This is a genomic window from Bacillus cereus group sp. Bc061 (assembly GCF_027715825.1).
Lineage (GTDB): Bacteria > Bacillota > Bacilli > Bacillales > Bacillaceae_G > Bacillus_A > Bacillus_A paranthracis.
The window spans coordinates 1-57671 of the sequence record NZ_JAQFTZ010000010.1; the positions used below are offsets into that span (position 1 = coordinate 1).

The window sequence follows — 57671 nt, forward strand, 5'->3', positions numbered from 1 at the left end:
GCGTTTCTTCTACTTGTTCTGGTTGCTTTTCTCCTGCTTCTTCCAGCTGATCAAGTTTCTCGCCTTCACCTGTTTCTTCTTGTTTCGGCGTTTCTTCTACTTGTTCTGGTTGCTTTTCTCCTGCTTCTTCTGGCTGATCAAGTTTCTCACCTTCACCTGTTTCTTCTTGTTTCGACGTTTCTTCTATTTGCTCTGGCTTCTTTTCTCCTGCTTCTTCCGCCTGTTCAAGTTCCTTGCCCTCATCTGTTTCTTCTTGCTTCGGCGTTTCTTCTACTTGCTCTGGAGTTTTCCCTCTAGTTTCTTCCGCCTGTTCAAGTTCCTTGCCTTCACCTGTGCCTTCTTGTTCCGGCGTTTCTTCTACTTGCTCTGGAGTTTTCCCTCTAGTTTCTTCCGCCTGTTCAAGTTTCTTGCCTTCACCTGTGCCTTCTTGTTCCGGCGTTTCTTCTACTTGCTCTGGGTTCTTTTCTCCTACTTCTTCCGCCTGTTCAAGTTCCTTGCCCTCATCTGTTTCTTCTTGCTTCGGCGTTTCTTCCACTCGCTCTGGATTCTTTCCTCCAGCTTCTTCCGTCTGTTCAAGTTTCTTATCTTCATCTACTTCTTCTTGCTTCGACGTTTCTTCCACTCGCTCTGGATTCTTTTCTCCTACTTCTTCCGCTTGTTCAAGTTTCTTATCTTCATCTATTTCTTCTTGCTTCGGCGTTTCTTCTAATCGCTCTGGATTCTTTCCTCTATTTGTTCCTTCTAGAGATTCTTTTGCTTCCTTTATTTCTTCCGCATTTTCTTCCATATTCTCAAGCCGCTTTTCGGTCTCAACATTTTCCTTTTCAACCTTTTTGGCTTCCATAACTTCCGGAGAATCTACTTCAGGATTTATTTCATCTTGTTCATTTTGTTGTTCTGTTATGTCCTTATTTAATTGCTTTTGATACTTATCAAAACTAATATTTCGATTATTTTCAGCAAGTTCATCTTCAATCGTTTCCTGCTTACGCCCCTCAAATCGTTCATTATATTTATCAAAATTATAAGCCTGCTCCTTCTTGCTTTCTTCCTCTATACTTTTTTCTTTCTTTTCTTCAAGTTTGTCTTCTTCCTCTACTTTATCAACATGGTCTTTTCGATCGAAATCTTTCATATTCATTCATCCTTTAATAGATTATGTTTCATATAATTTATAACCGCTTCTCGTTTATAGCTTTCTTCTAAATCTCTGTTACCTAAAAAGACATTTAAACTACATAATCTCGTATGATAATTTTGGAGTGAGCTCATTCCATTCTTTTCTAACATTTCAAACAAGCCCTCAAACCAATCTGGTTTAAATTCTGCATTTTTAGCGTCATCTAACATATCGCTTAACCAATTTTGCTTCACAATAAATTCCTTTATTTTCCCCATCTCTTCACGACGGTTACACTTATCCATACAAAAAGCACAAGCAGGCCCAAAATCATATTTTCTATCATAGTGATGAAATTCTTTTTTCACTGTATCTTTCACATTTTGAATAACAGTTTTTCTTGGATAATCAAAATCTTCTTTTATATAAGGCATTTGTACAAGTTTTGGCCGCATATCTCCTTCTGCATAAACAGCAGCAAATCCTCTTCTTAAAGAACTAATATATTCAATTTGTTCTTGTGTCATATTCATAGATTGTCCAATTAATTCCCGATCTTCTTGCATAACTATTCTATGTACAATTTTTAAATTTGTATTTTTTAATGTATCCGGTGCTAGTTTCGTCGGAACTTGATCCGCAATTAAAAAACCTTGTCCATAACTACGAATTTCGGCTAATAAATTTGTGAAAAATTCTACTGATTTCGCACGAACATTCCCTTCCCCACCACTTGATACATTAGCTAACAATCTATGTGCTTCTTCAATTAAAATAAGATGTTCAAATCCTTTATTTCTAGTAAGCTTCGTTCTTCTATATTCATACAATTGAACTAAAATAATTCCCATCATAAATGCTTTTACATCATCGTCGCCTATATCTTCTAGTTCTAAAATGACAGGTCGGGACAATAAATCCGCAATTGGAATAGACTTATCTGTATTTAACATGGCACCTTTTCCACCAACACGTAATGAGTGAATCCTTGCCTTCAGTGCTGCTGTAATATCTGATTTCAAGCGTTGATCATACCCTAAATTATCAACAACAACATCCACTTTGTAATATAAGTCATCTAAAGTTGGAAAAACATTTGCACCGTATTTATTTTTATTACTTAAAATGTCCCAACCTCGATCTTCATATATTTGATAAATGCTAGTTTCTAAAACATGCGGCATTGGTGCATAAAGCTCAAAACTCGCCTTAAAGGTTGATAGCACATAGTCAATATGAGTCTGTAATGGAACACCTTCTATTTTTTCAAATGGGTTAATTCGATACGGAACAGAATTTTCATCCTCCGCTCCCAAGGTGAAAACTAAAACATCTTCAAAACCTTCCATATTATACATTTCCCAATATTCTCGTTTAGCTGATTCAATTACCATAAAAGGAATGCGATGCTTATTCCATAAATTACGAAGTAGTCCTTTAGACGTATTGGACTTACCTCCACCAGTAATTCCTACAATTAAACCATGTCGGCTTAAATCCATTAAATCCATATCATAGATGAGATTACTTGGCTCTAATTTTTCATACGACTTTATTTCTTCATTACCATTAATAATCTTTCCTACTGTAAAATTATTACTTGCATCATGGATTGAACGACGGTTCGCAACATCAAACTCCACATACTGATCAATATAAAAACCCGGCATTTCTTTCCGCGGGATTTGGCATAAAGTTGAAAGCTCTCTGGTCGGCAAAATTGTTTGATACAAATACTTATAACAATGAACTTCCTTCGTAATCCCTTCACCATGCAAATCCCATACTCCTATCGGATGCTTCATTGCCTTCTGGCGTGGTAATTCATTCGCTGGAAACTGAAAATTAGATGCATAGTATAAAATGTTATCTACAGGTAAAGTTCTTATTCTCTCCGGTTTAGATTGTTCACCATTATAAACAGAAGTAATTAAGTTTCGTAGTTTTGTTGCATTTGTGAATTGATCCGCCAAATAATATCCAGCAACTCTCCACATTCCCATCGTTCTTCCACTATCCATGCTCTCTTCTAATGAATTAAGGTTGTCCACGTACTTTTGAATGGTTAAGTTCGTTACTTCCCAAGATTCCTTACCTAGACTTCCACCTGATTCTGATACTTTAATAAACTTACTTACGTTATCAATTTCATTCAATACCCTTTCATGCGCTAACGTTACTTGAAAAGGACTCATCGACTTCGCAACCACAATATACGCCCAAGAACTCCCATACATCCCGGTACATAAACGTTCAATTTGTTGACTCTTACTTTCCCCAAAAGTTTTATTAGTCGGGATACCTGTAATAATTCCTCCGTTATTCCCGATGGAACGTAACTTCTGTGACATCTCATCCATTTCAACTTCTTGCAATTTGGCATAAGGATATGAAGCGTGTAATGAAGAAGATAAAATGGACTGATTGAATTGATCCGTTCCAACATAAACACCTATTTCTTTCGGACTACCAATCAGTAAAAATGTAAATGTTGACTGTAAAGATGCAAAACCACTAAGCACATCGCTCATAATGGCGTCAAAGTCAAATTCCTTTTCGTCCTTTCCTTCCCAAAAATTTGCAAGACCTTTTATTTTAACGAAACTAAGTTGTCCCAATGATTCCATATTTAAATCCGGACTTAAATTCGATTTATCCAAATAAGACTTTCTCAGTAAATGATCTTTTTCTCTTATTTCTACTGTATCTATGTTATGTAAGCGCAAAGAAATCCCCCCATTAATAAACTAAAGATTGCATAAAAAAGCACTCATACTTTTGAGTGCTCATTTTCATAATCTATTTAACGAAAAACCTTTTTAATCATTATCCAAATTCCGAAAAGAACGATGATTAACGGTAATATAGCAACAAATATATTTGATATGAAAGTCAAAATGACAGATACAACTAAATTAACAAGCCCAATCCAGTCAAAAGAAATAACAAAATTAATAATAAAATATAATAAGAACATAATAATTGCCGTCATAAATCTTACACTATTTGCTGACATACCACTATTGACTGAAACTGTTGTGTTGCTATTTAAATTTTCAATATGCTTAGCTACTACTGTCCCATGACGATCTCGCTTTCCAAACACTTGAACTAAATTATGATCTCCAATTTTCCCTCTTACAATTTTTCCATATACAACTACTTCATGTCCTTCACCATCTTGATCATACACTTGGAATGTATTCATATATCCATCCTTCATAAATGGAATTCCTTTTATACATGCATCAAACCATCTTCCAAGCGTTTTACCTGGTATTACATCTTCCTGAAAATTACTTACCTGCCCTTTTATCGATCCATTCTTTTTAGCCTTGCTTACTTTTATTGTTTCTCTCGCTGCACTTGTTTGCTGCTCCGTATATGTAGATTCAAATGGGTCAGTTGTTTTATTAGGGGGTGTGGGCTTCTTTTCTTCATAAAAAGTATTATCAAATACATCCGCAAAATCATCATTTACCGTAGTATTCGCTGATTTTGTTTTCATCCTTAAAAAGTTTTTACACTTCGGACATTCCCCAACATTTTTAGGATATTCCACCCCATCTAAACATATTGGACATTCTTTCACTTCTCTCTCTCTCCTCCCAAGGCAAGCCTTGTATAAAATAAATATTACATTTCCATACATATTTTAGTATATAATAGGAATTTAATTTTAATAAGCCATTTTTTATATTTTTAATAATAAAACTATTTTTCTGTATATAAAGAACATAAAATGTTATTTACAAAAAAATATAAATAAGTACTCGAACATACAATAAAGTGACCCTTTAATCAGGTGAGCTTTCTCCCCCTCATCATTCGTAGCACCAATCAGGATTGTTCGTGCAGTTAATACAGAATACAACAACTAAAAACAAAAAAGACCCTAACCTCCTCAAACTATACAGGAAATTAGAGTCTTGTCTCATTAATCATTGATTAAATTAAAAAACTATGTTAAATTAGTACAGAAACACGTTTTCAGAAATACAAAGAACGTATTTATCCGTATCTTAATTGTACACCAAAACAAATCTTCAGTCAACCTCTATTTTTCACTTTTAAAGGAGTGCTACCGTATGAACAAAAAACTTGATTTAGAGCAAAAACGCTTGGATACCGTAATCGAAACGATTGCGAAACAAATTGATAAGCTGGAAAACGAAACTGGTAGACGCCGGGCAGAAGTAATCAATATTCGTAAACATTTCTGGGATGACGTGAAAGTGAATACTGATACTTTTGATGATTATCTTGAAACAGTTATCAACTTAAGACAACAAGCTCAGTCACTAGCTGTCACACAAATTACTCATAAGCACACCTTTAATCGGCTTGCCGCACTAAAACGCATGCATAAATCACCTTATTTTGGACGAATTGATTTTAAAGAAGAAGGAGAATCTGCTGCGGAGCAAATTTATATTGGCGTAGCTACACTTACTGATGCAAGCGGAGAAAATTTTCTTATATATGACTGGCGCGCACCCATTTCAAGTGTCTACTACGATTATCCACCAGGACCGGCTGAATACAGTACACCAGGTGGCGTAATTCACGGTAACGTGGAGAAAAAATTACAATACATTATTCAAAATGGCGAGATTGATTCTATGTTCGATACGAGCCTTACAATTGGCGATGAAATCTTGCAACAAGCGCTCGGAAAAGGTACGAACAAACATATGCAAAGTATCGTCGCTACGATTCAGCGCGAGCAAAATGAAATTATTCGTCACGATGAAGGCCGACTCCTTATCGTGCAAGGAGCTGCTGGTAGCGGTAAAACGTCCGCTGCGCTGCAACGAATCGCCTACTTACTATATAAATATCGCGAATGGCTAAAAGCGGATCAAATTATTCTCTTCTCCCCTAACTCTATGTTCAACAGTTACGTATCTAACGTACTACCTGAACTCGGCGAAGAAAATATGCAGCAAGTGACATTCCAAGAATATTTAAACCATAGACTAAGTAAGTCATTTGACGTAGAAGATCCATACGAGCAATTAGAATATATGCTAACTGAAACAAATAGCCCTACCTATAAAACGAGAAATGCGAGCATTCGCTTTAAAGCATCTACTCAATTTTTCGAGATGATTCGAGCGTACAGACAATCTCTTGAATCATCAGGCATGCTATTTAGAGGAATGAAATTTAGAGGAAAGCTAATTGTTTCTGCGAAAGAAATTACAGAGCAGTTTTACAATACCGACTCCTCCCTCCGCTTCCATAGTCGAATTGAAAAGTTAACGGATTGGCTAAATAAGCAAATAGATGCACTTGAAAAAGCAGAACTGAAAAAGCCTTGGGTAGAAGAAGAAATTGAACTACTGAGTAAAGATGAATATCAAAAGGCTTATAAATATTTACAGAAAAAAGGTGAGTTTGACGACAACTCCTTTAACGATTTTGAGAAAGAAGCGCAAGTACTTGGACGTATGATTGTCCGTAAAAAATTGAAACCACTTCGCAAAGGTGTTCAAACATTGCGTTTCATCAATTTCACAGGCATATATAAACAGCTATTCACAGATGCATCATGGGTTACGGGAGAAAAGCCGAAAGACTGGGATGACATTTGTTCTTTAACGATGAACATGCTCGATGAAGGAAAATTATATTACGAGGATGCAACTCCATTTTTACTTTTGAAAGAGTTAATTGAAGGCTTCCAAACGAACCGATCAATTAAACACGTACTCGTAGACGAAGCGCAAGATTATTCACCATTTCAGTTCGAGTTTTTAAAACGTCTCTTCCCTGCTGCAAGAATGACTGTACTCGGAGACTTTAACCAAGCGATATTTGCCCATGCAAGTGAAACAGTGAATTTCAATACGCTCACTAGCTTATACGGACCGGATGAAACAAACGGCATTAACTTAACTCGTAGCTATCGCTCAACAAAACCAATTATTGAATTCACACGTGCTCTCGTACCAGAAGGAAAGAACATTCACGCCTTTGAACGTGACGGCGAGAAACCTACAGTGACGAAAGTATCAAATGACAGCGAACTGCACGAACATATTACTGTTAAAGTTGCTGAACTGCAAAAAGAGCAGCACAATACGATCGCAATTATATGTAAATCTGCAGCCGAAAGTGTAGCTGCTTACGAAGCGCTTAATCATATCGAGAATATTAAACTCGTGAAGAGTAACTCAGCCGAGTATGAGCAAGGCATCGTCGTGATCCCAGCTTACTTAGCGAAAGGTATCGAATTTGATGCCGTTATTATTTACAATGCTTCTAAAGATGTATACAGCGATGAGAGCGTTCGTAGACTATTCTACACTGCTTGTACGCGCGCGATGCACGAATTGCAACTTTATAGCGTTGGCGAGGTTAGTCCGTTTATTGTTGAGGCTGATTCGGAGAGTTTTGAACTTATTACACCTTGATAACAATCAAGGTGTTTCTTTTTTGTGCAGGATTTACAACTTTAAAGTAGAATATATCAGTTTAGAAAAAAGTTAAGGAGCGAAAAGATGAACCATTATTTTATTGCTATTTATGACGGTGAGTTTCCTACCGAGAAATTACATACCATTTTACAATCTAATCCCACTTTTACTGATCTAAACGTCCGCACCCTTTCAATCTCATCACCAAGACCTTTCACATTATTAGTTGCCGAAGAACACGATGCACTTACAATTGAACTTACAGACAAATACCACTTATTAACGAAAGAGTTGCAAACACTTGAGCAGCAAGAAAAGTACTACTTTGTATACGATTATAAAATTAGAAAGACCATCGAGAATCCTACCCAAAAATGCTTTCCATTCGCACAAATCAATATAAGTGTTACGAAATTCCATCAGATGATTCAAAAAGTAAAAGACTTAAAACGACCTGTATTTGCAGGTTATAACATCATTTCTCATGATGCAGACATACTTACGATTGATATACTTCTTTCTTCACCTTTATTGGATCCTAACACTTCTGAAAAAGACTCAGCAGAATACGCCTATTTACAACAATTAGCTGAATCCATTTCTCGTTCTGAATTGTGTACTTCTATTAAAGCGAGTTCACTTATTTAAACATAAAATGAAACTTTATCGCTAAGTTAGAGTTGTTCTATTATAAATTTAAACAGGTGTGCTATCCGAAAAATACTATTTTAATAAGAAGGAACCCAAATCAAATTACTATGTAGGAACAAAATAATAAAGAGGGTAGCCCTCGGCATACCCTCTTTACTTCGCCCCTTAACTTTCTGAAGTCTGCGAACGTTTTATAAACAAAGCTACAACAACTGCAAGTAGTGCCAAACCAAAGCCAATTGTAAATGCGTTATGCACGCCTGAAACCATTGCTTCTGTCAATTGAGCTGGGTCAGTCGGATTTGAAGATGCATCCAAATATTTCTTCTGTCCGGAAGTCATAACGCTAATAAAGAACGCAACTCCTACCGCACCCGCTACTTGTGATAGAGTATTCAAAATAGCTGTTCCGTGAGGATAAAATCGCTTCGGAAGTTGGTTCAAACCGTTCGTTTGCGCCGGCATCATAATCATTGAAATGGATACCATCATAGTGACATGTAATAGGATGAAAGTTATTTTAGACGTATCTGCCGTTACTTGTGTAAAGAACCACATCACACCTGCTAATAATATCGTACCAGGAATAATAAGCGCTCTTGGACCAAATTTATCAAAAAGCTTCCCTGAAACTGGAGAAAGCAGACCATTCAACAGGCTACCTGGAAGCATGATAAGACCGGTTGCATAGACAGTTAAGCCTAAAGCACCTTGGAATAGAAATGGTAGTAACGTCATTGTCGAGAACATCGTCATCATCATGATCGTCAATAAAATTGTCGTGAGCGTAAACATCGGATACTTAAATGCACTAAGGTCTAGTAATGGCTCTTTCAATTTCAATTGACGCAATACGAAGAATAGAATTGCTACAAGACCAATTAGGATTATGCCATATACTTGGAAACTACCCCAACCTTCACCTGAGCTACTAAATCCATAAACAATTCCGCCAAATCCAATTGTAGATAAAAGAATAGATAATACATCTACCTTTGGTTTAGTAGGCTCAGAGACATTCTTCAAATAAATAAATGCAAAAACGATAGAAAAAATCGCGAATGGAAGAACGAAATAAAATAGCCATCTCCAATTCAATGTTTCCAAAATGAGCCCTGAAAGTGTCGGCCCAATGGCAGGGGCAAACATGATTACAAGCCCAATACTCCCCATTGCCGCTCCTCTCTTTTCAGGAGGATATAGAAGGAGAATCGTATTCATTAATACGGGCATTATTAATCCCGTACCTGCTGCTTGTAACAAGCGACCCATTAATAGTATAGAAAATCCAGGCGCAATCGCACTTACAAGTGTACCGAAAGTAAAGATTACCATAGCACCTATGAATACTTGTCTTGTTGTAAACCATTGTACTAATAAAGCAGAAGCTGGAATGAGTACAGCAACTACAAGCATGTACCCTGTTGAAAGCCATTGAAGAGTCGACGCTGTTACATTCAACTCAATCATCAATTGCGGAAAAGCAACGTTCAATAATGTTTCATTCAAAATGGTGAAAAACGCTCCAATGATCATTGATATTAAAATTGGGAGTCTTTTCACATTGTCAAACTCCTTTGACTGCGAAGAAACAGATGCAGTTTGAGCATTCATACATAAACCCTCCTTGTATTTTCTTTTATAAGTTTTTACTACCTTTGCTAGTCATATTTAACGTAGAAACGCCCATACCAAATTGAAAACGGTAGAGCACAACTACAAGTAAGATCAACAATGACATCACGCCGAAGATATTACTATACATATTTGCAGCTTCATTTGCAACAAAAGGATTTAGCTTTAGTGAAGTCGATCCTTTATCAAGCAATTTCCCTACTACACTCATAGCCATCGCGCCAGATATGAAATTAATCATCGACAGTAATCCCATTCCCACACCTGTCTCTTCCTTTGACAGTGTTTGTGAAATCGTATTAGACATTGAAATCTGCATAAAGGTCTGTCCTACATTTCCGAAAATTAAAATCAATGCTATGACAAAAGCCGAGACCCCAATGAAAGTAGATAATAATGAGAAAGCAAGGAATATGAATACTGAGGCAATAAAAACGAGTACAAAATTGCCCCGAGTATCAGCTACCCTTCCTCCCTTTCTTCCCATAATTGCCGAGGCAATTGCAGCTGGAACTAAAACAAAACCAATATTCGAAGGAGTCAATCCATTTACTGCCGATAGAAATTGCGGCGTCATGAATGTCATGCTAAAGCTCATCGCTGTCGTCATAAAGGCAAGGAGTAACCCAATCGAAAAATTCTTATTTTTAAACAGAGTCGGTTTAATAAAAGGCTCTGTAGCTTTTCTAATTCGCAAAATAAAGAAAGCTAACATAACAAATCCTCCAAGGAATAACAGCACTTGCATCTGCGTAATGGCAAGCAAGAAGAACGCGACTGATATAGCTAATAACCCTCCGCCAAGAATATCAATACTACCCGCCTTTCCTTTTGCATTGTCTAAATACTTTCTAAAGAAAGGTAGCGTTAGAAGCGGTAGTAATGAAAGAACAAACATGAGTCTCCAGCTTCCAAAACTCGTAATTAATCCAGCGGCAACGGGCCCTAAAGCATTCCCAAGCGCTAAACCAACTGCTGAAGTTCCAAGCGCACGCCCCCTTTTCTCTGGCGCAAAGTATCTAACCGGAATAATCATTGCTGTCGCAGGAAGAACAGAAGCTCCCGCTGCCTGAATGACACGGCCTAAAATGATAACCCAATACTCAGTAGCAAGTAGACCAAGCAAGGAACCTAGAGCGAAAATAAGTAGTCCATACGTTAACAAATCCTTTAACCGATATTTATCCGCCAGTTTTCCCATTACGATGGAACCAACAGCATAAATGACCATATAACTCGTCATAATCCAGCTAACCTCTGAAGGAACAAGGTTGAATTCTTTACCGATTTCAGGAAGAGCTACATTAAACATCGTACCGTTCATAACCGAAAATATTAGCGTAACTACTAAAACTGCTAGTAATTTATCCGCATTTTGTGATGAATGATCTACCATCTTGTAGACCTCCCTTCCTCTTTCCCATAATCTACATAGATTTAAATGAGTATCAACATAATGAATATCCTCACTATTTTATTATAATGAGGATATCATTTTTATCGTACGTGCTCAGTTTCTACCTCTATTCAATCAAATCTACAATTCGCTTTACAGAAGTTCTGTTACTGCTGAAAAATGAACGACCGCAAGAACTAGTGCTAAAATCATAAGCACGGCTGCTGGCATGATTTTTCCAATTGGATCTTTAACACGCATATGTGACAATACAGCTCCTAACATAATACAAGCAATCCATAATGCTGCTAAAACTAATACGATCTCATTCCAGAAACCAAAAATTAGTCCAACCACGCCTGCTAAAGCGATCCAACCTGTCGCAATTCTAAACCATTGAGGTAAACCTAAATGAGCGAAAGCCTCTACTTGCATTTTTGCTCCCGCAATTTTACTCACACTCGAAAAGAAAAATGCAAAAATTAATAAACATTGAAGTACTAATGCTACAATAGTCATGTACAATCCTCCATTATATATTTTTTAAGGGTATTGCTATTAAATGCTGAAACGATTTGAAATTCCTTACATAAATCCACCTCTCTCTATTATCGTTTTCTATAGATCCCCGCATCAGTTATAATAGTAATTATCCCGCTATTACACATTATGAGTACGCGATATAATGAGGTTACTCACTAATTGTTTATAATATAGAGAGGATACTCACTAATAATATACAATATATTTATGAAACGTGCAAAAATGAACTACAAAATAATGAGGAGGTCATCCCATTCATGAAATCAAATAATCCAGCTGCAATAGATATCATCCATATTTTAATGCAATCGTCCAACTATGTTCAAAGAGAATTTCAATCTCAATTGTCAGCCCTTGACACACCTTATCATCTAACAGGTCCTAGGTTACGCGTTCTATCCACCGTTTCTGAAAATGGTCCCATTCGAATGAATGAATTAGCTGCTAAATTAGGCGTCAAAGCACGTACAGTTACCGATTTTGTCGATGCACTCGAACAAGACAAGCTCCTAGTTCGTATACCAGATCCAACTGATCGCCGAGCTACATTAATTCAACTTACTGAACGCGCGCATTCCAATATGGAGCAGGCGCTCGCGTTCCAAGACAAGGTCGCAAACGATATTTTACAAAACCTCACATTAGAACAACGCGAACAGTTTTTTGAACTTCTATTACTATTAATAAAAGATAAGCAAATTCCAGATTCATGCGGAGAAGTTGAGAACGGAAAAACTTGTTAAGTGTGTAAATAAAACCACCTACACCCTAAAAAATATAGGGACTAGGTGGTTTGTTTTTTAAGCTGATTTTCTCGCTGGAATGTCTTTACGTCGATATACACTTAGTACGATTCCCATTATAAGCGCATGAAATACAGTTGGTGTTAATCCATAACTAATAAAAGGTAGTGATATAGCAGTAATCGGTAATAAACCTAAAATCATACCGACGTTATAAAGGAATTGTACTACGAAAAGAGTCAATCCACCAACGAGCAGCAATTTACCGTACCGATCATTTATTTTATAAGAGATGACTATTAATCTTGCTACAAAAAGAGAAAGAACGAAGACAAGAATTAACGCAAGCCAATACCCATAATAGTAAGTCAAACTTGCAAATACAAAATCAGTATCCGGAGCAGGGATGAATTTCATATCTCCATATGTACCAAACCAACCTGCTGACGACATTACCTCCTTTAAACGTATATACATAAATCCTGCGCCCTGTGCATCACGCTCTGGATTCAAATACCCTAAAAATCTATCCAAATAAACTCCTTTTACTGTGTGCCAGGAAAAATAGGCCCCTATAATCAATAAACAGATTGGTACAATTGTAATAATTAATGCCTTTTTCTTCCCTAACTTACTCCACCAAAGCATAACGAATACCATCGTGATATAAATAAAAATCACTGAAAAAGCTGCGCCAATTAAAAATAAATACAAAGAAAATAAATAAAGAGCCACAAGATGCATTACTTTTATCCTACTATTATTGAAAAAAGAAGCCCAAGCTAGAAAAAAGAACGGCACTGCCATTAAACGGTCAATTGCAATAGGACCAACTTTTATTATCGGTTCTCCAAGCATCCCAGCATTCGGAAAGCAGTATAGCATTAACAAGATAAGTACACCAATTGTATAAAACAACCATCCTAATCTCTCTAACTTCCGATAATTAATCAGCATCATCCCTAACGCTGTTGCAATACCAAGAACAACAAATATCACCTTATCCATTAGTAAATCATTCATATATCCAAAAGCTATAACCGGCAAAAACCCTAACCCCATCGCAGCCACTAATAAACCAATTAAAAACCAATCAACCTTTGGCTTATGCAGTTTGTTAAGTTCCCGCCCTAGTTTACTCGGACTCCCCATTTGTTCAACAGCCTTATCTTCAGCAACTTCCTCACTTAACCCTTTATCCATCCACATATTCTTTGCCTGTTTCAAGTGAAAATTCAGTTCAGTTGCTACTAAGTCCTTCGCTTCTTTTGATTTAATATGGTTCGTAACTTCTGTTAAAAAACGCTCCCCTTTTTTGTTCAATTTTTCTCACTCCTGTACGAATCCTTTTAATATAAATCGTGCCTTCGTAGCATTCTTCTCTGCCTTTCGCAGCATCTTGTTTCCTTTATCATTTAATTGATAATATTTAGCTCCTTCGTGGTCCCAGCTAGATTGGATAAAGCGATTCTGCTCTAGACGATGTAACAAAGTGTATAGAGACCCTTCATTACCTTCAAATGTTTGAATCCCTCTCCCGCGCAGTAACTGCATCAATTCATAACCTGTTTTTTCATTCATAAGAAGTTGCAACACTGCTAAAAGGATATCTTCTTCTTTTTCGGACGATTGATTGATTTTTTCACGCACCCGCTTCTGGTGCTGATCAGAAAAACTCAAATGTTTAAAAGTTGTGTTCTCCATTGATTTTCGCAAACCTTTTAATCGATCTTCCATTTGACTATTCCTCCAATCCTTTCTTCAAAAGCTCCTTCGCTTTTTTCATCCTCGTTTTTATCGTGTTTTCCTTCACATCTATTACAATCGCAATCTCTTTAATTGATAATTCTTCATAATAAAATAGATAAATGACTTCTCGATATTTGATCGGTAAATTCATTACTGCAGAAGCCAGTTCACGATCCTCCGCATTTTGAATGACAGTTTGTTCCACACTTTCTTTTTGACTCTCCATATACGTAAAATCATCTTCTGTAACAATAACTTTTTTGTTATACCAACTTTTTAAATAATCCTTACAATGATTAATTGCAATTCTCCATAGCCATGTTTTTAAGTTCGAATTCCCTTTATATGTATGAAGAGATTTATAACATTTCACAAATATATCTTGCGTTAAATCCTCCGCAACCTCTTTATTATTCACATATGAATACACAAGCTGTAAGACTTCTTGCCCATACTTGTTCATTATTTCGTCGATAAGGTCCTCCTTATCTTCTATTTCAAACGCTTCTATCATTAATTCATCCACAGCCTTCCCTCCTTCCCATATATTAGACGACGCACTGTATGGAAAAGTTTTATAAATTTATAAAAAAATACAGAGGGTAATAACGTTTTTTATAAAACACTTCCTCAGCAACTTACATATAATAAACCGAATAGTCGTTACAATACATTCACCTAAAGAGCGTCTTTCTCCCACGGCGCTCTTTAAGTTTGCAATAAGAGGGGCGTCTTCGTTTCCTATCGCTAAATGAAAAAGAGAACCGATTTAATCGAGTCCTCCTTCTTTCTAACGCTCACTTAAAGAATCTAATATTTCATGGCCATACAAAGATGGATCGATACTATCAAAACCAGTACACTCTCCATACAAGTGTAGTATTTGAAATTCTATACATAACGCAACTGTTTGTTCTTGTTGATTTATTGCTTTTTCTAGTTCTGCCGTGTATTTCATTTGGATATTGTTATCAGTATCTTTATTTTTTTAGTTATGTTTATTTAACAAGGAGTCAACTACCCCCACTGAGATAAAGCCTTTCAGTGGGGGGTTGAGTTTGAACGCTAGGGCTTTTTATCTATATGTCTTGTTCCCTATTTTAAAACATAATACAATTAAACTGTAACTTAATAAGCTATAACTAGTAGGTGTGGTAATCATCTCTTCCATTTTGAAAAAAGGGGGAGGTGATAATATGATCGCGATGTTTGTCATTAAATTAGTGTATGGTATCCTAACCGGAGCTGGCGTTGTCATCGGTAGAAGATACGTCGGTCCGTGGCTAATTTCTGTATACAAAAAAGCGAGAACCACCCTGCTTCGTGGAAAAGGTAAGGGCGGTTCTCGGCTAAAACGTTAATGTAATTGTCTTATAACCGCACCTACTACCACCACAATAGCAAGTTAGGTTACAAAGGCAGAAGTTTCTCAGGCTTCTGTCTTCTTTATTTTATGCAAAATTCATACTATATACTCTAACATCATTGTAACACATTTTATTTATTTTTAGTCAAGATAAAAAACACCTAAAGAGTTTCTCTTCAGGTGTTTCTCTATTTTACGCTAATGCAGCTGCATGCTCTTGTTGATCTACAGGAATGACAGCGTCTCTTAATGCTTTTTCTAGTTCTGCTGTGTATTTCATTTGTTCTTCTTTGCTCCAGCCTAGTTTTGCAGCCATGTAGTTGATTACTGCTTCTTTCCACTCGTATACCCAGTGGATGTTGAAGAATACAGCGCCTCTGCGGCGTACGAAGAAGTCGACTGGTTTTGCTGTCATTTCGTAATCCATTGCGTATACAAGTGGGATTAGAACGTCTAGCGGCATGTTGTATTCTTTCGCTTCATCTTTATGTTTTTTCGCTAGGTCAAATAGTACGTCAACGTTAGAGCCGTAGAATTTCGCGAATTCTTCTGCTTGTGCTGTTGTTAAACCGTATTTCGTACCTTCGCCTGCTTTTTTCGCGATAAATGCTGGTAATCCTTTAGAGCCATCTACATGTCCACCAGAGATTGGCATATGTTTCGTTGTGCTCTTCGGATATGCACTATGCCCTTCTTTTTGTAGTAAGTTCGTTACGTAGTCTACTACCATTTCAGCCATTTTGCGGTATCCTGTTAATTTACCACCTGCGATTGTAATTAAACCAGATTCAGAAGTCCAAATTTCGTCTTTACGAGAAATTTCAGATGCACTCTTACCTTCTTCGTAAATTAACGGACGTACGCCAGCCCAGCTTGACTCGATGTCTTTTTCCGTAATTTTTACGCTTGGGAACATGTAGTTAATCGCATTAATGATGTACGTGCGATCTTCTGTTGTCATTTGTGGTACAGCTGCGTCTTTATCATAGAACGTATCTGTTGTACCTACATATGTTTTTCCTCCGCGCGGAATCGCGAATACCATACGTTTATCTGGTGTATCGAAGTAAATTGCTTGCCCTAATGGGAAACGTTTTTGATCAATTACTAAGTGAACACCTTTTGATAACTGAAGTACTTTTCCTTTTTTCGAGTTATCTTTTTCACGAAGTGTATCTACCCAAGGACCAGCTGCGTTTACAATTTTCTTACCGTAAACTTCGTATACTTCACCATCTAGTAAATCGATTACACGTACACCACATACTTTTCCATCTTTATATAAGAAACTATCTACTTTTGCGTAGTTAACAGCTTTTGCGCCGTGCTCAATTGCTTCTTTCATTACTTCAATTGTAAGACGCGCATCATCAGTGCGATATTCTACGTAGTAACCGCCGCCTTTTAATCCTTCTTGTTTTACAAGAGGCTCTTTCTTCAGCGTTTCTTCACGGTTAAACATTTTTCTGCGCTCGCTTCGTTTCACACCTGCTAAGAAGTCGTATACACGAAGACCAATTGATGTACTGAATGATCCGAACGTACCGCCTGTATGGAACGGAAGTAACATCCACTCTGGTGTTGTTACATGGGGACCGTTCTCATATACGATCGCACGCTCTTTCCCCACCTCTGCTACCATTTTCACTTCAAGTTGTTTTAAATAACGTAGACCACCGTGTACAAGCTTCGTTGAACGACTTGATGTACCTGCTGCAAAGTCCTGCATTTCAAACACAATTGTTGATAATCCGCGTGTTGCTCCATCTAATGCAATACCAGAACCAGTAATACCTCCACCAATTACGATCACATCTAATTCTTGTTTATTTACTCCGTTTAATACGTCTTTACGTTGTTTACTTGAAAATTTCATGGTAATTCCTCCCTTTGATAACGAAAAAAGAGACCACAAACTCCGCTATAGATTTCGCCTCTATAGCGTGTTGTGGTCTCTCCAAATCTCCTACCGAATTATTAACTTGTCACCATTATAACACTGTTTATGATTATTTGAAAGCTTTTGTTGCTTCAATTGCTTTTTTCCATCCAGCATATAGCTCTTCGCTTGTTTCCGCTTCCATTGTTGGTTCAAAGCGTTTGTCCATATGCCACTGTTCTTTAATTTCATCTTGGTTTTTCCAATATCCAACCGCAAGACCAGCTAAGTACGCTGCACCTAAAGCTGTTGTTTCATTGATCACTGGACGCTCTACAGGAACATCTAAAATATCACTTTGGAACTTCATTAAGAAGTTATTTTTAACTGCTCCGCCATCAACGCGTAATGTTTTCAGTTCAATACCTGAATCTGCTTCCATTGCGCATAATACGTCTTTCGTTTGGTAAGCTAAAGATTCTAGTGTTGCACGAATGAAATGCTCTTTCGTCGTACCGCGTGTTACACCAAACATAGCGCCGCGTACTTCACTATCCCAGTAAGGTGTACCTAATCCTACGAATGCTGGTACAACGTATACACCGTCAGTTGATTCAACGCGATTCGCATACACTTCACTCTCACTTGCATCTTTAAACATGCGCATTCCGTCACGTAACCACTGAATTGCAGAACCTGCTACGAAAATACTTCCTTCTAATGCATAGTTTACTTTACCATCTATTCCCCATGCAATTGTTGTTAATAGGCCATGCTCAGAAGCTACCGCTTTTTCACCAGTGTTCATTAGCATGAAGCAACCAGTTCCGTAAGTATTTTTCGCCATACCTTCACCGAAACAAGCTTGTCCAAATAATGCCGCTTGTTGATCACCAGCTACACCGGCAATCGGTACATTTTGACCGAAGAAGTGATAGTCAATTGTTTCTCCATACACTTCAGATGATGGACGTACTTCTGGAAGCATGCTCTTCGGTACTGTTAACATGTCTAGAAGTTCATCATCCCACTGTAAGTCGTGAATGTTAAACATTAATGTACGTGATGCATTTGAGTAATCCGTTACGTGCGCTTTACCACCAGATAGTTTCCATACAAGCCACGTATCAATTGTTCCGAATAATAGATCGCCGTTTTCTGCTTTCTCTCTTGCACCTTCAACGTTATCTAAAATCCATTTTACTTTCGTACCAGAGAAGTATGCGTCAATTAAAAGACCTGTTTTTTCGCGAACCATTTCGCTATAACCTTTTTCTTTTAACTCATCACAAATTTCAGCTGTTTGGCGAGATTGCCATACAATTGCGTTATAAATTGGTTTACCAGTTGTTTTATCCCATACAACCGCTGTTTCACGTTGGTTCGTAATACCGATACCAGCGATTTGTTCTGGCTTTACATCAGCTTCGCTTAAGCAAGTTGCGATAACCGCTAAAATAGATCCCCAAATTTCTTGCGCGTTATGCTCTACCCAGCCTGGCTTTGGAAAATGTTGTGTAAATTCTTTTTGAGCTGAATGAACAATTTCACCTTTTTTATTGAAAAGAATTGCGCGTGAGCTAGTTGTTCCTTGGTCTAATGAAAGAATATATTTTTTCATAATGGTTTCCCCCTTATGCTACTTTTCTACTATTTGTATTGCTTCCACTTTTTTTGCTTGTCATATAAGAGATTGCTAGTACAATCACAGTTGCAATAATCACATAAATAAGTGCTGCATTTTGTTTTCCTTCAAATACAACTTGATGGAATAATCCTGCAAGTGATCCACCTAAAATCGGACCTACTACTGGAATCCATGCATACTTCCAGTTTGAACCGCCTTTTCCTGCAATCGGAAGGAAGAAGTGCGCGATACGCGGACCTAAATCACGTGCTGGGTTGATTGCGTATCCTGTCGTTCCACCTAATGATAAACCAATACTTACAATTAAGAAACCTACGATAAATGGATTTAATCCATCTGCAAATTTATTTGCACCAATTGCTAATATACCAAATACTAAAACGAATGTCCCAATCATTTCACTTAAAAGGTTTGCAAATGTGTTCGGAATTGCTGGACCTGTTGCAAATACACCTAACTTTGTTCCTGGATCTTCTGTTTCTTTCCAGTGTGGTAAGTAATGTAAATATACGATAACTGCCCCGATAATTGCCCCAATCATTTGTGCTGCGATATAACCAGGTACGTCACTCCATGGGAACGCTCCCTTAAATGCTAATCCTATCGTCAAAGCTGGATTCAAATGTGCCCCACTAATTGATCCAACCGCGTACGCTGCAACCGCTACCGCTAAGCCCCAGCCCATTGTAATAACAATCCAACCAGAATCTTTCGCAAACGACTTCTTTAAACTTACACCAGCACAAACGCCGCCACCAAGTACGATTAACAACGCAGTCCCTATTAACTCTCCTAAAAATGCTGACATAGTATCCCTCCACAATCAATTTAAACGCTTTCAAATGTGATAGAGGTAAAATGAATGGCCATTCGTTTTTGTCAAAAGAAAAAGACCCACAGCTTTGCACGCTTCTATATAAATTTATATAGAAACAATGAAATGTGGATCTCTACTTTTCTCCGTCACGTTTATTAACTTGTCTATAATGTTAACCGTTAATGAAAGCGGTGTCAACAGAATTATTTCACATTTTCGTCACTTTTTTTGGTAATGTTTCCATAGTTCGCGTTTTGATGTCGTAATTGCTGTCGCACCAGCATTTAAAGCTCTCTCTACATCATCAACAGTACGAATAAAACCACCCGCTAAAATTGGTACACCAGTACGCTCTTTCACTTCAGCGATCACATCCGTTAACGCTCCTGGGAGCACCTCTATATAATCCGGCTTCGTCTTTTCTAAAAGATTGCAACTCTTCTCCATTGCACTCGAATCGATTAAAAAAATACGCTGAATTGCCACAACACCTTTTTGCTTCGCCTTCATAATGACGCTCGCCTTCGTTGAAAGTAACCCGTACGGTCTAAACTCCTGACATAAATACTCCGTCGCATGCCCATCACTCTGCAAGCCATGAATTAAATCCACATGTAAAAACACCTTTTTACAATATTGCTTCGCAAGTGATATAACACTCTTCAATTGACCGACATGAATATCTAAAATAACGATATACTCATACGAACTATGTAATAGCTTTTCCAAATCTTTAATTTGCCTCACTGCCGGCAAAATCTTTTGTTCATGAAATTCCATTCTATATGTCCCCTTCTTTATGTCGTCCTATCCTTTATAGTACACAATTTAAGTGAAAAGAACAGCTGGTGTAGGGGATTTCTTTCATTTTTCTCGTTCTTCTTTTAAACGTTCACTAAAAATCATACGATGTTTCTCACCTATCTACGTCTAGTAAGAGCAAATACATGATGATGAGTAAAGCAAGTTGTCGTTGCGTTGGCTGTGCAACTTGTGCGTTACAGGTTGTAATGGTGCTATTTCATGTGCTATACAATGTAGGTTTCAGATATTTTTCTTCTATAATAATTTCCCGAACAATAATACAAAGAATTAATACGAATAAAGACTAAATGGGGCATAAAAAATACGCTATCCTTTCTTATCAGTCTCCAGAAAGAATAACGTAAAGTTTCATTTTCAAACCTTTTCTTCAAAAAAAGAAGCTAACAATTCAGTGTTAACTTCTCAACTGAAAGCAAAATAGTATCTTTCCTTACCTTCTAATATCTAGGTTGTGATTGAATATTTGTAAGATGAACATCATACATATCAATGATTTCAAGAAATCTATCAGCTTCACGGAAGACATGGTCTGCCAATAATGGGTGGATGATACTCTTTATTTTACATTGCTCAATTAAATCACGTGCTGTTTTCTTAAAGTCCCGAAGAGATGCAACCGACACACGATTTTGATCTAAAAATTGATCTAGAAGAGGGACAGTTTGGGATTGTGGTTTCATTGATTCTAAGTCAATTGCTTGATACATTAATGCATCAAAATCATTGCTAAAATTTCGCGCTGTATCTACAAGCTTTCTTTCCGATGGATCAAGAAGATGGCCAATAAATTTAGCATGGTCTGCCATAATCCTCAAAAAGAAAACATTTTCTTTAATAATAGCATCAGGAAGAGCATCTAATTTTCCTTCATTTAATTCCATTAAACGTTTTCTAAAATAATCAGCTTCCCTACTCGTATGGTCAACTAACAGTGGAAAGTTATTTTGTCCCGGCAATTTACATGTGAGAATCAACCCTAAAATCTTTCGTTTAAATCCCCAAATATTAGTTGCGGCTTGTTGTACTTCTGCATTAAATCTTTTGATTTGCTCAGGATCTGTTTCATTTGTGTAGGAATGCGCTATTTGTTCAATATGTTCAAACAATCGATAAAATTGATTCGCCTCTTCAATTAGTTGCGTATCCTCGCATCTAAACCCTAAGCGAAGAAAAAGAGAATGCTCCTTCATGATTCTAGACCAAAAACGAATTTCATTTAATGAACGCTCAACAAACATTACAGATGTAACACCTGTATCCGGATGTAATGGAGTCTCATCCCTATGCATTGTTAATCCCCCCCAGTAAAATACCCCGCTAGTTCCATTCTTATGAAGAAACATATATATAAATGCCCTCAATAAAAGTTCATAATGAATTTCGTATACATGCTTCCCAACAAAGAAAAAGGCTACCACCTAGATGTAAACTTCTACTAGATAATAGCCTTTCAACATTTCTATTAAAGCAATACAGAATCTTTATCACTATCCTGATTACGTTTCTCGCGCTCTTCTGCTAAGCGCTTCATGTACACTTCGCCTTCTTTTTCAATAAACTCATTATCCATCTCTTGCTCTTTTTTTGAAGTATATAAAACCATGTAGCCACTTAATACGATCCCAACGATTACAAGATACACCCACCATGGTAAAGTTTCCACTCTACTTCATTCCTTTCCTTAGACAAGCCTTATTAGTTTCACTGTATGAGGAAAGAAGTACATTTATGCTTAAAATTTTATCATTGTGGATTCTTCGCGAAGAACGCTTGTACATATTCCATAAACTCGATTGGTTCCTGGCGAAACGGTGCGTGGTATCCTTTTTCAATAATATGGAACGTGCTATTCGCAAATAGCCCATGATACAGTTCACCATTTTTCCAAGAAACACTCTTATCATGTCGTCCCCATATAATTAAAGTCGGCACCTTAATTTTATCGGCTTCCATCGCAATGCGGCGCTCTCTCATTTTCGTCAGCTGATCATAATGCCCTTTATCATCACGACTATTTTTCACTTCACTTTTATTGTAATCCGTAATCTCAGTTACCGTTTGTAAGTCTGTCGATAGCGGCGGCACTTCATAACTTTCTTTTTGCTGGAAAGATTCAATTCCTGTAGAGTCTGCTAAAATGAGATGCGTCACTGCGTCCGGATATAAATACGCTAAATTGAGGGACATCTCTCCGCCCATCGAATGACCGAGCACCGCAAACTGATCGTATCCGAGCTTCTTCATTAACTTATAATATAAATTCACTTGTGCAGGAAACGAATACTCAAAATCAATTGGCTTAGAAGAACGTCCAAACCCTAAAATATCCACTGCAATAATCGTGTGGTCCCGCGCTAGTTCCGGATAAATATCACTAAATCCATCTGAAGAACCACCAAACCCGTGCAGCATAAGTAAAGGAGGTTTCCCCTCACCAATTTTCTTAAAATAAATCGTCTGCCCGTCAATTTGCGCCATACTCTCTTTCGTATGCAGCTTCATCATAACAGTATCTTTCACTTCTCCAACCTTCGCAATTGGCTTATCAACGAAGTTACATACGATAAGCAAAACGAGCACAATACCGCTAATCATATAAAACTTAAACCGTTTCAACATTCCCGTCTCCTTTCTCTTGTTGCTATTTAAAGTTTTTACATTTTTTGGTTGTTTTATGATTAATTTCAATTGTAACTACTACAGTTACAATAATACTAAAAAAATATTACTTACTTGCTATTAGTAATGGTTATTTTGTAACTATTATAGTTACATATTTAAAGTAAGTCAATTCTTTTCTCTACATGGTCTAAAAATAGAAAAAGGGACTTCATGTTGAAGTCCCTTTCTTTGTTATTATAGTTGGCTTACTCCGCCGCCGTCGCCTTTATTATCTGCTGGTGCTCCTCCTGTGTCGCCAATGTTAACGTAGTCTGGTCTTGCTGGTGCTCCTCCGTCACCTTTATTTAGTGCATTGTTACTAAATAGATTTGAGCTCAAGACCGATAACGTAAAAACAAACCCTGCCACTGCAAATACAATTTTTCTCATTATTTTAACGCTCCTTTACTCATTTGTTTATGTCTAGCCTCTTTACTCATGTGATAATACTTACTAGCTTTTTCATGATTGTTCTCATTGTAAAATCTATCTGCCAAACGATCTGTATATTCTTCAATACAATCAAATAATTCTTCTTTTTCAAAGTACACAATTCCTGCTAAAACAGATTTTTCTAGCTCTTCAGTACTTGTAATCATTTCTTTTAAAATCGTAAAACGATATTGATATTCTTGATTTTCCAACTGATTACAAAGATATATTCCTTTCTCTATCAGCGGTTCAGCTCTACTATATTCATTTAATTTTAGATATTCATCCGCTTCCAAATATAGTGCTCTGAAATGATTTGGAGATTTTCTTGTAACTTCTGATAAGTGACGAATTGCAAGTTTTGATAAGTTTTGATTGGCATACATCAAACCTAAATTATTACGAACCATCAATGTAAATCGTTCAATACCTACTTGTTGAAACACATCCAATGATTTTGTAAAACTTTCTTCGGCTTGCTCAAATTGTCGTAAGTCAATACAAGCCATTGCAAAAATATTCTCACATAAAGCAATACAAACTTCATATCCAGGATGTTTTTCATATTCATCTTTTGCTAAACGTATTTGATCAATTGCCATCAATGGTTTATATGTTTGATAAGACATATATGCAAATCTATAATTAAATTCAGCATGTTCCAACGAAGATGTTATATGTTTCAGTAATTTCCCAGCCTCTTCAAAGTGATTTTGTGACTCAATGTAATTTGATATATACATTGCATGAATGCCTTTGAAGAGGTGATAATAATGTGTTAAAAGTGCGTCATTAGGAATTATAAGAGCATCAATTTCATCAAAACTATTCCTTGTAATACTCAAACTATCAATTAGCACATGATAACGGAATTTTAATAATGCTTGATAAAATGCTGCATACTGATCTTCTTTAATATAAATAATCTTGGACTCTATTTCTTCATTTAGTGCTTTTGCTTTAACCACATCTTGTTTTAACATTGAATGATACCAATCATCCAATAAGTGTTTCATTTGCTCCCTTGTTACTACATCTGCTCCCATACACTCGCATCCCCTTTTCTCCAAAATTACAAAATTAGGATTTTTATACAATTATCAAAATTGTATATTACCACTCCTTTTCTATGCATTGAAAAATAATTATCAGAAGATTTAATATTTTAATTGATTATACCAAAGTTTTCCTTTTTAATAACTTGAGAAACAATTGTCAGAAAACTTACTAGGATAAATAAAAAAGCAAGCAGTTCCAGCTATCAGCTAAAACTACTTGCTCTCCTACTTACCATCTCTACTTTTACTCTTTAATAAATTCCTTCGTGCTTCTTACTGTATCAATTGGACGAACTAATTTTTCGATTTCTTCACGTTTTGGCTCTAGGAATGGAGGTAAAGATAATTTTTCGCCAAGTGTTTCGTATGGCTCATCTCCCATAAATCCTGGGCCGTCTGTTGCAAATTCAAATAAGATTTGTGGTGCAACTCTTGCGTATAATGACTCGAAGAAGTGACGGTCTACATAACCAGATGAAGGAAGCCCTACGCTACTGATTCTCTCAATCCATTCTTCTAATACAGCGCGATCTTCTACGCGGAATGCAGCATGGTGCACTGTACCAAAACCTTGTCGTGCTTCTGGAAGAACTGTATTATGTTCTACAATGACAGATGCACCGTTTCCGCCTTCGTTCACTTCAAATAAATAGAATTCTCCTTCTTGCGCAACCTCTTTAAATAATAGAACTTTTTCTAACACTTCTTTGAAGAAACTAAAGTTCGCAATGCGGATAAATACAGGGCCTAAACCAGTAATTGCATATTCTAATGGAACTGGACCTTTTTGCCATGGTGTACCTGATTCGATTCCTTTATCAAGTTCATCTGAGATTAATTGATAATGTTGGTCATCAAAATCAACGAAAGAAAGAGTTTTCTTACCGAATTGTTCTTTAATTCCTGTATGTTCCACTTCCAGACGGTCAAAACGTTTTACCCAATATTCTAATGCTGCATCAGTTGGCACGCGGAATGAAGTTTTTGAAATTTCATTCGTACCGTGTACTCCTTTTGGAATACCTGGGAAGTCAAAGAATGTCATATCTGTTCCTGCACTACCTTTATCATCTGCAAAGAATAAATGATATGTTTGAATGTCATCTTGGTTTACTGTTTTTTTAACTAAACGCATTCCTAAAACGTGAGTGAAAAACTCATAGTTTTTTTCTGCACTACTTGTAATTGCTGTAACGTGGTGAATTCCTTTTAATTGGTTCATTTTATATTCCTCCAATGGTTTTAAAATTTATGTTTTCTCTTCTATTACTTCTCTTCAATAGGTGCTAAATTCGCTTCAATCTCTGCACGCTGATCTTCTAGGAACGGTGGTAAATCAAGTTTTTCTCCTAAATGTTCCACATCTCCATCAACTGTAAATCCTGGTCCATCTGTCGCAATTTCAAATAGGATTCCGTTTGATTCGCGGAAATATAAGCTTTTAAAATAGAAACGGTCGATGATTCCTGAAGACTGGAAGCCTCTTTGTATCACCTGTTCTTCCCAATAAGCAAGCTCTGCATCATTTTTCACACGAATTGCTAAATGGTGAATGCTACCGCGGCCCGGTTTTTCAGTAGGACCATCTAAATATTTCACAACGATTTCTCCAAAAGCCTCGCCTTTAATGGACTGAAAAATCGCTTCCTCTTCGCTGCGGCTAACCTCTGTATAACTAAACATCTCTGTAAGTGTACTCGCCATTTTATCAAGTCTACGAACTGTCATTTCCACAGAACCCATTCCTTGAATTTGATGCTCTGCAGGAACTTCTGATTTCTCCCAAGTTTCCCAGTGCTCTACTTTTTCTCCGTTTGAAACGAGTAATACTAAGCGAAGACCTTCAGCATCCTCAAATTGCAAAGCAGGACGATTTGCATATGTTGTTATTTCACTATGTTTCACATCAAATGTCTCAAATCGTTCTTTCCAGTAATGCAAGCTATCCTCTGAAGGAACGAGTAACCCAATTCGAGTAATGGCATTCGTACCGCGATATGTTTTTCCTACTAAAGGAATTTCAAAAAACGTTAATTCCGTACCTGGACTTCCTGTTTTATCTCCATAAAATAAGTGATACATTGATGGATCATCTTGGTTCACTGTCATTTTCACGCGACGTAAACCAAGTACATTTTTATAAAAATGATTATTTTTATTTGCATTTTTCGTAACCATCGAAATGTGATGATGCCCTTTAATCTCATACATTGTTTATTCCTCCGTTTCGTTTTACTAGTCAAGTGATAACTAAAAAAATAACATTTCCCAAAACTAATATGGTTTTTAACGTTTCAATTTATTCTTCATTATGTTTTCGTAAATTCATCTTAGTTTTTACTGCATAACTTACTTTGTTTTTTATCGAAAGCAACTGAGTGTATGTTTTTCATATGACTCAATCGCTTTCGTTACTATCACTTTACACCTCAAGTGATTAAAAAGCAAGAGGAAAATCTCGAATTTGAGATATTTTTTTGTTAAATAACATTTTAGGATAAAGAATCGTTAATTGCTATATTTTTTTAAAGTGGTTATTTACATATTTACGATAATAAAATCACTTCATTTCAATTTCAAAAACACAATAGCCTATAATCAGTGCCGGATGTCCCACACTGATTATAGTTTCGTTTTATATATTCCAAAAATCACTATTTATATCACTGTTATATTTATAATCAACCTTTTCTTTACCACACTTTTCGCACTTATAAAAATTAGCTGTGCCCATCTGACCTGTTTTAAAGTTTTCACTATCCAGAGTTTTAATAAATTTATATTTGTGTATACATTTAGGTTCTTTTACTTTATTCAGCCATTTGTCTAACATAAAGTGATCACTCCCCCTTTAAAGAATCTTCCTAATACACCTATACATTTAGAGTAACCTACAAAAGATTTCCAATCAATGGGCACTCGCTCTTACCTTCTTTGCATCACATCGTATGCAATTTTTTGTTAAAGATTTTTACTTTATTGTAAACAGATTCTCAACCATTGGCTTTACACCGGCTAATTCAACATTAATTTCCTATAGTTTCTTCTCTTATCGGGCAATAAAAAATGGTGTGAAAACTTAATTTCACACCATTTTTTATAACTATATTGGCATTCCATATTTAAAAAAGCGATTTTAATTATGAAACGTCGGCTTATAGAACGAACGATTATCAAGAGCAAAGACACGCTCTGTGTATTCGCCTGGTTTTGTGCGTCCTAATGCGCGGTCCATCATGTTCATTTTTGCATCTAAGTTATCGATGTAATGCAGAATTTCTGCTTCTTTTACTAATGGTGGTTTTGGACTACCCCATTCTGCTTTTCCGTGGTGAGAAAGCACGATGTGTTGAAGAATTAATACTTCTTCTGCATCGATTTGCAGCTCGTCTGCTGCTTTACCAATTTCGTTCACCATAATCGAAATGTGACCTAGTAAATTTCCTTCTAACGTATATGTTGTGGAAATTGGACCAGACAACTCGATTACTTTACCAAGGTCATGTAAAATAACGCCTGCATATAGTAAATCTTTATCTAACGATGGGTATAGATTTGAGATAGCTTTCGCTAAATCAAGCATCGATACGACGTGATAAGCTAATCCAGATACGAACTCATGATGGTTCTTCGTCGCTGCTGGATAGTCTAAAAATTCGTTTTGATGCTTATTTAATAAATGTCTTGTTAAACGTTGAATGTTTGGATTTCTCATTTCAAATATGTATTGCGTAATTTTTCCAACCATATCTTCTTTTTTCACTGGCGCTTTTTCTACGAAGTCCGAGATGTCTGTTACTTCATTTTCATTCGCAACTCGGATTTGTTTCACACGTAATTGAATACGGCCTTTGTAGTTTAGAATGTCACCAGCTACTTTCACAATTGTTTCCGCTACATATTGTTTCTCAACTTCTGGTGATACGTCCCACAATTTCGCTTCAATATCTCCACTTGGATCTTGTAAGATTACTGTTAAAAATGGCTTTCCATTGCTTGCGATACCTTTTGTCGCTGTTTTAATTAACAAGAAAACATCGACTTGTTCACCAACTTCATACTCTGCAATTTTCTTTTTCATTCGAATTCCTCCACCAAATCAGTTACTTTTAGTATAGCACACTACAACTCGTTTTCTTTACGCATATGCGTTAATTTTATAATCTGTTTTTCTGTAAAATACGCGAGTAAATGCGCATGACATGTAAAGAATATGACTTGTCTATCCTTTGCAATTTCCTTTATAAGTTCAATCGTACGATTCGTCCTTACCGCATCAAAGTGCACGAAACTATCATCAATAATAAATGGATAATCATGCTCAAATGTTTTCGCTAATGCAAATCTCAGCGATAAATACAACTGCTCAGCTGTCGCTTGGCTTAATTCATGACTATAAAAACGCATACCATCGTTACGCTCTACAATAAACGGCCCCGCCTCTGACGGTGAAAAGATTTTACTATATCGTCCGCCTGTTAAATAGACGAAATACTCTTCTGACTTTTGTAAAATACGAGGAAGATGTACTTCATGATAATATTGCTTCGTTTTCGTTAACACTGTCTTTGCCGCGGCATAAGCAGCCCATTTCTTCACTTGTTCACGCACTTGCGCTTTTTTCATTTCCCATTCATGCATTAAATCACCGTACGTACTACCTTCTTCTAAATTCGCAATTTCCATACGATGTTTCGCAATGCGCTCTGTCAGTTCTTTCTCTTTCGTAAGACAGTTTTGCGCGGTTGTCATTTCTTGCTTTAATTTTTCATCATAACCATCAGCCTCATAATGTTCAGCTAATGATAAACTCGTTAAACGTTGTTCTAACAGATCAATTTGCGGTAATAAACGTCCTACTTGCTTCTCCGCATCTTCACGTTTTTCCGCTAGTTTACCTGCTGCTAAAAACATCTCTTCATTTGTAGCTTCTGCAATATGCCATAAACTGTCTCGTTCTACTAGTAATTGCTTTAATTGTTCTTGCATAAACTCATATTCTTCTTGCCATTCCGTCAGTTTTTCTTTTAACTGCTTACAAGTTTGGCGTTTTTCTTTCTCATTTTGCATACGACTTTGCGCCTCGTGCAGCTTACTATACTCCGCGCTACCGATAACAGTTTCTAGTTTATGTTCAAATTGCGAAATCATTTCATATAATGAAGATTTTCGCGCACCTTGCTTCTCTAATTCACGATATAATTGTTGCATTTTTTCCATACGCTCAAATGCCGGCAATATGTGTGCATACGTATAAAATTCAGGGAACGTATAGCGCTTTTTATACACATTGACTTGTTCGCTCGTGCGGAACGTTTCTCTCTCCCATTCCTCATACGATGAAACGACTTTATCATACGCTCGCTCCATTTGCTGCAATTTATATGACTCACGCTCAAATAACTTACGAATTTCTTCGTCTTTTTCTAACTCATAACGAACAGACATCGCTTCTTCACTTTGTCTCCCGCCAGCACTTTGCTGAAGAGTAAGGAGCTCTTCTTGTAACCCACTTGACGGATCTTTATATAAAACAAGAGCAAGAACAATCCCTACAAAAACAATGACACTAATAAATAAGAGTAGGCGATTGTCTATAAATAAACTTGTGAATAAAATGCCTGTGTTAATAAGAAGTAACAGAAGACAAACTCTTTGCCACTGCTTTTTCTTTTTCATAGCCGCTCCTGCTTTTTCCTCATACTTGCGCTTCATTCTCTCTGCACCCATACCGATAAACGCCGCATCTTGGAATGACTTTTCTTTCTCAACTAACGTATTTCGCTCTTCATCCGCTAACATTTGTTTCTGAATTTGTCTTATGTTTTCTTCTTGTTCTTCTAATTGCTCCTGCGCTACTTTAAAGCGATCATCAAGCTGCGCTTTTTGCGTTTCTAATTCACGCGCCTTTTGCACAGTTTGCGTAATTAACTCTTTCGTTGCCAAACTCATATCAAACGAAAGAACTGTTTCTTCTTCAAAAGTAGCACCGATTTGCTGCTCGAGTTCCGCAAGCTCTTCTTTTATATTCGTAATCGTCCCTGTCACATCACGCATTTCTTGGCGTGCATTTTCGTAAGACATATGCTGCATACGAAGTTCTTCTACATAACTTTCTTTTTGTAAAAATTCTTCATCTATTTGAATCGATTCCATTTCCAATTGCACTGTCTCTATTTTTTTATGGAGCGAATCAACTTGTAATTGGAGCGGCTCCATTTTCGCCTTAATCGCTTCATAGCGCGCCATTCCGTTTACAGGGAATTGCCTGCTCTCGTTTTCTAACACTTTCTCATACGCACGCTTTTCAATAACGAGAGGTTCAAGTGCTGCTAATATTTCATAATCTTGCTTTCGTTTTTCTGCACTCTCTTTTTCTGCGCGAACAGAAGCAAGCTTCTCTTCACTTTCTTTTAACTGCTCCACTTGCTTTTCATACGTGCCAATTTTTCCTTGCCACTCTTTCATCTTCTCTTCAAGTTTCTTCATCTCTTGCAATGACACGTTAATTTCTGGCTTACGACCACTCGGCTTAAAGCGCTGATCCATTTCTTTTTCTAGCTTTTTATCTAGCTGTAATAGCGCATCGCTTCCGACTGCACTTGCCGAAAATAAATAATTGCCGATATCCGCTTCGCCTAGCTGATGAATGTTTTGAAGACCGTGCATATCAAAAGAAAAGACCGATTCAAATAAACTTTCATTCATCCCGGTTAATATATCGTGTGAAATTTCTTCGCCGCCCGTTTTCCCGTCTTCAAAATAAACAGTTACCTCACCAACAGCCGTCTTTGGCAATCGTTCAATTTTCAAACGGCCGTACTTCTCTGTTTGCACAGTGATTGCTCCGCCATATTTCCCGCCTTCTTTCGGTTCATAACGGCGCTGTCCTCTCGTCGGAAAACCGAATAAAATACTTTTCATAAACGAGCGAATTGTTGATTTCCCTGCTTCATTTTCACCGTATAACACCGTCAGCATTGACAGATCCATTTCCACATTTTCTAATTTTCCGTACCCATAAATATGGAGTTTTTCCATTCTCATTTTTTATCCCTCTCTTGCTGGAATAATTGTTCTAAAATAATATTTTCCGCTTCCTTTTGAATCTCTTTCTTCTCTTCTTCTGTAAAAGATTCAATACTATTACGCGCTATAGGAGATGTCCAAATAGTGCGCAACACGCCGTCCATATTAGTGAAAGCTTCTAACTCCTTCAGCACACTACCGACGAAATGATTTTCTTCTTTCAAACGTTCGATTTCCGCAAAAGAGACCGTCTCATTTTTCCACTTCATCGCGTACACGAAATCTTTTCGCTCTTCGCCAGCTGCTAAAATATGAAAAATTTCTTCAACACGTTTTTCATCACGCAAATAAGGAGAAAGTGGTCCCTGCCCTGTAAATACGGCAGTTAAAAGCGTCCCTTCCTCTTCTCTTCGACATTCATTCATCGCTGTTGACACTGCTGTCATAAGATCATCAACAGTTTCAAGTCCATCAATATTCACTTCTATCTCATCCCACACAACATCTGCCGTATGGAAAAATGAACATTGCGTTCCTTGTTTCGTCAGTTCAATCAGGTACACACCCTTTTCTCCTGTCTCCTTACGATGACGCCCTTGTATATTCCCCGGATAAATCATATACGGCTCTTCTGATAAAATTTCACGTTTATGTATATGGCCAAGAGCCCAATAATCAAACTGCTTTTCTTTCAGCTCACGAATTTGAAACGGTGCATAGCGATTATGCTCTGCATCACCTTCCACACTTCCGTGAAGCATGCCAATATGAAAAGGCGCATCACTCATTTTCGTATACTGCGCTGTCATATTATCCGTTACCGCTTGCTGCAAATAACTAAACCCGTAAATAGAAGCTAATAGCTCACCATTTTTATAAAATGATTTCTCTTCTACATAAGGCTCGGTAAACACATGAACATTTTCCGGAAACTCAATTGCTGCCCAGCTTCCCCCTAAATGATCGTGGTTACCGTGAATAATAAAAACAGGGATATCGTACTGCGACAGTCTCTTCATTTGCTCGCGCACAAACACTTGCGCCCTCAAACTTCTCGTCTCCGCATCATACAAATCCCCGGCTAGTAATACGAAATCCACGCGCTCTTGAATCGCTTTATCAACAATACGCTCGAACGATTCAAACGTACTTTGCTTCATTCTCTCCCAAACAGACTGCGGTACATTCATCTCCATTCCTTTAAACGGACTATCTAAATGCAAATCAGCCGCATGTATAAACTTCACTTGTTTCACAAATAACGATCCTTTCTTTTTCCGTACTTTACTACGAATAGTAAATCTAATGCTCATAAAACTTTCTCTCTATTTTACCACGCAATGTCATATATTTCTTTGCATATTCTAGTGATTTATGCCAAAATAGTTATAAGATTCTGATTTTTATTATTGGAGGGAATTTTCATGGGAGTATACGTTCTAACAGTCTTTGAAAAAGATGGTTCAAAAGCATTAGACGAATCATTCGAGGCGGCAACTGAAAAAGAAGCGAAAGCAAAAGGTGAATCTATTTTACGAGAAAAAGGATTGTATGAAAAAACACATCGCTGCACATCTACTGCAGGTAAGCTCGTTTTATTCCAGCGCTAAAAAAAAGAAGCGTCATCCGCTTCTTTTTCACTCTACTATATCTTCATCACACCACGTAAACACCACATCTAGAATGCGATTACCGATACGTACGCGCTTATTCCATTTTCCTGTTTGGATCTGATGTTGCAATTCTGCTTTCATCTTTTCCGTCCAGTCGTGAATCGTTTCACTACCGTCGTACGGATATACGCCCTGAAACTCTTTCTGCAGTAGATGCAAGCTCTCTGCATCAAAATGAAAATGGAAGAAGTAGTTTGCTGTAAGCGATGGTTCTTGCAATCGTAAAAACTGATCATCAATTTGCTTTCTATTTCGATAGAAAGTAAAGATATTCACTTTACCGCTCGTAATTTGGTCAATTTGAATTTCGTGCTTCTCTATAATCACGTCTTGTCCACCTCGTTGTATACTATCTTTAGTATATATGTCTTTTGCAACAAAGTTAACCATTTTCGCGCGAAATTCATTTCCTTCATTATATTACCTGTACCTCCATATGCAATCAGAACAAATAAAACAAAGTTGAAGGGGAGCGATCACATGTATTTCGGAAGCAAAGGTTGGTATGTAAAAGAACTTAAAAAATTAGGTATCCGTACTTATGAAGGTAAAAAACTAGAATCGTATCGTACGCATGTGTTATCTAGTTTACTTGAGAGAATGAAGAGAGCTTCGGCTTAATAGATGTAGGAAGCAACTACGGTTGCTTCCTTTTTCATGCAAAGACTATAACTTTTGTTTGCAAATTCTTATCTTTTTTCAAAAAATTTTGTATAAAATCCTGATCTAAAGTTATAAAGTAATCACATTTATTTCTAGCTATTGCTAAATGCATTGCATCGTAGGCCTCTAATTGATAAAGCTTCATATACTGAGCTGCAGCATCTATAGCCTTCTTATCAGAAGAAATATATTCAACCTTAATTTTGAAGTGATTTTCCATACTATACAGAAATTCCTCGAAGGTTTGAACAACGTTTGTATAATACGCTGTTAATCCACTTCTTCTTTTAGCATGCCTTTTTCCTACCTTTAGTAATTCTTTAGCATAAACCTCTTTACTTTCATCTTCAGATTCTGCCCTTACTTTAATAATATATTGATAGATTTCATATAAATTACATGCCGCTTCTATAGAAACAATATCTCTTCTATCATCTTCACTCAAACACCCTATTCCTTTAGATTTTATATTTTCCATATTCTCTATATAGATTTTCAATGCTCGCTCAATTTTATTTTTCATAAGAATACCTACTACTTCTGTAAAAGTATGTGAGCTAATCCCCATTTCTATTTCTTTCTCCGTCCATGCGTTAATTAAATTAGCTACCTTATCAGAACGAGTATCATCTTCATCTAAAAATGCCAAAATAAAACAAGCATCTACATAAATCGATGCTTGTTGAATACTTAAAACAGCACCCTCACCTTGAACGAAATTAGTTACCATTTATATTTCTCCCTTATCTTTCTTCTTTATAAATATCTACTAAATTTTTACTACCTGCTGTACGAGTTCCGATCATTTTGCGTAAATCTTGAGCATCTTTTGGGCGACGAGTTACTAATTTCTCTGTTTCTTTTGTTTCTAACGGTTGCATATCAGTCACTACTTGACTCATATCTATTACCCCCAATTCATCTTCTTTTTCATTTAAATTTAAAGACTGCCCTAACTTTCGACATCTGTCCATGCTTTTCCTCCTTGTCCAAATTAAAATTGTTACATACATTTTTGACAGAAAAAAGCTCTACTTAAACATATGATTTTCTAAGTTAAATCATGAATCTGGAACATAAATTTTGCTGTACAAAAAATCTCCTCAAAGTATAGACTTCAAGGAGATTTTTCTTTTAACCACATATATATATTAATATCAATTTATTCACCTTCAATAAAATTCCCTCATACCAAAAATGCTATAATAAACCCAATCAAACTAAGGGGGATCATTTATCTTGCACGGAAAACACATTCAATTTCACAAGTTCGGCAATCCAAAAGATGTACTACAAGTTGAATATAAAAATATAGAACCATTAAAAGAGAATGAAGTTTTAGTTCGTATGCTAGTTAGACCGATTAATCCATCTGACTTAATTCCAATAACGGGAGCGTATGCTCATAGAATTCCTTTACCTAACATACCTGGTTATGAGGGTGTTGGTATTGTAGAAGATGTTGGCGCGGGCGTTACGAGAGAGCTTATCGGTAAACGTGTTTTACCGTTACGTGGAGAAGGTACTTGGCAAGAGTATGTGAAGACGTCAGCTGATTTTGTAGTTCCTATTCCGGATTCTATCGATGATTTTACAGCGGCACAAATGTATATTAATCCTCTTACAGCGTGGGTTACTTGTACAGAAACGTTAAACTTACAACGTAATGACGTTTTATTAGTGAATGCTTGCGGATCCGCCATTGGTCATCTTTTTGCGCAGTTATCAAACATTTTAAACTTCCGACTCATTGCCGTGACAAGAAATAATAAGCATACAGAGGAGTTACTACGCCTTGGTGCTGCATATGTAATCGATACTTCCACTACCCCGCTTTATGAAACCGTTATGGAATTAACGAACGGGCTCGGCGCGGATGCTGCAATTGATTCTATCGGGGGATCAGATGGAAATGAATTGGCTTTCTCCTTACGTCCAAACGGGCACTTTTTAACGATCGGTCTTCTATCAGGTGTACAAGTTAACTGGGCAGAGATTGTCACGAAAGCAAAAGTGCACGCGAACATATTTCATTTACGACATTGGAATAAAGAAGTAACGCCATATAAATGGCAAGAGACGTTTCGTCATTTAATTCACTTAGTAGAAAATAAGCAATTACGTTTTATGAAAGTACATTCTACATATGACTTAGCGGATGTGAAAACGGCGGTTGATGTTGTGCAGTCTGCTGAGAAAACGAAAGGGAAATTATTTTTGACTAGTTATTAACTACAATTGAAGTGGGCTTTTGGATTGGCCTTTTAAATAGACTAGATAATACCTTTAAGAGCGAACATTTGTAAGTATCTGGTATAATTCTATTAAAAGGTGAAAGGAGATTTTCACATGTGGTTAATTTCGGCAATTTGGCCTGTTATACTAGTCGGGGGAATTGTAGTATTTGTAATAAAAAGATTGGAACATAAATATAAGAACGGAAAATTAGGTAAGAAAAAATCAAAAGAAGCTCAAAACTTATTAGATAGTCTCATACCTATAGGAATGCTTGTTGGCTGTATAATCGGTTTGATTTTCGGTATGTTTTTCCCGGACTTCTCCCTGCTTTCAGTTAGTTTAGGATCTGGAATAGGCTATTTATTTGGTTATTTCGCCTATGAAATTTATAGTAAGACAGGCAACAATTTTTCCTAATCCAAAAAGAATAAGCCGGACAGTACATAATAGTCATATAAAATATGTACTGTCCTTTATTTTTGCATCAAAACTATCACCTTATCTTCCACATCCTATACACCTTTTTGATTGATTTTCCTCTCCTCCCTCTTTTGTATATTCGCTTTTTTGTTTTCATTAGATCTATACCCATAGTAAAGTAGAGCGCATGTAATAACTGAGCCTACAATGTATCCTAAAAAACATCCTAACCAAAACATAATATAATCGCCTCCATCCATAATAAATTTTATGTAATATAACTCTTTACATGCTCAATCGTTTATTTCTATCAACTATACACTCTCTAAAGCTATTCATACTATTATTTCTCTTCTTACCTCAAATAATAATTTTATTATTTGTCATAAAGTTAACATTTTTCCATATTATTACTTTTATCTTCGAGAATAATATACTACATTTGAAATAAGCAGGCTAGTATATCAGCTCTTCTCCCTCTTACCTTTAGTTATGAACAAAAAAACCCCCTCAAAGCATAATCTTCAAGGGGTGAGCCTGTTTTTTTATTTACTTATATACGTACAGCTGTACCACTTACAGCAACCATTAACATTCCATCACGAACAACCTCGTAATCTACGTCAACGCCAACGATAGCGTTCGCACCTTTTTGTTTTGCAAGTTCTTTCATTTCATCCATTGCGATATCACGAGCTTCTTTTAGCTTACTTTCGTAAGAACCAGCACGACCACCGACAACATCACGAACAGAAGCGAATAAATCGCGGACAATGTTTGCACCCATAATAGCTTCACCATTTACAATATCGATATACTCAATAATTTCTTTACCTTGAATTCCAGACGTTGTTGTTACAATCATGACTGACACTCTCCTAATAAGTTGTAGTTTGAATAAGCTTTCTTATGTCTTTATTATGACATGGAACAAGCAACGAATCTATTGAATTACCTTACAGGAATGTGACAGTTTTGTAAGAATACAGCGACTATTTTGTTTAATAAAGTGCTTTAACATTAGGATACATAAACGATTCCCTATTTTCTTTCCAGTCGCGTTCTACTTCTTTAAAAGTTGGTCGTCCTAATTCTTCATTGTTTTCATGTTTACGAAACCATTTCTTCACATACTGATCCCCGTTTTTATTTTGCACTGTACAAAGGAAACTATTATTACTATCCTTTAATATTTTTACAATCACGACAAGACACCCCTTCTCTCTTAAACTTGATCTTTTACCATAAGCCCTTCCTCTCTTATAGTCATACGACTCCTCGGTCGCGCCAAAGTTGTAAGATCAAAAACGATATTTACTTTGTTTACATTTTATTTAAAGAAATCAGAGTTATAAGCATTATACTTATCAAATATTTTATAGATTTCTAACTTATCATCTAATTTTGCATCTACTAAAATTAATATATTCCCATCGTAAATATATTCTTCATACTTTTTAGCATGGTCTTCAGGGATTCCTAAGCCGATAAATGCTCCTATTAAACTTCCAGCTCCTCCGCCAATACCGGCTCCCCCAATTGCTGCTGCGATCGGTCCCGCTGCTACAATCGGGCCCAGTCCAGATACAGCAAGTACACCAAGGCCTGTTAATAAACCTCCGAGTCCACCTGCTACTCCTCCTGCTACAAGTCCTGTCGCTGAAAAGATATCTCCTTTATGTGCAGTTTCATGATTCACTTTCTCACCTGATTTTTCTTCCAGATGTTCAATTTCCTTTTGATCTTTCGCAATAGCTGAAATGTTATCTGCCGGGTATCCTTTTTCCTTTAATTCATTAATAACGAGTGCCGCATCATCAATTGTTGGAAAAACACCTACTATTTTTCTATCCATATTCATAACTATTAACCTCCTAAAATTTTATATAACGTATCTTTATTACTCTTCGTTTTTATATACACTTATTTTTTTATTCACATAACCATTTACGAAAAATGCTAATAATAAAAGGACTACAAGAGAACTACTTAACAAGTAAATGAAATCAAATGTAATATCCGTTATCATTTTATCCATATGTAACAGTCTCCTTTTTATTTAAAGTAAAAGTATATTTTTATAGACTAAAACTTTACAATCCATCTTCGGTCAATCTCTTTATGGTATATGTATACCCTTCTTCCCCCTTTCTAAACGTAAAAAACTATAATTATATTTTTTCTTATTTATATGTTTAACATTTTTTAAAACGGGTACGTTTATATTGTTATGCTTATTATATGGAAAGGAAAATTACGATGAACGCCATTCACTCTACTACTATTCTTTATAATGAAACACCTACAATAACGCAGATTCATCATTTTTATGCTTTAATGACAACATTTCAAACGAATGTATTTATAAGTAAACGAGGAACACTTACTTCTATTAAAAACTTAAGCACATTAGTATCATTTTTCCTTACTGTAAAAAAGAGAGAGCTTGTATTATTTATATTTGAAGGAATAGATGCAAAAAGAGCTTTAAGAACACTCTTTCCTTCTTAAAGGTTTTATTACCCCCTATTCCCTCGATTGTTATTTTTCATACATAGTTTTATACTTCAAAATGATTTCCTCTATTCAAAACGAGACCCCCTAATACAATAGGGGGATTTCTAGTTTAGCCCTATGAAAACTGATATAATATATATTACGTTTTTCATTCTTTAAAATAGAAAACTTTTAATAACCTTGAAGGTAGGAATTTTTAATGAAATCGAAAGCAAAATTTAGTATTCGCTACAAAATTATGGCTGGTTATTTAGTTATCATTTTGTTTTTACTTATTTCTTTTATTATGCTAAACAATCAGATTTCCAATTTACAAAAATCTCGTAATTTTATTATTGATCACGATTTTAAAGTTCTCAATTTAACGAATCAAGTGGAGAAAGACTTGCTAACAATAGAAAATAAAGCGAAAGGCTTTATTACTTCTAATAACGCGAACTATTTGCAATCTCTTAACTCTGCCGAAAGAGATTATGAAAAACATTACCATAATCTTTTTTCTTTATTAGAAGATAATCCATCTCAGCAAGAAAAATTAAAAGAGATTAACGGAAACATTACTAATTGGATGAATAAAGAGATTCACCCGTTAATTGCAAATCATAATAGTAATAAAATACAAGAAATCGACACTACCGAAATCCAATCATTACAATCACAACTAACTGACTTCCGTAGCACTGAGGAGCAATTAACGAAAAAAAGAGCTGCACAATTAGATACTAAAAATAATAAATTAGAGCTTTGGTTATACAGTTTATTGTTCTTACTATCTTGTGTTTCTATTATCGTTTCACTTTATATTTCGAATTCCATTACAAAAACGATTAAAAATGTAATTCAAGCTATTAAATCCATTTCTTCTAAAGAAAAAATTACGGAAAGAATTCATGTAAATACACATGATGAAATAAAAGATCTTGCTCATACAACGAACCATCTGCTAGACGAAATATCGAAAAGAGAGTGGTTACAAACGGAGATTGCAGAATTAATTTTAATGTATCAAGGTGTATCTTCTATTGAGATGTTAGGTAACAAAATTTTGAGTGGCATTATACAAAAAACGCAAACTTCTTGCGGTGCATTTTATGTACGTGAAGAAGTTGAAGAAACTGTCTACTTTGTGAAAAAAGCTTCTTTCGCCGATCAAGGTGTTGATATTGGAAAACAATCTATTAAAATGGGTGAAGGCTTCATTGGACAGTCTGCTTTAGAAAAGAAAAGTTTTATTCTTAGGGACATACCTGAAGAGTTTCGTTACGTTACTACTGGATTATTAGAAATACGCCCTAAAAATTTACTAGTCATCCCTGTCTTATTTGAGGATGAAGTGATTGCAGTAATGGAGTTAGTAAGTGTAACTGACATTTCAGATTTACATCAAGATTTAATTCACCAAACTGTTGATAATCTAGGTTTAACAATCCACAGCATTATGGGACGTATGCGAATTCAAACTCTTTTACATGAATCACAAGCAATGACAGAAGAGTTACAAGTTCAATCAGAAGAATTGCAAACGCAAGCGGAAGAACTACAAATGCAAGCCGAGGAATTAAGAACAACGAACGAACAGTTAGAGTCTAGAACGGAAGAGGCCGAGCAAAAGACAGCTGACTTACAAGTGACTAAATTAGAATTAGAAGAAAAAGCAAGCGAGTTGTTACGTAGCTCAAAATACAAATCAGAATTCCTAGCAAATATGTCACATGAATTACGCACACCGTTAAATAGTATTTTACTATTATCTGAAATGTTAAAAGAAAATCATGATAATCATTTATCCGATGATGAAATTGAATTGGCAACCGTCATTCATTCATCAGGGAAGGATTTACTTACTTTAATTAATGACATACTAGATTTATCTAAAGTAGAAGCCGGAAAACTAGATGTTATTTTTGAAGCAACGAACATAAGTGATATGGCAGCAAGTATGCAGCAAAACTTCTTACATATCGCTGCACAAAAAAATGTAGAATTTACTGTTGAAGACAGTGACACCATTCCTAATCTGTTTTATACAGATGCAAAACGGATTGAACAAATTATTAAAAATTTATTATCCAATGCATTTAAATTTACGGAAAAAGGATCTGTCTCTTTACATTTCGATTCAATAGAAACAAGCAACTTGAGTCATGATATGCAGTCTATAAGTAAAGACTGGATATCAATTTCAGTAAAAGATACTGGTATTGGTATCGCTAAAGAACAGCATCAACTTATTTTCGAAGCCTTTCAACAGGCAGATGGTGCAACAATTCGAAAGTATGGTGGTACAGGATTAGGTTTATCTATTTGTAAAGAGTTTGCTAGACTATTAGGTGGTTGGATTACGTTAGAAAGTAATGTAGGAGAAGGTAGTACTTTCACTGTATATATTCCTAACCTTCCAAACGGATTAACTGATATACAAGTATCCAATTTAGAAGTCGCAGCAACAGTAGATGAAGTTATTCCTGCTGAAGTTGTTGAGGAAACCATCGTTCTTCCAGAAACAAATAATGTCTTCCAAGAGAAAACCATTTTAATTGTCGATGATGATCATCGAAATATATTTGCATTACAAAATGCATTAAAAAAACACCATGCCAATATCATTACTGCACAAAACGGCCTAGAGTGTTTAGAAATACTAAAAAACAATACAAATATCGACCTTATTTTAATGGATATTATGATGCCAAATATGGACGGTTATGAAACGATGGAACATATCCGAATGAACTTAGGGTTACATGAAATACCTATTATCGCATTAACTGCTAAAGCAATGCCAAATGATAAGGAAAAATGTTTATCTGCTGGCGCTTCAGATTATATAAGTAAACCATTAAATTTACATCAACTCTATTCGGTAATGAGTGTATGGTTAATAAAATAAGTGAGGTTTCGTTTCAGTGGAAAATAAGTATTATAATTTTGATCCATCAGTAGATATGGATAAGCGTACGAACTTAGAAATTGACTTACTATTGGAAGCGGTATTTAAACTATCAGGATTTGATTTTCGCCAATACGCTCGCACATCTATTTATAGGCGGATTTGTAATCGAATGCAGATTTCTAATATCCCTACCATTTCAAAATTAATAGAAAAAGTAATTCACGAGGAAGGGGTTTTAGAACAGTTATTAAATGATTTCTCGATTAATGTAACTGAGATGTTCCGTAACCCTATCTTTTTTAAGGCGCTGAGAGAGCATGTCATTCCTGAATTAAGAAAGCATCCTGAAATTAGAATTTGGCATGCTGGATGTGCCACTGGTGAAGAAGTATTATCCATGTCCATCTTACTTCACGAAGAAGGATTAAGTGAAAAAGCTGTTATTTACGCAACAGATATGAATACAGACGTGTTAGAAAAAGCAAAACAAGGTATTCTTCCATTAAATAAAATGCAAACTTATACGAAAAATTATTTACAAGCTGGCGGTACACAAGCATTTTCTAACTATTATTCAACGGATAGTCGTTTTGCTTATTTTAATCCTTCACTGTTACAAAACATTATTTTTGCACAACATAATTTAGTAACCGATCAATCTTTTAACGAATTTCATATTATCCTTTGCCGTAACGTTTTAATTTACTTTACAAGTAAACTTCAAAACCAAGTACAGCAACTATTTTATGAAAGTTTAAGTCACAATGGATTCCTATGTTTAGGAAATAAAGAAACTCTTCGTTTCTCGGATATCATGCCGCATTATACGCAATTTAATCCACACGAACAAATCTATCAAAAAATACAATAAAAGCGTATGAAATCCTCTATTTGGATTTCATACGCTTTTTATTTCGCATTCGCTTGTATCATGATAAGACACATATCATCTGATTGTGCTTCCTTCTGTTCTTCCTTGTAAAACCCTTCTATCTCTTCTTCTAACTCTCCCCATTTTCTTTCTGTAAAAGTACGTAATTTCTCTTCAGCCTCAAATTCATCATTTGCTATTGCTTCAAGTACACCATCTGTAAACAATACGATTTGAGCGTTCTTCTCAAAAGGTATAACTGTCTTTTCAACTTTTATTTCATCAAAAAATCCTACCGCACAACTCCCGCGATTTAGTTCCACTACATTTGTTTCATCAACTAAAACGTATCCAGAAGGATGTCCTGCATTTACATATTCAATCGTTCTCTTTTCTGTATCCACTACTAAGTATATCGCTGTAAAATAATAGGGAATATTGTCATTCTCATTATGTAAAAGAGTCATATATTTATTTAAGTCTTTCATGACAAGTTCTGGATCGATTAAACATTTAATCGTTTCACGTAATACAGACGAAATGAACATGCAAACTAAGGAAGCGGATACACCATGTCCCATCACATCTAATAATATAATACCGTAGCGGTTTTCATCGATTTTATACCAGTAATACATATCTCCAGCTAGTTTAAATGAAGGTAAGTAACTTGCTTCAATTTTTATATGCTCTTCCCTTAATGGACTACTTAATAAGTTTCTTTGTACTTGCGTAGCTAAATCTAGTTCATTCCGAAGGTTTTCTTCCTGTTCTTTATGCCAATTTAATTCTGATTTCAAGCGTAATGCCACACGCATACGCGCTAACAATTCAACTTTATTTATAGGTTTCGTAATATAATCCATTGCCCCCATATCAAGAGCTTCAGCTAATTTATTTGCATCTTCTAAAGCTGTAACAAAAATAATAGGAATATCTTTAAACTTCTCCTCTTTTTGTAATCGCCTACAAACTTCAAGTCCATCAATTTCAGGCATCATAATATCTAATAGTATTAAATCTATTTCGTTATGCCTGGAAGAATCTTTTCCAAAATGGATGTATTCGAAAAGCTCTTGTGCAGAATTAAGCGATACAAGATCCTGATATCCGGCTTGTTTTAAAATCTTCTTAATTACAAAGATGTTAACCGGATTATCATCTACAATTAAAATGGACACAAGTGATTTCCCCTTTTCTTATATAAAATGTAAATCGATTATTATTTTCTATTTTTCTAGTATTACATACTCAGTTATAAAATAAAAATTTCCTACTCAAACATATTTTTTATATAGCAAAAGAACAAACCCCCAGAAATGAGAGTTTGTTCTTTCACTCTATAAGTTTCCACTTTTAATTTAACACCATTGCTTTATCATTTAAAAGACGATCCAATTCTTCCATATGATTTGTTTCATCTGCGATCATATCTTCTAACTTTACAACTAACTCTGTCATATTTAATTTCGCTGCTTGTTCTTTTCTCTTTTCATAACGCTTAATTGTTTCATATTCTGACTTTCTAGCTTCTTCTAACATTTCTCTAACGTCTTCTACTTGTTTCACTCGTAAAGGAATCGTAGTAGGTGTACCACCTAACGTCTTAATTTTCTCCGCTAAATATAGGGCATGTCCTTGTTCATCACTAATTTCAGATTCAAAGAAAGGTTTTAACACTTGTCTATATATACCAGAAACTGTAGCTGCATTATGGTTATACATAATAATTGCTGAGTATTCTCCTGCTAAATCTTCATTCAATCCTTCGATTAGTTTTTTCACATCGTGTGACATTTTTATATCTCCTCCTATACTTAATACGTACCCCTTTTCTCATGTTTTAAACATCATTATTTTAAATTTTTTATGTATCTAAAAATGCGGCTTGCTTCAATTTACTTATCGCTTGTCTTTTAATACGAGAAACGTGCATTTGTGAAATACCTAACCGTTCCCCTGTATCCTTTTGATTTAAATTTTCTTCAAATATATAATGAATAACACTCTTTTCCGTTTCATTTAATACGTTAAAAATATCTTTTAAAACGAGACGCCTTTCTGTCTCTTCATATCCTTGCTCTACTTCACCTACAGATTCAATTCTCGCTACCGAACTTCCATCAGATGCATTTTCAACTACATCATCTAAGGAAGATACTCGATAATTATTTTTCGCATCCATAATTTCTAGTACTTCCTCTTCGGATAGTCCTAAATGATCCGCAATCTCTATAATTTTCGGTGAACGTTGCAAATGATCTGTTAGCTCCTCTATCGCAAGTTTAATTTTTCCGCCTAAATCTTTAATTCGCCTTGGAACGTGAATGCCCCAAGTTTTATCGCGTAAATACTTCTTTATTTCCCCTACTATCGTAGGTATTGCAAAAGGCTCAAAAGCATTCCCTATCGAATAATCATACCTTCTGATTGCTCCTAAGAGCCCTAGCATGCCTACTTGTATAATATCCTCATGCATCGGCCCGCCTTTTGAATAGCGATATGCAATGGAATATACGAGATTTTTATAATGATCAACTAACCTTTCCTGTGCTTCATCACATTGGTTTTGTTGAAATTCTGCAATTAGTTTCATAACGTCTTCTTTAGTAAGATTCGTAGGTTGAGATTGGATTTCCATCATTCTCCACCTGCTCTCTTTGTATATATTTTGTCATTAAAACTGTCATGCCCTCATCATGCATGATTTGTATATCATCCATTAACGTATTAATTAAATATAAACCTAAACCATTTTCCGGCAAATGTTCTACTGGTTTACTAATATCATACGGGCCAACTTTCCTTTTTAAGTTATTAAAATCAAAGCTAACCCCATTATCCGCAACCATAATTTCTAATCGATCTTCATATAGCCCAAAGACAATTGCAATTTCTCCAACGTCTTCTTTGTATGCATGTTGTACAATGTTTGTACATGCTTCACTAATAGCAATTTTCATATCTTCTATATCGTCATAAGCAAAGCCCATTCGATTCGCAACACCAGCCATCGTTAAACGAATAATAGCCACATATTCTGCCTTTGCAGGAATTTTCATTTCTATCTTTTCAAATCTCTCCATCATCCCTAGTCACCTTCTTTCTACTTTTTCAAAATCGGAATTCAAATTTAATATTTCTGTTAACCCTGTAATATCAAATAATCTTTTTAACCTTTTAGATACACCAATAAACTCTAGTTTTCCATCATTTTTCTTAACTGCTTTTAATAGCGCTATAAACACGCCTAATCCTGTACTATCCATATACTCTACCTCAGTAAAATCTACTACCATATGAACCTCTTTTTCGCTTGCAATAGGCATCATCTTATTTTTCAAATCTGATGCCGTATACGCATCAATTTCACCATTAAGCTGTACCGTATAACCTACATCATTTTGCAAAATATTTATTCCCAAATTCATCATTTCCGCCCCCTTATCTCAAACTACTACTATGTTAATTACCCATAAAAATTAGTTTTAAACATATTTTTTTATTTTTATTATAAATAAATTTTCCACACCTTTCTCGGCTTAACACGTAAAAAATACTACCAAATGTTTAAACCTTATAAATTTGTGTATGTATAATGTATAAACATTATTTTTAGGGGGATCTATCTATGGAAGAGCACAACTTTAAAAAGGGAGATTTCGTTCAATTTTCTTATCGACACGATCATGCTACAAAATTAGTTGGTTCCATTATTAATATACTAACGAATACAATTGTAGTTGATATAGGTAATAACGAGGACTTATCTCATATAGAACCAAGGCAGGTCGTAAGAATAAACGCTTGTAAAAAAATAACGATGGCTTAATACATAAATAGAAAGTGTAATTTCAATGAGCGGGGGCCTTCATCCCCGCTCATTCCTATGCAGATTACATAAAAAAGCATCCAATTTATTTGAATTGGATGCTTTTTTATGTATATTTATCATTCTATTTACTTTATAACTACATATAATAAACTTAAGATTACTATTCATTATCATACTTACGCTTTCCGTAGCATTCTAGAGAAGAATGTAACGATTAAAATAAAGACAATTGCACCTAATAACGCTGGAAGAATAAAGATGCCTCCCCATTCAGGACCCCAATGACCAAATAACGCACTACCTACCCAAGATCCGATTAATCCGGCAATCACATTACCAACTATACCTAAAGGAAAGTCTTTTCCCGTAATCATTCCAGCTAACGCACCAATAAGTCCACCTACAATACACGTAATAATAAGTCCCACAATTAACCCTCCTATATTCGTTTTATATTGTATTTATCAAGCTTTGGTATGTAACCAAAGCTTGATAAACATGTATTATTCTTTATTATCCAACCCATCACTTATCTTCTGTTTCACTTTTCCGACTTTTTCTTTTATCGTTCCCTTCGTCTTGTCCCACTTCCCTTCATTTTTCAACTTTCTATCTTCTGTAACTTCACCAATTCCTTCTTTTACTTGTCCCTTTGTCTTTTCCACTTTACCAGTAATTTGTTCTTTTAGTCCGCTCTCACTCATATTTCCCATCTCCTTTTCGTAATAGATTTATAGATTTACAGGATACAAATTTAAATAGAATACACGCATCTTCTTTCTTGTAACCATTCACCGACTCTCTCTAAATCTTTAACGAATAACAAGATTTTCCCTTCATCCAGCTTTTCTTCGTAGAAGTTCGCTTCTTCCTCATTAAGCCCTAACTCCTGCATCTTATTTCTTAACTGATCTCCCGTTTTTTGAAAGACGTTAATAATACTTGTCCCAAGTCCCTCCTCTTGTATACCAATTGTATTCACGTCTGCATTGTCTGCGATTCTATCTGTCCTTTCTTTCTCGTGTGTTAATACGTAAATATCTTTTTGGTCTATTCCTTTCTTTACTAGATCATTCGCCGCATTCATGACCTCTTTCTCCGTAATAAATTCATATACAAAAGGTTTCCTATACTTCGTTTCCATCTTTAACTTCCTCCTTTAAAATGAATTATTTGTTATATTATATGTAGTACACCTATTTTCGAAATGTTAAACATAAAATTTGAAAAAAAAATGAAAAGGAGAGTACATATGCACTTTCGTCTAGAGTTATTTGTAGAAGATTTGCAAAGATCTATTCGTTTTTATGAGGAAATCCTTACCCTTGTATTCTCAAAAAAGAATGCAACTAGTGCAATGATTAAACTAGGGGATTTTTCTTTATTATTAACCCCTGATTATATTCTCAATGAAAATCATTATTTAAAAACAGGTGGACTTAAGCCAAAAGGTAAAGGTGTTGAAGTTATCATGGTTTTTGATAATATTGAACAAATATACCAACATGTATTAGAAAAAAATTATCCAGTGGAATCTAACCTTAAAATGCAATCTTGGGGAATGAAGGATTTTCGTATTGTAGACCCTGATGGTTATTATTTACGGTTAACCTCCTGTTGAATTTTCTCTATCCTAAAACTAGTAAAATAAATCCTCTTACAATAACTACCTAAATTAACAGAAAATTGTTATGATTAAGCCAAGGAGGGGATATAATGAAAAAAACCACTTATATATGCGCTCTAACCGCTCTATCTTTCACTTTAATAGGCTGCACAAGCACCTCAGCTACAGATAAAGCTTCACAAGCTAAGCAAGAACAGAAACAAAATGCCTTTCAATTAAACTCCGCAAACATTACAGATATCGAAATACTTCAGACAACCAATAATACTACTTCTAAATCTCAAACAGACAACGAAGAAATGATACAATCTATCGTTTCCGCAGTTCAAAAAGGCACGCCTAAAACAATCACTTTAGATCAAAAAAAGCGAGAATCGGCACATTCTACTATTACCGTTACATATAAAGATGACACAAAAGAAGAATTTCTTGTGTGGGTTGATAATAATGAGAAAATTACGATTGCTAAAGATGAGAAGAAGGATAAGGTTGAAGGTGTAACAGTGAATATTAAAGATGTGAAAATGATGAAGGATTTCTTTTAAAATTTTAATATAATTGATGTTAAAAAAGAGTAGGATGTAATCCTACTCTTTTTTAATCTTGTCCAATAAATAAACTTTTATAAAAGCTATTTAAGATCTAATTTTGCTAAATCATGTTGTAAAACATTATTTCCTTCTTGTGGGTTAAATACGATTGCACTAAGACCAAAAACATTCGTAACAACATCTCTATCTTTCGAACGAATGATTCTTACTTCATAAGCAAAAACACCTGAAGAAAGAGCTGCTGAACGAAAAGTAACACGTCGATTAGGTGCCAATGTTTGTGTTGAAGGGTCTACTAATGGTAACAATACCGGAGAACCCGATGACCAATCAAACATTTCAACAGTTACTGTATGAGTATCATCTGGATCAACATTCATAGCTTCCACAGTAAGAAACAACGTAGCGGAATGTCTACGTAATACACCCGTTGACAAAGTTTCATTGTGGTGTTTATGATGTTTTTCAGGAGGATGATCATAGCCATAACTCATACTAATCCCCCCTTTCATTTACAATTAAGGATAAGTATTCCTTACAATATATAATGCTAGTATTATTTTAATGAAAGGTATAAAAGCGGATTTCTATCTGTGTTTTTGGAAATTTTATTTCCCACTTATTCCCTATTAATAAATAATATAGATTCTCCTATTTTGTCCTTGAACTCCTTCAAAGAATAAATCTATTTTGAAAAGAACCTGCTCCATTCATAAATACATAAAGTAAATGGAATCCGTTAAAACACATAATTGATCCTTTGTTTTCCCCCTCCTATTTAAAGGAGGAACTGTTCTCGGCTTTGGTGATAGTTATGGCTTCGCGGGAGGATTTGCTTTATTAGTTGTATTGTTTATTTTATTAATCATCATTGGAGCTGCTTGCTTCTGCTAAAAAACTATTGGAAAAGACATGCGATATGCAGAGATTCAAGTGCAACTATTACTTTAATGATGTAATATTACATTCGCCCCCCAAAATGAATTCGATGCTATAAAAAAGATAAAGTGTTCATTTATACAACCTTAGCTTGATAGCAATATCATGAGTTCCCATCCCAGACAAACTAGTTAACATCTCAATAATTGCTATTGCAGAAAAGTACAACAAGCTGGACAACATAGATTTCAAACTGTAAGATTAGATGTTGGTGAAATCGGACAGCAAAGTATATATAGAAAATAGGTGTTAATTTTGAAAATCAATAAAAAATTTGAACCGATAATTTTTAATCTCTTTATGATTTTAGGTATATCTAGTATTATCTCTTTCGTCATGGTTTCAATGAATGTTGGGTATACAGCTTTATTTCTCAAATCATGGATAAAAACATGGGCAATTGCTTTCGTGCTTGCATTTTTAGCTTCTAAATTACTACCCTTTGTAGTGAAAAGGATAATGAAAATATTCATATTTGTTGAGAAGGATGCTTAAAAATAAAGTGATGTACTACTCTAGTTCATTTAAATGAAAAGAAATAATCATCACAAAACTTAACCTAGTAAAATGTTTCAACTCGAAGGAAGGCACCTTAAAAGTTGCTTTTCTTTATATGTTAAAAAAGCTCGCCTATTTCCGTAGGCGGGCTTTATCTTTATTACACAATAAGAAAGTATACTCTCTTTTTCTCGGAAATTTTATGTAATTTTACATATTCATGAACATACATGTTTTGATGGACTTTATCTATATACTCATGGCAGTAATCCATTAAAAATGTATCTTCTTGAAAGCAAAACTCTCTTTTAGAAAAAAGAAAAGACACCCTAAAGTGCCTTCCTCCGACTTGAACCATCTTAATTTTAATAATATGTATTGGACTCCCATCCAACTATTATTTTACCATGTTAAGTTGTTTTTGTTTATTGAGAAATACAATAATTTATTTATGCTGACCGTCTGTATGAGATCCTTTGTAGTCCATGCAGCGATTAACAAGAGAACAATAGCCGTGATAAACACCTAAAAGTCCTTGCTTGAGCCACATAGATAATGCGGCATTTGAGCCAATGGTTAGAAACATAAGCATGACTGTGTATTTATTAAATCTCATTATAAGCAATCTCCTAGTGGAACTGCGCATAAGAAAATTTCACCATTCATTTATCACGTAAAAAATGGTATTAAATAAAATTTAGATTCCTTATTTACAATTAAAATCTATATTTTTAAAAATGATATAGAAGAGGGCATGAGTAAAATTATGCACTAAGCCAATGTGATACTATCTCCGAAGGAAATACCGTATTGCAGAGTAAAAACATTGTACTTCCTAGTGGAGTGAAATTCAGTGTTATTTTTATAACTCTCCATGTTTCCATTCTTTATTATGAATATCTAATCCTTCTTGACCAAAGAAATGGAGAATAAATTCTTTTTCATCACTAACAGTTTTTTTAGCTAGTTTAGATCCTTCCATACTTTGCTTTGTTCCAGAACGTAAATAATGAATTTCCCTAAAGTCTTCAACTGCAGATTCGAAATTTCCATCGTACCATTTGTTCAGAATAGATTCATATTTGGGTCTTTCATCATTATTGATAACATTTAAGTTGTTTTTTAAGTATTGAATGTTTTCTTTTATCATTTGAAACCGCCCTACATCACGAGTACCAGAAACATGAAGATTATTTCCATTGAATGTGAGTTTTTGTAAAGACATATGTATCATCATATCATTTATCGTTTGCTCGTTTTGGATTTCACCAATCGACTGTGCCGCTTTAGATAATTCATCTTCACTTACTACATAACTATCTTTTTGTTGCTTTTGAATGGTTTGAACTTTCAATTTTTCCTGAACCTTTTCTTCTTGTTTAGGTTTTGATTCAGTTGCAGCCTTCTCATTTGAGCTACAAGCAGCCATTCCCATAAGCAATGTACTGCATGTTAACGCCGTAAGTAACTTTCGTTTCATTTTTTCACGCCTATCTGTATTGGTTATTTTAAATAGATTTTTTAGAATGTAAGATTTCTCATCTCATAGTAGCAAACAATTCGTTTGTATATTGTCATGTTTTGTCGAAGGATAATAAAAAACACCCTATGGTGCCTTTCTCCGGCTTGAATTATCTTAATTTTAATAATATGTATTGGACTCTCATCGCCTATCAAGCTAAGAAAATACAACTACCCCAGAACGAGATTGTATCCTAACTTACAATAAAAAAGTTCATTTTTTCGTTTTGGGGTAATTTAAAATTTTTAAGTTAATAGGCACAGGGCACGCTCTATAAAGCATATTTTTTGAACGGTGTAACATATAAATAAAATGATATGTTAAATTAAGTTATAAAAAAACAACCTAGATCCCATAGGATCTAGGTTGTTTTTTTACATAAATGTAATCGTCACTAAAGAATATCCTTCTTTCGCATTATACGGCTCCGCTTTATAAGAAACACGGTTTGCTCCTTGCGGATAACCGATTTCTCCAATTGCTTTTTTCACATCTTGCAATGCGCCATTCATTGATTGTTTATAAAGGATTTCGATCTTTGGTGACTTTTCGTTATAACGTTGCTGCATTTTATTTTTTAATTCGTTATAGTTATTTGCGATGTATTCATTTCCTAAATAGTTTAACTTTGTATCTTTTAATATTTGCTGATAGGCAGGGATTTTCGTACCACCTGCAGCAATTTTATTTGTTAATGTACTATAATAATTTGTTGTAGCTTGCGGATAGTCCCCGCGGTTCCACTCATGATTTCTTGCGATTTGCTCATCTGATAAGTTGAAATAAGAATATGTTACGCGGCCTTGTTCATCTGGCACAGGATCATCGAATGTTGTATCAAGGTGATACCATTTGTTTTCGATTTTCACTAAGTTCCAAGCATGAGGCTGACCGTCTCCAGTTCCTACTACAAAATGATTCTCAATTCCTGCTTCTTTTAATAATTGATAAGTTAATAGTGCGTAACCTTGGCAAACCGCAGAACGATTTACGAGTGCTTCATATGCTGTGTAAGCTTTATAAGACGTATCATAAGAAACATGTTTTACGACATAATCATGAATCGCTTTCACTTTTTCGTGATCATCCATCCCAACTTGTATAATAGAAGAAACAATTGCCTTCGCTTGCTTCATTACATATTCTGTTTGTTCTTTCGTTTCACGATATGTAATTTTTAGCGTAAACGTATAATTTCCAGGTGATCCAGAAAGTCCATATGAAACATTCGATCTATTATTATTTGTATACTCATTTTTACTTGCCACTTCTTTATAGGCGTTAAAAAGTGTATTCATCACTTCTTTTGTATTACTATTTGTCGTTTTATATGGAAGTGTAATATTCGTTTCGTACGCATTAATACGCTTCTGCACTTCATCTTTGAATGCTGCTAATAGTGCTGCATCTCCTGTATTTTGCACCGCAACCGCAGGCTTTTTATACTGCAAAGCATTATATAAAAACTGTGCATATTGTTCACGCGTTACCGTTTTAGCAGGTTCAAATTTCCCTTCGCCTGTACCAGATGCAATCCCGTTTGACTGCACCGCACTAATTGCCCCTTCTGCCCAAAAACCATTCGGAACATCATTAAATGTATGCTTTTGCTTAGCCGAAACTTGAAAAGCATTTTTAATAATTTGCGCCATTTCTGCACGGCTAACAGAATCTTTCGGTCTAAAACCTCCGTTTCCATCCCCGTTAAAAATCCCTAATTTCGTTAACGTTAAAACCTCTTCTGGAAACAATGTGGATCCTGAGCGAATATCTCGATACGGATTGTTTAAAGTAGATCCATCTTGTAATACGTAACGAGCACCATCATTACTAAACGTACCACCTTGCTTATTCGGTAACAACGCACGATAAATTAAAGCTGCAACTTGCTCTCTCGTTGCAACATCACCGAAACCAAACTTCCCATTTCCATAACCAGAAATAATATTTTTACTCGATAAATCTTTAATCGCCGGATACGACCAATGCGACGTAGGCACATCAGAAAAAATACTTGCCTCAGCTGCTCTTACATCACTACCATTTGTATATAGTAAAGCACCACCAATAAGTGATAATGATGTAATTGATTTTAGTAGTTTTGTGTACATAATTCCTTCTCCCAATATCGTTTCTATTTATGTTATTTTTTGTCGAAAAATCTAAAAGAATATGACAAAACATATTATACTATTAAAATTTTTTGAGGGATATATTAGGTTTTGAAATATGCAAAAATTCATATTGTTATAGGGATTCATGGTGATATTATGTTGTTTTATTTGTGAATATATAAATAGTAACTCGTTATAACTCCCTCATGATAATCTCTAATTTAGTATTGAAATTCTCTAAATCTCAATGTATTATATTTTTGTATTTTCTCAGTTTCCCAAGCCGAGAAAACATCATCACTTCTAAAAGGACCCGAACTCCAGGGGGTCCTTTCTTTTATTCCTCATTTTTATAAACGTATTTATCGTTTTATCTAGTACAATACTAAGAGACTCTCGCGTTTGCTTTCGTGCCATATCATCACTTATTTCATTATACAAGCTACAGCCATTTCTAATTTCTGTGGAGCGATGTATTGCCTTACTAACCCTAAACCAATCGTATCATTTATTAAATTATCTATTATTATAATCTAATTTATAAAACATGAATTCCTTCGAATAAAACTCAATATTATGTCCATAATGTTGATAGGCTGTATGCCAAAACCCATTTAGTTTTCTCTGTATCTCCTTGTATTGAGCAGTTAGCCTTTGCTAGCTGCTCTTTTATTTGTAACCTTGTTAGACAAGTTTTCATATAATGTAGTCATTCCTTTCTTATAAATTAAGCTCGTCACTTGAATTATAAAAATGGGATTATATCCTATAACATTTTCAGGAATTATCCATATTTTATTTCTGAAAAAGTGCTTTATTTTGCTGAAAGGTGGTTGCGGAAACAACCGCCTTTTTATTTATGGCAAAATGAGATTTCTATTACGATCTATTACAAAGTATGTTATTACTGGTACAATCCGGTATAATAAATACAGATTAAATATTGAAAGGAAATATGACAATGAAAAGATATTTGAACTTCATTTCACTTTTCTTAACTGTACTTGTAATAATTAATCTTACAAATATACATACGAAGTACCAATTCTTTATAGGTGCATCTATAGCAATATGTTTAACTATTATTTCTACAAATGAAATTATAAAATTCCTTGCTACTAGTAGCTTATTAGTTTATGGATTTGCCGCTTTTACTTATTTAAGTATTGCTTGCTAACTTTCAATTTCGTTTTATATTAAAATAACATTTTTATTTAACTTCATCACGTTAAGTTATATAGAAAACTATATATAATTGAATATTAAAAATGTTATTTCGATTCTAATATAGAGGCACATACGACTTTTTTCTTTGTTTATGGAGTTCTTACATAATAGTAAGGACCTTTTTTATTTCAAACACAATTTGTTCATTTTTTTGATACATTTATGAAACATTCATGTGTTATCTTCAGTACGTTCTATTCTTTTTATAATGTCGTGTGAGATATACCAAAACGTGAAACCCTAGACCCCTTAAACCTAGGGCGATTTTATTTAATTACTAGTTTTCATCAACCCGAGAGCTTAGTAATTACCTCTTCAGGCTCAACTCTCTCCCTTTTGAGAATTGAGCCCTTTATTTATAATATTATCTCCATACTTCCTACTTATTTGTACAAAATTCTACTTCAACCTCTCCCAAAAACTTTAATATCACATAAAGCTTACGTAAAGATTGCTATAATTCAATTTATCCCTCAATAAACGTTATATAATAAAATTGAAAATATCCAGTTTGCATACAATTGTCTTTCTGTATGACATATAACTCTTTTGCTAAGAGAAATCCTAGCTTTTTTATAGAGAATCAGTTTAAAAATCAAAAATAAAAGAACCTCAATACATGAGGTTCAAAAACTCTACTATTTTAAATTACCTTCGTAAAAAGCAACTCCATTTTGAACATGCTTTAAATACCATGTAATCGTCCCGCCACAAACATTTTCATTAAAACTATTAGCATATACTCCATTTGAGTAATAAAGAGTTCTTTTAAATTTACCATTAGAATACTCATAAGGAATTGAGCATGCTGCTTGCTTCGGAGAACTCACAGCTTTTTGCGTATCAGCTGAAGCCGCTCCAATTCCTCCTGTTAATGCAATACCAGTTGCCAATAGCCCTACTACTAATTTCTTAAACATAATAAATCCCCCTTTAATAGTTTTTATAGCTTACAACTTAAATGTATCACTTTTGTAATTTATGTAAATATCTTGAATATGTAGAAATATTTATTTAATTTTTGGTAATATTAGGATTTTATTTTATCAAATGAAAAATAGAGGAATTTAGAGAAGTATGTAACAATGCATAATAAAGTGAAACCTTAATCAGTGGGGAGTTCTTTATCCTCCACTGATTATTAGTTGAACCAATCGGACTTTTATGGGCAGTTGATCCCCCACCTAACTTCTTTGCTTTCGCTGGAGGATTTGCTTTATTAGTTGTATTATTTATTCTATTAATCATTATCGGATGCAGTTGTTTCTGCTAAAAAACTATTAGAAAAGGTACCTATATGGGTACCTCTTCTTTATATGCCTTATTCATTATCTAGTTCCAAATTTTTATCACGATTGAATTTGTTTTTTCATTTTTCGTATTCATCATACCTGAAATAAGAATCGATTTCAGACATGTGTTTTTAACGAAAAGAATTGGGGACCATTTTTTCCCACAAAGGAAATACCTTTTTGAAAATCTCTACCATGGAAGGATCAAATTGTGTACCAGATCCTTCTATAATACGTCTATACGCTTCTTCAGGAGATAGAGCCGAACGATACGCTCTTGAAGAAGTCATCGCATCAAAAGCATCTGCTATTGCAACAATTCTTGCGCATAATGGTATTTGATTTCCTTTTAGTTTTTGAGGATAGCCCTTTCCATCCCATCTTTCATGATGAGAAAGAATTATATCTTCGCTACCTTTTATTAAAGATATATTTTTAAAAACTTCTAATCCTAATTGTGGGTGTGTCTTAATAAGATTATACTCTTCTTCTGTAAGAGAAGATGCTTTCTTTAAAACCTCATCCGGAATACCTATTTTTCCTATATCATGTAATAAACAAATAAAATGAAATTGTTTTAAAAAATTATCATCATATTCATTTGTTTCTTTAGCAAGAATCGTAGCATAATTGGCTACACGTTCACTATGTCCTTTCGTATATTGATCCTTTAATTCCATTATCCTCATTATCGATAAAGCTGTTTCTTTCATTTGTTTTTCATAGGATGCTTTAATTTTTTGTACTAAAAATTTTAATGAAAGAAATACAAAAAATGACGTAACAAAAATGATTAGAAACAATAATATTAATGATA

Annotated in this window: 61 protein-coding genes and 3 pseudogenes (1 of these 64 running past the window's edge); 18 read left to right on the forward strand and 46 right to left on the reverse strand. The window is 35.1% G+C overall.

Annotated elements, in window-relative coordinates:
* The 3 genes and pseudogenes from PDQ40_RS22875 to PDQ40_RS22885 form a co-directional block, all read right to left on the reverse strand.
* Window positions 1–1135: pseudogene (locus PDQ40_RS22875) on the reverse strand (hypothetical protein); the annotation flags it as partial.
* A gap of 2 nt (window positions 1136–1137) precedes the next feature.
* Complete coding sequence (locus tag PDQ40_RS22880; RefSeq protein WP_076856174.1) at window positions 1138–3846, reverse strand: ATP-binding protein; 2709 nt, start codon at window positions 3844–3846, stop codon at window positions 1138–1140.
* Window positions 3847–3923: 77 nt separating this feature from the next.
* Entirely contained in the window at window positions 3924–4712 is a 789-nt protein-coding gene (locus PDQ40_RS22885) for a hypothetical protein (RefSeq protein ID WP_000656650.1), read from the reverse strand.
* Window positions 4713–5208: 496 nt separating this feature from the next.
* On the opposite strand from PDQ40_RS22885, the gene helD reads away from it, so the two are divergent.
* Both helD and PDQ40_RS22895 read left to right on the forward strand, forming a co-directional pair.
* Window positions 5209–7539 (forward strand): RNA polymerase recycling motor HelD, encoded by a 2331-nt coding sequence (gene helD, locus PDQ40_RS22890; protein WP_270691642.1) that lies wholly within the window; start codon window positions 5209–5211, stop codon window positions 7537–7539.
* Between the two features lie 87 nt (window positions 7540–7626).
* Complete coding sequence (locus PDQ40_RS22895) at window positions 7627–8190, forward strand: hypothetical protein (RefSeq protein ID WP_242301029.1); 564 nt, start codon at window positions 7627–7629, stop codon at window positions 8188–8190.
* A 168-nt stretch (window positions 8191–8358) separates the two neighbouring features.
* On the opposite strand, the gene PDQ40_RS22900 is transcribed toward PDQ40_RS22895, so the two are convergent.
* The 3 genes from PDQ40_RS22900 to PDQ40_RS22910 form a co-directional block, all read right to left on the reverse strand.
* The gene (locus tag PDQ40_RS22900) at window positions 8359–9807 is read right to left on the reverse strand and encodes an MDR family MFS transporter (RefSeq protein WP_061535847.1); all 1449 of its coding nucleotides are present in this window, start codon (window positions 9805–9807) and stop codon (window positions 8359–8361) included.
* Between the two features lie 25 nt (window positions 9808–9832).
* Complete coding sequence (locus PDQ40_RS22905) at window positions 9833–11224, reverse strand: MFS transporter (RefSeq protein WP_048557272.1); 1392 nt, start codon at window positions 11222–11224, stop codon at window positions 9833–9835.
* A gap of 153 nt (window positions 11225–11377) precedes the next feature.
* Entirely contained in the window at window positions 11378–11743 is a 366-nt protein-coding gene (locus PDQ40_RS22910) for a DoxX family protein (protein WP_000156912.1), read from the reverse strand.
* A gap of 281 nt (window positions 11744–12024) precedes the next feature.
* On the opposite strand from PDQ40_RS22910, the gene PDQ40_RS22915 reads away from it, so the two are divergent.
* Window positions 12025–12510 (forward strand): MarR family winged helix-turn-helix transcriptional regulator, encoded by a 486-nt coding sequence (locus PDQ40_RS22915; RefSeq protein ID WP_000841457.1) that lies wholly within the window; start codon window positions 12025–12027, stop codon window positions 12508–12510.
* 57 nt (window positions 12511–12567) lie between these two features.
* Here PDQ40_RS22915 and PDQ40_RS22920 read toward each other — a convergent pair whose 3' ends face one another.
* The 4 genes from PDQ40_RS22920 to PDQ40_RS22935 all read right to left on the reverse strand — a co-directional run bounded on the left by PDQ40_RS22920 (window position 12568) and on the right by PDQ40_RS22935 (window position 15217).
* Window positions 12568–13833 carry an FtsW/RodA/SpoVE family cell cycle protein gene (locus PDQ40_RS22920; protein ID WP_270691643.1) on the reverse strand — a complete coding sequence of 422 codons (1266 nt, stop codon included), beginning with the start codon at window positions 13831–13833 and terminating at the stop codon, window positions 12568–12570.
* A gap of 6 nt (window positions 13834–13839) precedes the next feature.
* The gene (locus PDQ40_RS22925; protein WP_000390164.1) at window positions 13840–14247 is read right to left on the reverse strand and encodes a PadR family transcriptional regulator; all 408 of its coding nucleotides are present in this window, start codon (window positions 14245–14247) and stop codon (window positions 13840–13842) included.
* 4 nt (window positions 14248–14251) lie between these two features.
* Window positions 14252–14785, reverse strand: coding sequence for a sigma-70 family RNA polymerase sigma factor (locus PDQ40_RS22930; protein WP_000343924.1), 534 nt, complete (start codon window positions 14783–14785; stop codon window positions 14252–14254).
* Between the two features lie 264 nt (window positions 14786–15049).
* Entirely contained in the window at window positions 15050–15217 is a 168-nt protein-coding gene (locus tag PDQ40_RS22935) for a hypothetical protein (protein ID WP_171900861.1), read from the reverse strand.
* A 238-nt stretch (window positions 15218–15455) separates the two neighbouring features.
* Between PDQ40_RS22935 and PDQ40_RS22940 the strand changes: the two genes are divergently transcribed.
* Window positions 15456–15620 (forward strand): hypothetical protein, encoded by a 165-nt coding sequence (locus PDQ40_RS22940; RefSeq protein ID WP_000561154.1) that lies wholly within the window; start codon window positions 15456–15458, stop codon window positions 15618–15620.
* A 198-nt stretch (window positions 15621–15818) separates the two neighbouring features.
* Here the strand turns inward: PDQ40_RS22940 and glpD are convergent, their stop codons facing one another.
* The 15 genes from glpD to PDQ40_RS23015 all read right to left on the reverse strand — a co-directional run bounded on the left by glpD (window position 15819) and on the right by PDQ40_RS23015 (window position 33230).
* The gene (gene glpD, locus PDQ40_RS22945; RefSeq protein ID WP_000672812.1) at window positions 15819–17501 is read right to left on the reverse strand and encodes an aerobic glycerol-3-phosphate dehydrogenase; all 1683 of its coding nucleotides are present in this window, start codon (window positions 17499–17501) and stop codon (window positions 15819–15821) included.
* A 133-nt stretch (window positions 17502–17634) separates the two neighbouring features.
* Window positions 17635–19125 carry a glycerol kinase GlpK gene (gene glpK, locus PDQ40_RS22950; RefSeq protein ID WP_000759991.1) on the reverse strand — a complete coding sequence of 497 codons (1491 nt, stop codon included), beginning with the start codon at window positions 19123–19125 and terminating at the stop codon, window positions 17635–17637.
* Between the two features lie 13 nt (window positions 19126–19138).
* Complete coding sequence (glpF, locus tag PDQ40_RS22955) at window positions 19139–19960, reverse strand: glycerol uptake facilitator protein GlpF (protein ID WP_001272193.1); 822 nt, start codon at window positions 19958–19960, stop codon at window positions 19139–19141.
* Between the two features lie 228 nt (window positions 19961–20188).
* Window positions 20189–20749 (reverse strand): glycerol uptake operon antiterminator GlpP, encoded by a 561-nt coding sequence (glpP, locus tag PDQ40_RS22960; RefSeq protein WP_000394287.1) that lies wholly within the window; start codon window positions 20747–20749, stop codon window positions 20189–20191.
* A gap of 482 nt (window positions 20750–21231) precedes the next feature.
* Window positions 21232–22083, reverse strand: coding sequence for a DUF2935 domain-containing protein (locus tag PDQ40_RS22965; protein WP_000554476.1), 852 nt, complete (start codon window positions 22081–22083; stop codon window positions 21232–21234).
* A gap of 173 nt (window positions 22084–22256) precedes the next feature.
* The gene (locus PDQ40_RS22970; RefSeq protein WP_000449227.1) at window positions 22257–22457 is read right to left on the reverse strand and encodes a sporulation YhaL family protein; all 201 of its coding nucleotides are present in this window, start codon (window positions 22455–22457) and stop codon (window positions 22257–22259) included.
* A gap of 80 nt (window positions 22458–22537) precedes the next feature.
* Window positions 22538–23413, reverse strand: a complete 876-nt coding sequence (locus tag PDQ40_RS22975) for an alpha/beta fold hydrolase (protein ID WP_270691644.1) — start codon at window positions 23411–23413, stop codon at window positions 22538–22540.
* 237 nt (window positions 23414–23650) lie between these two features.
* Window positions 23651–23845: a hypothetical protein gene (locus PDQ40_RS22980; protein WP_078437880.1), complete on the reverse strand. Its 195-nt coding sequence runs from the start codon at window positions 23843–23845 to the stop codon at window positions 23651–23653.
* On the reverse strand, window positions 23845–24933 hold the full coding sequence (locus PDQ40_RS22985; RefSeq protein WP_000500572.1) for a response regulator aspartate phosphatase: 1089 nt from the start codon (window positions 24931–24933) through the stop codon (window positions 23845–23847). Before PDQ40_RS22985 ends, PDQ40_RS22980 begins: the two co-directional genes overlap by 1 nt.
* A gap of 256 nt (window positions 24934–25189) precedes the next feature.
* The gene (locus PDQ40_RS22990; protein ID WP_001072547.1) at window positions 25190–26167 is read right to left on the reverse strand and encodes a ring-cleaving dioxygenase; all 978 of its coding nucleotides are present in this window, start codon (window positions 26165–26167) and stop codon (window positions 25190–25192) included.
* A 44-nt stretch (window positions 26168–26211) separates the two neighbouring features.
* Window positions 26212–27156, reverse strand: coding sequence for a ring-cleaving dioxygenase (locus PDQ40_RS22995; protein WP_000272997.1), 945 nt, complete (start codon window positions 27154–27156; stop codon window positions 26212–26214).
* Window positions 27157–27580: 424 nt separating this feature from the next.
* Window positions 27581–27778, reverse strand: coding sequence for a hypothetical protein (locus PDQ40_RS23000; protein ID WP_000884893.1), 198 nt, complete (start codon window positions 27776–27778; stop codon window positions 27581–27583).
* A 303-nt stretch (window positions 27779–28081) separates the two neighbouring features.
* The gene (gene yhaM / locus PDQ40_RS23005; protein ID WP_270691645.1) at window positions 28082–29026 is read right to left on the reverse strand and encodes a 3'-5' exoribonuclease YhaM; all 945 of its coding nucleotides are present in this window, start codon (window positions 29024–29026) and stop codon (window positions 28082–28084) included.
* A gap of 41 nt (window positions 29027–29067) precedes the next feature.
* On the reverse strand, window positions 29068–31992 hold the full coding sequence (locus PDQ40_RS23010; RefSeq protein ID WP_270691646.1) for an ATP-binding protein: 2925 nt from the start codon (window positions 31990–31992) through the stop codon (window positions 29068–29070).
* The gene (locus PDQ40_RS23015; protein WP_270691686.1) at window positions 31989–33230 is read right to left on the reverse strand and encodes a metallophosphoesterase family protein; all 1242 of its coding nucleotides are present in this window, start codon (window positions 33228–33230) and stop codon (window positions 31989–31991) included. The genes PDQ40_RS23010 and PDQ40_RS23015 overlap by 4 nt, the downstream gene beginning before the upstream one ends.
* A 168-nt stretch (window positions 33231–33398) precedes the next feature.
* Here PDQ40_RS23015 and PDQ40_RS23020 point away from each other — a divergent pair, with 168 nt between their 5' ends.
* Window positions 33399–33584 carry a YhzD family protein gene (locus PDQ40_RS23020; RefSeq protein ID WP_000539554.1) on the forward strand — a complete coding sequence of 62 codons (186 nt, stop codon included), beginning with the start codon at window positions 33399–33401 and terminating at the stop codon, window positions 33582–33584.
* 27 nt (window positions 33585–33611) lie between these two features.
* Here PDQ40_RS23020 and PDQ40_RS23025 read toward each other — a convergent pair whose 3' ends face one another.
* A complete protein-coding gene (locus tag PDQ40_RS23025; protein ID WP_000582794.1) occupies window positions 33612–33974 on the reverse strand; it encodes a hypothetical protein in 363 nt (120 codons plus the stop codon).
* Between the two features lie 153 nt (window positions 33975–34127).
* On the opposite strand from PDQ40_RS23025, the gene PDQ40_RS23030 reads away from it, so the two are divergent.
* Window positions 34128–34268 (forward strand): YflJ family protein, encoded by a 141-nt coding sequence (locus PDQ40_RS23030; protein ID WP_000273537.1) that lies wholly within the window; start codon window positions 34128–34130, stop codon window positions 34266–34268.
* 34 nt (window positions 34269–34302) lie between these two features.
* Here the strand turns inward: PDQ40_RS23030 and PDQ40_RS23035 are convergent, their stop codons facing one another.
* Both PDQ40_RS23035 and PDQ40_RS23040 read right to left on the reverse strand, forming a co-directional pair.
* The gene (locus PDQ40_RS23035; RefSeq protein WP_000258391.1) at window positions 34303–35040 is read right to left on the reverse strand and encodes a type II toxin-antitoxin system VapC family toxin; all 738 of its coding nucleotides are present in this window, start codon (window positions 35038–35040) and stop codon (window positions 34303–34305) included.
* 13 nt (window positions 35041–35053) lie between these two features.
* The gene (locus PDQ40_RS23040; RefSeq protein WP_000373322.1) at window positions 35054–35284 is read right to left on the reverse strand and encodes a hypothetical protein; all 231 of its coding nucleotides are present in this window, start codon (window positions 35282–35284) and stop codon (window positions 35054–35056) included.
* Between the two features lie 265 nt (window positions 35285–35549).
* Between PDQ40_RS23040 and PDQ40_RS23045 the strand changes: the two genes are divergently transcribed.
* Entirely contained in the window at window positions 35550–36542 is a 993-nt protein-coding gene (locus PDQ40_RS23045; RefSeq protein ID WP_000546060.1) for a zinc-dependent alcohol dehydrogenase family protein, read from the forward strand.
* 117 nt (window positions 36543–36659) lie between these two features.
* On the forward strand, window positions 36660–36965 hold the full coding sequence (locus PDQ40_RS23050; RefSeq protein WP_000266262.1) for a hypothetical protein: 306 nt from the start codon (window positions 36660–36662) through the stop codon (window positions 36963–36965).
* A gap of 556 nt (window positions 36966–37521) precedes the next feature.
* On the opposite strand, the gene PDQ40_RS23055 is transcribed toward PDQ40_RS23050, so the two are convergent.
* The 4 genes from PDQ40_RS23055 to PDQ40_RS23070 form a co-directional block, all read right to left on the reverse strand.
* Window positions 37522–37833 (reverse strand): YbjQ family protein, encoded by a 312-nt coding sequence (locus PDQ40_RS23055; RefSeq protein WP_000637511.1) that lies wholly within the window; start codon window positions 37831–37833, stop codon window positions 37522–37524.
* A gap of 136 nt (window positions 37834–37969) precedes the next feature.
* Complete coding sequence (locus PDQ40_RS23060) at window positions 37970–38173, reverse strand: DUF4028 family protein (protein WP_001996867.1); 204 nt, start codon at window positions 38171–38173, stop codon at window positions 37970–37972.
* Window positions 38174–38298: 125 nt separating this feature from the next.
* On the reverse strand, window positions 38299–38829 hold the full coding sequence (locus tag PDQ40_RS23065) for a general stress protein (RefSeq protein ID WP_001055598.1): 531 nt from the start codon (window positions 38827–38829) through the stop codon (window positions 38299–38301).
* 39 nt (window positions 38830–38868) lie between these two features.
* The gene (locus PDQ40_RS23070) at window positions 38869–39006 is read right to left on the reverse strand and encodes a hypothetical protein (RefSeq protein WP_000359816.1); all 138 of its coding nucleotides are present in this window, start codon (window positions 39004–39006) and stop codon (window positions 38869–38871) included.
* 221 nt (window positions 39007–39227) lie between these two features.
* Between PDQ40_RS23070 and PDQ40_RS23075 the strand changes: the two genes are divergently transcribed.
* From PDQ40_RS23075 to PDQ40_RS23085, 3 genes are all read left to right on the forward strand, one after another.
* A complete protein-coding gene (locus PDQ40_RS23075; RefSeq protein ID WP_000991342.1) occupies window positions 39228–39479 on the forward strand; it encodes a hypothetical protein in 252 nt (83 codons plus the stop codon).
* 205 nt (window positions 39480–39684) lie between these two features.
* Complete coding sequence (locus PDQ40_RS23080; protein ID WP_000836722.1) at window positions 39685–42375, forward strand: ATP-binding protein; 2691 nt, start codon at window positions 39685–39687, stop codon at window positions 42373–42375.
* Window positions 42376–42391: 16 nt separating this feature from the next.
* The gene (locus PDQ40_RS23085; RefSeq protein ID WP_000429027.1) at window positions 42392–43249 is read left to right on the forward strand and encodes a CheR family methyltransferase; all 858 of its coding nucleotides are present in this window, start codon (window positions 42392–42394) and stop codon (window positions 43247–43249) included.
* 38 nt (window positions 43250–43287) lie between these two features.
* On the opposite strand, the gene PDQ40_RS23090 is transcribed toward PDQ40_RS23085, so the two are convergent.
* The 5 genes from PDQ40_RS23090 to rsbV all read right to left on the reverse strand — a co-directional run bounded on the left by PDQ40_RS23090 (window position 43288) and on the right by rsbV (window position 46683).
* Window positions 43288–44430, reverse strand: a complete 1143-nt coding sequence (locus tag PDQ40_RS23090; protein WP_000025556.1) for a fused response regulator/phosphatase — start codon at window positions 44428–44430, stop codon at window positions 43288–43290.
* A 175-nt stretch (window positions 44431–44605) separates the two neighbouring features.
* A complete protein-coding gene (locus PDQ40_RS23095) occupies window positions 44606–45046 on the reverse strand; it encodes a ferritin-like domain-containing protein (RefSeq protein WP_270691647.1) in 441 nt (146 codons plus the stop codon).
* A 70-nt stretch (window positions 45047–45116) separates the two neighbouring features.
* Window positions 45117–45893 (reverse strand): RNA polymerase sigma factor SigB, encoded by a 777-nt coding sequence (gene sigB / locus PDQ40_RS23100; RefSeq protein WP_002163732.1) that lies wholly within the window; start codon window positions 45891–45893, stop codon window positions 45117–45119.
* The gene (gene rsbW / locus PDQ40_RS23105) at window positions 45856–46338 is read right to left on the reverse strand and encodes an anti-sigma B factor RsbW (protein WP_000970573.1); all 483 of its coding nucleotides are present in this window, start codon (window positions 46336–46338) and stop codon (window positions 45856–45858) included. Before rsbW ends, sigB begins: the two co-directional genes overlap by 38 nt.
* A gap of 6 nt (window positions 46339–46344) precedes the next feature.
* Window positions 46345–46683, reverse strand: coding sequence for an anti sigma b factor antagonist RsbV (gene rsbV / locus PDQ40_RS23110; RefSeq protein WP_001996861.1), 339 nt, complete (start codon window positions 46681–46683; stop codon window positions 46345–46347).
* 197 nt (window positions 46684–46880) lie between these two features.
* Here rsbV and PDQ40_RS23115 point away from each other — a divergent pair, with 197 nt between their 5' ends.
* Entirely contained in the window at window positions 46881–47081 is a 201-nt protein-coding gene (locus PDQ40_RS23115) for a hypothetical protein (protein WP_061535758.1), read from the forward strand.
* 179 nt (window positions 47082–47260) lie between these two features.
* Here PDQ40_RS23115 and PDQ40_RS23120 read toward each other — a convergent pair whose 3' ends face one another.
* From PDQ40_RS23120 to PDQ40_RS23130, 3 genes are all read right to left on the reverse strand, one after another.
* Window positions 47261–47512, reverse strand: coding sequence for a GlsB/YeaQ/YmgE family stress response membrane protein (locus PDQ40_RS23120; protein WP_000522902.1), 252 nt, complete (start codon window positions 47510–47512; stop codon window positions 47261–47263).
* Between the two features lie 75 nt (window positions 47513–47587).
* On the reverse strand, window positions 47588–47788 hold the full coding sequence (locus PDQ40_RS23125) for a CsbD family protein (RefSeq protein WP_000004269.1): 201 nt from the start codon (window positions 47786–47788) through the stop codon (window positions 47588–47590).
* A 50-nt stretch (window positions 47789–47838) separates the two neighbouring features.
* The gene (locus PDQ40_RS23130) at window positions 47839–48228 is read right to left on the reverse strand and encodes a general stress protein (protein WP_073536576.1); all 390 of its coding nucleotides are present in this window, start codon (window positions 48226–48228) and stop codon (window positions 47839–47841) included.
* A 108-nt stretch (window positions 48229–48336) separates the two neighbouring features.
* Here PDQ40_RS23130 and PDQ40_RS23135 point away from each other — a divergent pair, with 108 nt between their 5' ends.
* Window positions 48337–48705 (forward strand): VOC family protein, encoded by a 369-nt coding sequence (locus PDQ40_RS23135; RefSeq protein WP_048557798.1) that lies wholly within the window; start codon window positions 48337–48339, stop codon window positions 48703–48705.
* Between the two features lie 95 nt (window positions 48706–48800).
* Window positions 48801–49256, forward strand: a complete 456-nt coding sequence (locus tag PDQ40_RS23140; protein WP_000754259.1) for a hypothetical protein — start codon at window positions 48801–48803, stop codon at window positions 49254–49256.
* 86 nt (window positions 49257–49342) lie between these two features.
* On the opposite strand, the gene PDQ40_RS23145 is transcribed toward PDQ40_RS23140, so the two are convergent.
* Window positions 49343–49756 (reverse strand): hypothetical protein, encoded by a 414-nt coding sequence (locus tag PDQ40_RS23145; RefSeq protein WP_000120200.1) that lies wholly within the window; start codon window positions 49754–49756, stop codon window positions 49343–49345.
* A gap of 325 nt (window positions 49757–50081) precedes the next feature.
* On the opposite strand from PDQ40_RS23145, the pseudogene PDQ40_RS23150 reads away from it, so the two are divergent.
* Together PDQ40_RS23150 and PDQ40_RS23155 are read left to right on the forward strand one after the other, a co-directional pair.
* Window positions 50082–50156: pseudogene (locus tag PDQ40_RS23150) on the forward strand (YjcZ family sporulation protein); the annotation flags it as partial.
* A gap of 300 nt (window positions 50157–50456) precedes the next feature.
* Complete coding sequence (locus tag PDQ40_RS23155; protein ID WP_000700215.1) at window positions 50457–50696, forward strand: DUF2798 domain-containing protein; 240 nt, start codon at window positions 50457–50459, stop codon at window positions 50694–50696.
* Between the two features lie 448 nt (window positions 50697–51144).
* On the opposite strand, the gene PDQ40_RS23160 is transcribed toward PDQ40_RS23155, so the two are convergent.
* From PDQ40_RS23160 to PDQ40_RS23170, 3 genes are all read right to left on the reverse strand, one after another.
* Entirely contained in the window at window positions 51145–51324 is a 180-nt protein-coding gene (locus PDQ40_RS23160) for a hypothetical protein (protein WP_270691648.1), read from the reverse strand.
* A 237-nt stretch (window positions 51325–51561) separates the two neighbouring features.
* On the reverse strand, window positions 51562–52179 hold the full coding sequence (locus tag PDQ40_RS23165) for a DUF6241 domain-containing protein (protein WP_000823726.1): 618 nt from the start codon (window positions 52177–52179) through the stop codon (window positions 51562–51564).
* A 416-nt stretch (window positions 52180–52595) separates the two neighbouring features.
* Complete coding sequence (locus PDQ40_RS23170) at window positions 52596–54332, reverse strand: S-layer homology domain-containing protein (protein WP_270691649.1); 1737 nt, start codon at window positions 54330–54332, stop codon at window positions 52596–52598.
* Window positions 54333–55296: 964 nt separating this feature from the next.
* Here PDQ40_RS23170 and PDQ40_RS28145 point away from each other — a divergent pair.
* Entirely contained in the window at window positions 55297–55512 is a 216-nt protein-coding gene (locus PDQ40_RS28145; protein ID WP_000833256.1) for a hypothetical protein, read from the forward strand.
* 688 nt (window positions 55513–56200) lie between these two features.
* Here PDQ40_RS28145 and PDQ40_RS23180 read toward each other — a convergent pair.
* On the reverse strand, window positions 56201–56482 hold the full coding sequence (locus tag PDQ40_RS23180; RefSeq protein WP_000473834.1) for an LCI fold-containing protein: 282 nt from the start codon (window positions 56480–56482) through the stop codon (window positions 56201–56203).
* A gap of 278 nt (window positions 56483–56760) precedes the next feature.
* Between PDQ40_RS23180 and PDQ40_RS23185 the strand changes: the two are divergent.
* A pseudogene (locus PDQ40_RS23185) lies at window positions 56761–56835 on the forward strand (YjcZ family sporulation protein); the annotation flags it as partial.
* 150 nt (window positions 56836–56985) lie between these two features.
* Here PDQ40_RS23185 and PDQ40_RS23190 read toward each other — a convergent pair.
* A protein-coding gene (locus PDQ40_RS23190; RefSeq protein WP_000975382.1) for an HD-GYP domain-containing protein crosses the window boundary here: on the reverse strand, window positions 56986–57671 show its 3' portion. The gene runs 439 nt beyond the window's last position; the window shows 686 of its 1125 coding nt (coding positions 440–1125); the start codon falls outside the window, past its right edge; its stop codon occupies window positions 56986–56988.

Coding starts and splice junctions, on each gene's coding strand:
- helD (WP_270691642.1), top strand. CDS start 5,209: ATGAACAAAAAACTTGATTTAGAGCAAAAACGCTTGGATACCGTAATC.
- PDQ40_RS22895 (WP_242301029.1), top strand. CDS start 7,627: ATGAACCATTATTTTATTGCTATTTATGACGGTGAGTTTCCTACCGAG.
- PDQ40_RS22900 (WP_061535847.1), bottom strand. CDS start 9,807: ATGAATGCTCAAACTGCATCTGTTTCTTCGCAGTCAAAGGAGTTTGAC.
- PDQ40_RS22905 (WP_048557272.1), bottom strand. CDS start 11,224: ATGGTAGATCATTCATCACAAAATGCGGATAAATTACTAGCAGTTTTA.
- PDQ40_RS22910 (WP_000156912.1), bottom strand. CDS start 11,743: ATGACTATTGTAGCATTAGTACTTCAATGTTTATTAATTTTTGCATTT.
- PDQ40_RS22915 (WP_000841457.1), top strand. CDS start 12,025: ATGAAATCAAATAATCCAGCTGCAATAGATATCATCCATATTTTAATG.
- PDQ40_RS22925 (WP_000390164.1), bottom strand. CDS start 14,247: ATGGAAGATCGATTAAAAGGTTTGCGAAAATCAATGGAGAACACAACT.
- PDQ40_RS22935 (WP_171900861.1), bottom strand. CDS start 15,217: ATGAAATACACGGCAGAACTAGAAAAAGCAATAAATCAACAAGAACAA.
- PDQ40_RS22940 (WP_000561154.1), top strand. CDS start 15,456: ATGATCGCGATGTTTGTCATTAAATTAGTGTATGGTATCCTAACCGGA.
- glpD (WP_000672812.1), bottom strand. CDS start 17,501: ATGAAATTTTCAAGTAAACAACGTAAAGACGTATTAAACGGAGTAAAT.
- glpK (WP_000759991.1), bottom strand. CDS start 19,125: ATGAAAAAATATATTCTTTCATTAGACCAAGGAACAACTAGCTCACGC.
- glpF (WP_001272193.1), bottom strand. CDS start 19,960: ATGTCAGCATTTTTAGGAGAGTTAATAGGGACTGCGTTGTTAATCGTA.
- glpP (WP_000394287.1), bottom strand. CDS start 20,749: ATGGAATTTCATGAACAAAAGATTTTGCCGGCAGTGAGGCAAATTAAA.
- PDQ40_RS22965 (WP_000554476.1), bottom strand. CDS start 22,083: ATGCATAGGGATGAGACTCCATTACATCCGGATACAGGTGTTACATCT.
- PDQ40_RS22975 (WP_270691644.1), bottom strand. CDS start 23,413: ATGTTGAAACGGTTTAAGTTTTATATGATTAGCGGTATTGTGCTCGTT.
- PDQ40_RS22980 (WP_078437880.1), bottom strand. CDS start 23,845: ATGAGAAAAATTGTATTTGCAGTGGCAGGGTTTGTTTTTACGTTATCG.
- PDQ40_RS22985 (WP_000500572.1), bottom strand. CDS start 24,933: ATGGGAGCAGATGTAGTAACAAGGGAGCAAATGAAACACTTATTGGAT.
- PDQ40_RS22990 (WP_001072547.1), bottom strand. CDS start 26,167: ATGAACCAATTAAAAGGAATTCACCACGTTACAGCAATTACAAGTAGT.
- PDQ40_RS22995 (WP_000272997.1), bottom strand. CDS start 27,156: ATGTATGAGATTAAAGGGCATCATCACATTTCGATGGTTACGAAAAAT.
- PDQ40_RS23000 (WP_000884893.1), bottom strand. CDS start 27,778: ATGTTAGACAAATGGCTGAATAAAGTAAAAGAACCTAAATGTATACAC.
- yhaM (WP_270691645.1), bottom strand. CDS start 29,026: ATGAAAAAGAAAATTGCAGAGTATGAAGTTGGTGAACAAGTCGATGTT.
- PDQ40_RS23010 (WP_270691646.1), bottom strand. CDS start 31,992: ATGAGAATGGAAAAACTCCATATTTATGGGTACGGAAAATTAGAAAAT.
- PDQ40_RS23020 (WP_000539554.1), top strand. CDS start 33,399: ATGGGAGTATACGTTCTAACAGTCTTTGAAAAAGATGGTTCAAAAGCA.
- PDQ40_RS23030 (WP_000273537.1), top strand. CDS start 34,128: ATGTATTTCGGAAGCAAAGGTTGGTATGTAAAAGAACTTAAAAAATTA.
- PDQ40_RS23035 (WP_000258391.1), bottom strand. CDS start 35,040: ATGGTAACTAATTTCGTTCAAGGTGAGGGTGCTGTTTTAAGTATTCAA.
- PDQ40_RS23040 (WP_000373322.1), bottom strand. CDS start 35,284: ATGGACAGATGTCGAAAGTTAGGGCAGTCTTTAAATTTAAATGAAAAA.
- PDQ40_RS23050 (WP_000266262.1), top strand. CDS start 36,660: ATGTGGTTAATTTCGGCAATTTGGCCTGTTATACTAGTCGGGGGAATT.
- PDQ40_RS23055 (WP_000637511.1), bottom strand. CDS start 37,833: ATGATTGTAACAACAACGTCTGGAATTCAAGGTAAAGAAATTATTGAG.
- PDQ40_RS23065 (WP_001055598.1), bottom strand. CDS start 38,829: ATGAATATGGATAGAAAAATAGTAGGTGTTTTTCCAACAATTGATGAT.
- PDQ40_RS23070 (WP_000359816.1), bottom strand. CDS start 39,006: ATGGATAAAATGATAACGGATATTACATTTGATTTCATTTACTTGTTA.
- PDQ40_RS23075 (WP_000991342.1), top strand. CDS start 39,228: ATGAACGCCATTCACTCTACTACTATTCTTTATAATGAAACACCTACA.
- PDQ40_RS23080 (WP_000836722.1), top strand. CDS start 39,685: ATGAAATCGAAAGCAAAATTTAGTATTCGCTACAAAATTATGGCTGGT.
- PDQ40_RS23095 (WP_270691647.1), bottom strand. CDS start 45,046: ATGTCACACGATGTGAAAAAACTAATCGAAGGATTGAATGAAGATTTA.
- sigB (WP_002163732.1), bottom strand. CDS start 45,893: ATGATGGAAATCCAATCTCAACCTACGAATCTTACTAAAGAAGACGTT.
- rsbW (WP_000970573.1), bottom strand. CDS start 46,338: ATGATGGAGAGATTTGAAAAGATAGAAATGAAAATTCCTGCAAAGGCA.
- rsbV (WP_001996861.1), bottom strand. CDS start 46,683: ATGATGAATTTGGGAATAAATATTTTGCAAAATGATGTAGGTTATACG.
- PDQ40_RS23115 (WP_061535758.1), top strand. CDS start 46,881: ATGGAAGAGCACAACTTTAAAAAGGGAGATTTCGTTCAATTTTCTTAT.
- PDQ40_RS23125 (WP_000004269.1), bottom strand. CDS start 47,788: ATGAGTGAGAGCGGACTAAAAGAACAAATTACTGGTAAAGTGGAAAAG.
- PDQ40_RS23130 (WP_073536576.1), bottom strand. CDS start 48,228: ATGGAAACGAAGTATAGGAAACCTTTTGTATATGAATTTATTACGGAG.
- PDQ40_RS23135 (WP_048557798.1), top strand. CDS start 48,337: ATGCACTTTCGTCTAGAGTTATTTGTAGAAGATTTGCAAAGATCTATT.
- PDQ40_RS23140 (WP_000754259.1), top strand. CDS start 48,801: ATGAAAAAAACCACTTATATATGCGCTCTAACCGCTCTATCTTTCACT.
- PDQ40_RS23145 (WP_000120200.1), bottom strand. CDS start 49,756: ATGAGTTATGGCTATGATCATCCTCCTGAAAAACATCATAAACACCAC.
- PDQ40_RS23165 (WP_000823726.1), bottom strand. CDS start 52,179: ATGAAACGAAAGTTACTTACGGCGTTAACATGCAGTACATTGCTTATG.
- PDQ40_RS23170 (WP_270691649.1), bottom strand. CDS start 54,332: ATGTACACAAAACTACTAAAATCAATTACATCATTATCACTTATTGGT.
- PDQ40_RS28145 (WP_000833256.1), top strand. CDS start 55,297: ATGAAAAGATATTTGAACTTCATTTCACTTTTCTTAACTGTACTTGTA.
- PDQ40_RS23180 (WP_000473834.1), bottom strand. CDS start 56,482: ATGTTTAAGAAATTAGTAGTAGGGCTATTGGCAACTGGTATTGCATTA.